The organism is Lacinutrix cladophorae (assembly GCF_053604645.1).
This window is the reverse complement of record NZ_JBSHNR010000086.1, coordinates 115344-173014: the sequence shown is the minus strand read 5'-3', so window position 1 is coordinate 173014 and position 57671 is coordinate 115344. Positions and strand designations below refer to the sequence as shown.

General features: G+C 32.3%; 46 protein-coding genes (2 of these 46 cut by a window edge). 15 read left to right on the top strand and 31 right to left on the bottom strand.

What is annotated here, in order from left to right; translation table 11 throughout:
* From ACVC3Y_RS04240 to ACVC3Y_RS04225, 4 genes are all read left to right on the top strand, one after another.
* Positions 1–270 carry the 3' portion of an acetyl-CoA carboxylase biotin carboxyl carrier protein subunit gene (locus ACVC3Y_RS04240; RefSeq protein ID WP_452226206.1) on the top strand. Its footprint begins 219 nt before the window's first position, so only the last 270 of its 489 coding nucleotides appear in the window; its start codon lies off the left edge, out of view; it ends in the stop codon at positions 268–270.
* A 61-nt stretch (positions 271–331) separates the two neighbouring features.
* Positions 332–1774 carry an acetyl-CoA carboxylase biotin carboxylase subunit gene (accC, locus tag ACVC3Y_RS04235; RefSeq protein ID WP_452226205.1) on the top strand — a complete coding sequence of 481 codons (1443 nt, stop codon included), beginning with the start codon at positions 332–334 and terminating at the stop codon, positions 1772–1774.
* A gap of 116 nt (positions 1775–1890) precedes the next feature.
* Positions 1891–3432 carry an acyl-CoA carboxylase subunit beta gene (locus ACVC3Y_RS04230; protein WP_452226204.1) on the top strand — a complete coding sequence of 514 codons (1542 nt, stop codon included), beginning with the start codon at positions 1891–1893 and terminating at the stop codon, positions 3430–3432.
* Between the two features lie 45 nt (positions 3433–3477).
* Entirely contained in the window at positions 3478–4464 is a 987-nt protein-coding gene (locus ACVC3Y_RS04225) for a phosphotransferase (RefSeq protein WP_452226203.1), read from the top strand.
* Between the two features lie 13 nt (positions 4465–4477).
* On the opposite strand, the gene ACVC3Y_RS04220 is transcribed toward ACVC3Y_RS04225, so the two are convergent.
* The 4 genes from ACVC3Y_RS04220 to ACVC3Y_RS04205 all read right to left on the bottom strand — a co-directional run bounded on the left by ACVC3Y_RS04220 (position 4478) and on the right by ACVC3Y_RS04205 (position 11351).
* The gene (locus ACVC3Y_RS04220) at positions 4478–6247 is read right to left on the bottom strand and encodes an ABC transporter ATP-binding protein (RefSeq protein WP_452226202.1); all 1770 of its coding nucleotides are present in this window, start codon (positions 6245–6247) and stop codon (positions 4478–4480) included.
* Between the two features lie 262 nt (positions 6248–6509).
* A complete protein-coding gene (locus ACVC3Y_RS04215) occupies positions 6510–9095 on the bottom strand; it encodes a hypothetical protein (RefSeq protein ID WP_452226201.1) in 2586 nt (861 codons plus the stop codon).
* 106 nt (positions 9096–9201) lie between these two features.
* Positions 9202–10803 (bottom strand): hypothetical protein, encoded by a 1602-nt coding sequence (locus ACVC3Y_RS04210; protein ID WP_452226200.1) that lies wholly within the window; start codon positions 10801–10803, stop codon positions 9202–9204.
* Between the two features lie 101 nt (positions 10804–10904).
* Positions 10905–11351, bottom strand: coding sequence for a DinB family protein (locus ACVC3Y_RS04205; protein WP_452226199.1), 447 nt, complete (start codon positions 11349–11351; stop codon positions 10905–10907).
* 62 nt (positions 11352–11413) lie between these two features.
* On the opposite strand from ACVC3Y_RS04205, the gene ACVC3Y_RS04200 reads away from it, so the two are divergent.
* The gene (locus ACVC3Y_RS04200) at positions 11414–12628 is read left to right on the top strand and encodes a multidrug effflux MFS transporter (protein ID WP_303424422.1); all 1215 of its coding nucleotides are present in this window, start codon (positions 11414–11416) and stop codon (positions 12626–12628) included.
* Positions 12629–12689: 61 nt separating this feature from the next.
* Here ACVC3Y_RS04200 and ACVC3Y_RS04195 read toward each other — a convergent pair whose 3' ends face one another.
* Positions 12690–13748, bottom strand: a complete 1059-nt coding sequence (locus ACVC3Y_RS04195) for a proline iminopeptidase-family hydrolase (protein ID WP_452226198.1) — start codon at positions 13746–13748, stop codon at positions 12690–12692.
* Positions 13749–13868: 120 nt separating this feature from the next.
* On the opposite strand from ACVC3Y_RS04195, the gene ACVC3Y_RS04190 reads away from it, so the two are divergent.
* Positions 13869–15779: a DUF294 nucleotidyltransferase-like domain-containing protein gene (locus tag ACVC3Y_RS04190; RefSeq protein ID WP_303424419.1), complete on the top strand. Its 1911-nt coding sequence runs from the start codon at positions 13869–13871 to the stop codon at positions 15777–15779.
* Positions 15780–16415, top strand: coding sequence for a 3'-5' exonuclease (locus ACVC3Y_RS04185; RefSeq protein WP_452226197.1), 636 nt, complete (start codon positions 15780–15782; stop codon positions 16413–16415).
* A 125-nt stretch (positions 16416–16540) separates the two neighbouring features.
* On the opposite strand, the gene ACVC3Y_RS04180 is transcribed toward ACVC3Y_RS04185, so the two are convergent.
* The 16 genes from ACVC3Y_RS04180 to ACVC3Y_RS04105 form a co-directional block, all read right to left on the bottom strand.
* The gene (locus ACVC3Y_RS04180) at positions 16541–17305 is read right to left on the bottom strand and encodes an NYN domain-containing protein (protein WP_303424414.1); all 765 of its coding nucleotides are present in this window, start codon (positions 17303–17305) and stop codon (positions 16541–16543) included.
* Between the two features lie 407 nt (positions 17306–17712).
* Entirely contained in the window at positions 17713–18447 is a 735-nt protein-coding gene (locus ACVC3Y_RS04175; protein WP_303424411.1) for an acyl-CoA desaturase, read from the bottom strand.
* Positions 18448–18505: 58 nt separating this feature from the next.
* Positions 18506–19075 carry a Crp/Fnr family transcriptional regulator gene (locus ACVC3Y_RS04170; RefSeq protein WP_452226196.1) on the bottom strand — a complete coding sequence of 190 codons (570 nt, stop codon included), beginning with the start codon at positions 19073–19075 and terminating at the stop codon, positions 18506–18508.
* A gap of 222 nt (positions 19076–19297) precedes the next feature.
* A complete protein-coding gene (locus ACVC3Y_RS04165) occupies positions 19298–24610 on the bottom strand; it encodes a CHAT domain-containing protein (protein ID WP_452226195.1) in 5313 nt (1770 codons plus the stop codon).
* Between the two features lie 167 nt (positions 24611–24777).
* On the bottom strand, positions 24778–26685 hold the full coding sequence (gene acs / locus ACVC3Y_RS04160) for an acetate--CoA ligase (RefSeq protein WP_452226194.1): 1908 nt from the start codon (positions 26683–26685) through the stop codon (positions 24778–24780).
* A gap of 183 nt (positions 26686–26868) precedes the next feature.
* Complete coding sequence (locus ACVC3Y_RS04155) at positions 26869–28764, bottom strand: acetate--CoA ligase (RefSeq protein WP_452226193.1); 1896 nt, start codon at positions 28762–28764, stop codon at positions 26869–26871.
* 5 nt (positions 28765–28769) lie between these two features.
* Positions 28770–28985 (bottom strand): hypothetical protein, encoded by a 216-nt coding sequence (locus tag ACVC3Y_RS04150; RefSeq protein WP_303424401.1) that lies wholly within the window; start codon positions 28983–28985, stop codon positions 28770–28772.
* 72 nt (positions 28986–29057) lie between these two features.
* Positions 29058–29423, bottom strand: coding sequence for a response regulator transcription factor (locus ACVC3Y_RS04145; RefSeq protein ID WP_303424400.1), 366 nt, complete (start codon positions 29421–29423; stop codon positions 29058–29060).
* Positions 29424–29439: 16 nt separating this feature from the next.
* The gene (locus ACVC3Y_RS04140) at positions 29440–32130 is read right to left on the bottom strand and encodes an ATP-binding protein (RefSeq protein ID WP_452226192.1); all 2691 of its coding nucleotides are present in this window, start codon (positions 32128–32130) and stop codon (positions 29440–29442) included.
* Complete coding sequence (locus tag ACVC3Y_RS04135; RefSeq protein WP_303424396.1) at positions 32123–32317, bottom strand: hypothetical protein; 195 nt, start codon at positions 32315–32317, stop codon at positions 32123–32125. Before ACVC3Y_RS04135 ends, ACVC3Y_RS04140 begins: the two co-directional genes overlap by 8 nt.
* Positions 32318–32441: 124 nt before the next feature.
* Positions 32442–34208 carry a sodium:solute symporter family protein gene (locus ACVC3Y_RS04130; RefSeq protein WP_303424394.1) on the bottom strand — a complete coding sequence of 589 codons (1767 nt, stop codon included), beginning with the start codon at positions 34206–34208 and terminating at the stop codon, positions 32442–32444.
* 114 nt (positions 34209–34322) lie between these two features.
* Positions 34323–34583 carry a DUF4212 domain-containing protein gene (locus ACVC3Y_RS04125; RefSeq protein ID WP_303424392.1) on the bottom strand — a complete coding sequence of 87 codons (261 nt, stop codon included), beginning with the start codon at positions 34581–34583 and terminating at the stop codon, positions 34323–34325.
* Positions 34584–34597: 14 nt separating this feature from the next.
* A complete protein-coding gene (locus tag ACVC3Y_RS04120; RefSeq protein ID WP_452226191.1) occupies positions 34598–35845 on the bottom strand; it encodes a hypothetical protein in 1248 nt (415 codons plus the stop codon).
* A 103-nt stretch (positions 35846–35948) separates the two neighbouring features.
* A complete protein-coding gene (locus ACVC3Y_RS04115; protein WP_452226190.1) occupies positions 35949–36368 on the bottom strand; it encodes a transposase-like zinc-binding domain-containing protein in 420 nt (139 codons plus the stop codon).
* Between the two features lie 165 nt (positions 36369–36533).
* Positions 36534–36887 (bottom strand): DUF779 domain-containing protein, encoded by a 354-nt coding sequence (locus tag ACVC3Y_RS04110; RefSeq protein WP_303424388.1) that lies wholly within the window; start codon positions 36885–36887, stop codon positions 36534–36536.
* Positions 36888–36956: 69 nt separating this feature from the next.
* A complete protein-coding gene (locus ACVC3Y_RS04105) occupies positions 36957–38456 on the bottom strand; it encodes an aldehyde dehydrogenase family protein (RefSeq protein WP_452226189.1) in 1500 nt (499 codons plus the stop codon).
* Between the two features lie 172 nt (positions 38457–38628).
* On the opposite strand from ACVC3Y_RS04105, the gene ACVC3Y_RS04100 reads away from it, so the two are divergent.
* Positions 38629–39549, top strand: coding sequence for an AraC family transcriptional regulator (locus ACVC3Y_RS04100; protein ID WP_452226188.1), 921 nt, complete (start codon positions 38629–38631; stop codon positions 39547–39549).
* Here the strand turns inward: ACVC3Y_RS04100 and ACVC3Y_RS04095 are convergent.
* The gene (locus tag ACVC3Y_RS04095; protein WP_303424382.1) at positions 39546–40919 is read right to left on the bottom strand and encodes an alanine/glycine:cation symporter family protein; all 1374 of its coding nucleotides are present in this window, start codon (positions 40917–40919) and stop codon (positions 39546–39548) included. The two genes, ACVC3Y_RS04100 and ACVC3Y_RS04095, sit on opposite strands and share 4 nt — an antisense overlap.
* 100 nt (positions 40920–41019) lie before the next feature.
* Between ACVC3Y_RS04095 and ACVC3Y_RS04090 the strand changes: the two genes are divergently transcribed.
* A complete protein-coding gene (locus ACVC3Y_RS04090; RefSeq protein WP_452226187.1) occupies positions 41020–42285 on the top strand; it encodes a nuclear transport factor 2 family protein in 1266 nt (421 codons plus the stop codon).
* 57 nt (positions 42286–42342) lie between these two features.
* Here the strand turns inward: ACVC3Y_RS04090 and ACVC3Y_RS04085 are convergent, their stop codons facing one another.
* Both ACVC3Y_RS04085 and ACVC3Y_RS04080 read right to left on the bottom strand, forming a co-directional pair.
* Positions 42343–43293 carry a phosphoribosylaminoimidazolesuccinocarboxamide synthase gene (locus ACVC3Y_RS04085; RefSeq protein WP_452226186.1) on the bottom strand — a complete coding sequence of 317 codons (951 nt, stop codon included), beginning with the start codon at positions 43291–43293 and terminating at the stop codon, positions 42343–42345.
* 186 nt (positions 43294–43479) lie between these two features.
* The gene (locus tag ACVC3Y_RS04080) at positions 43480–44436 is read right to left on the bottom strand and encodes a PhoH family protein (protein WP_303424377.1); all 957 of its coding nucleotides are present in this window, start codon (positions 44434–44436) and stop codon (positions 43480–43482) included.
* Between the two features lie 123 nt (positions 44437–44559).
* On the opposite strand from ACVC3Y_RS04080, the gene ACVC3Y_RS04075 reads away from it, so the two are divergent.
* From ACVC3Y_RS04075 to ACVC3Y_RS04055, 5 genes are all read left to right on the top strand, one after another.
* Entirely contained in the window at positions 44560–45396 is an 837-nt protein-coding gene (locus ACVC3Y_RS04075; protein WP_303424375.1) for an SAM hydrolase/SAM-dependent halogenase family protein, read from the top strand.
* A gap of 39 nt (positions 45397–45435) precedes the next feature.
* A complete protein-coding gene (locus ACVC3Y_RS04070) occupies positions 45436–45732 on the top strand; it encodes a putative quinol monooxygenase (protein ID WP_452226185.1) in 297 nt (98 codons plus the stop codon).
* A 94-nt stretch (positions 45733–45826) separates the two neighbouring features.
* Positions 45827–48217, top strand: a complete 2391-nt coding sequence (gldG, locus tag ACVC3Y_RS04065; protein ID WP_452226184.1) for a gliding motility-associated ABC transporter substrate-binding protein GldG — start codon at positions 45827–45829, stop codon at positions 48215–48217.
* Positions 48218–48346: 129 nt separating this feature from the next.
* Positions 48347–49465: a DNA polymerase III subunit beta gene (gene dnaN, locus ACVC3Y_RS04060; protein WP_303424369.1), complete on the top strand. Its 1119-nt coding sequence runs from the start codon at positions 48347–48349 to the stop codon at positions 49463–49465.
* A 181-nt stretch (positions 49466–49646) separates the two neighbouring features.
* Complete coding sequence (locus ACVC3Y_RS04055) at positions 49647–49991, top strand: hypothetical protein (protein ID WP_452226183.1); 345 nt, start codon at positions 49647–49649, stop codon at positions 49989–49991.
* Between the two features lie 70 nt (positions 49992–50061).
* On the opposite strand, the gene ACVC3Y_RS04050 is transcribed toward ACVC3Y_RS04055, so the two are convergent.
* The 7 genes from ACVC3Y_RS04050 to ACVC3Y_RS04020 form a co-directional block, all read right to left on the bottom strand.
* Entirely contained in the window at positions 50062–50403 is a 342-nt protein-coding gene (locus ACVC3Y_RS04050) for a DUF4870 domain-containing protein (RefSeq protein WP_303424366.1), read from the bottom strand.
* A gap of 73 nt (positions 50404–50476) precedes the next feature.
* The gene (locus ACVC3Y_RS04045) at positions 50477–50890 is read right to left on the bottom strand and encodes a DUF6691 family protein (protein ID WP_452226251.1); all 414 of its coding nucleotides are present in this window, start codon (positions 50888–50890) and stop codon (positions 50477–50479) included.
* A 2-nt stretch (positions 50891–50892) separates the two neighbouring features.
* On the bottom strand, positions 50893–51447 hold the full coding sequence (locus ACVC3Y_RS04040; protein WP_303424363.1) for a YeeE/YedE family protein: 555 nt from the start codon (positions 51445–51447) through the stop codon (positions 50893–50895).
* Positions 51448–51520: 73 nt separating this feature from the next.
* Positions 51521–51730 carry a YgaP family membrane protein gene (locus tag ACVC3Y_RS04035; RefSeq protein WP_303424361.1) on the bottom strand — a complete coding sequence of 70 codons (210 nt, stop codon included), beginning with the start codon at positions 51728–51730 and terminating at the stop codon, positions 51521–51523.
* A 16-nt stretch (positions 51731–51746) separates the two neighbouring features.
* On the bottom strand, positions 51747–54941 hold the full coding sequence (locus ACVC3Y_RS04030) for an efflux RND transporter permease subunit (protein ID WP_452226182.1): 3195 nt from the start codon (positions 54939–54941) through the stop codon (positions 51747–51749).
* A gap of 173 nt (positions 54942–55114) precedes the next feature.
* Positions 55115–56191, bottom strand: a complete 1077-nt coding sequence (locus tag ACVC3Y_RS04025) for an efflux RND transporter periplasmic adaptor subunit (RefSeq protein WP_452226181.1) — start codon at positions 56189–56191, stop codon at positions 55115–55117.
* Between the two features lie 9 nt (positions 56192–56200).
* Positions 56201–57508, bottom strand: a complete 1308-nt coding sequence (locus ACVC3Y_RS04020; RefSeq protein WP_452226180.1) for a TolC family protein — start codon at positions 57506–57508, stop codon at positions 56201–56203.
* A 135-nt stretch (positions 57509–57643) separates the two neighbouring features.
* On the opposite strand from ACVC3Y_RS04020, the gene ACVC3Y_RS04015 reads away from it, so the two are divergent.
* Positions 57644–57671, top strand: partial view of a metal-dependent hydrolase gene (locus ACVC3Y_RS04015; RefSeq protein ID WP_303424681.1) — the 5' end (the start) only. The gene runs 971 nt beyond the window's last position; only the first 28 of its 999 coding nucleotides appear in the window; the start codon lies at positions 57644–57646; the stop codon falls past the right edge of the window.

Below are 57671 nucleotides of genomic sequence, written 5' to 3'. Positions count from 1 at the left end.
AGTTTAGATTCGTTAATAAAAGAAATGGGATTTACCATTGGCGCAGCCAAAAAAGTAAAAGACATAAAAGCGCCAATGCCTGGGTTGATTTTAGATATCAATATAAAAGTAGGTCAAGAAGTAAAAGAAGATGATGCTCTTTTAATTTTAGAGGCCATGAAAATGGAAAACGTTATAACCTCTCCAAGAGATGGAATTATAAAATCGATTTCTATAAAAAAAGGAGATGCTGTAGAAAAAAACCAACTACTCATTGAATTTGAAGCATAATCTAAGTAAACTATAAACAAAAAGATTCCCGTTTTTTAGGGAACGATAAATAAATTTATCGATGAAAAAAATACTAGTAGCAAATAGAGGTGAAATTGCCATTCGTGTGATGCAAACCGCAAAAAAAATGGGCATCCAAACCGTAGCAGTCTACTCTACTGCAGATAGAAATGCACCACATGTAAAGTTTGCAGATGAAGCCGTTTTTATTGGAGAAGCTCCTTCTAATCAATCGTATTTATTAGGAGATAAAATTATAGCTGTAGCTAAAAATTTACAAGTAGATGCTATTCATCCAGGATACGGTTTTCTTTCTGAAAATGCCGATTTTGCAGAAGCTTGCGAAAAGAACAACATCCTTTTTATTGGTCCAAAATCGAAAGCAATTAAGATTATGGGAAGCAAATTAGCAGCAAAAGAAGCTGTTAAAGCATATCATATACCAATGGTTCCTGGTACAGATGAAGCGATAACAGATATTCCTGAAGCTAAAAAAATAGCTAAAGAAATAGGCTTTCCAATCCTTATTAAAGCTTCAGCTGGAGGTGGTGGAAAAGGAATGCGTGTGGTAGAAAAAGAAGCCGATTTTACTTCTCAAATGGATCGTGCTATTAGCGAAGCTGTTAATGCTTTTGGTGATGGTTCCGTGTTTATTGAAAAATATGTGACTTCACCAAGACATATCGAAATTCAGGTAATGGCAGATACACATGGTAATGTGATACATTTATTCGAAAGAGAATGTAGTGTACAACGTCGTCATCAAAAAGTAGTAGAAGAAGCACCTTCTGCCGTTTTAACCCCAGAAATGAGAGAAAAAATGGGAGAAGCCGCAATAAAAGTCGCAAAATCTTGTGATTATGTTGGTGCTGGAACTGTAGAATTCCTTCTAGATGATGATCTTAATTTCTATTTTCTAGAAATGAATACTCGTTTACAAGTAGAGCATCCAGTTACAGAATTTATCACAAATACAGATTTAGTAGAATTACAAATTCGAGTAGCTAGAGGAGAAACACTTCCTATTAAACAAGAAGATTTAAAAATTCATGGCCATGCGCTAGAATTGCGTGTATATGCCGAAGATCCTTTAAACGATTTCTTACCTAGCGTTGGTAATTTAGAAGTCTATAAACTACCTATTGGCAAAAATATTCGTGTAGATAATGGTTTTGAACAAGGTATGGATATTCCAATTTATTACGATCCTATGCTCGCAAAACTAATTACCTTTGGAGAAACTAGAGAAGCAGCTATTGAGCTTATGCTAAAAGCAATTCAAGAATATCAAGTAGAAGGTATTGAAACCACCTTACCATTTGGAAGCTTTGTTTGCCAACATGAAGCATTTCGATCTGGAAACTTTGACACACATTTTGTGAAAAAATATTACTCTTCAGAAGCTTTAAAAGAAAAGCAGGAAGAAGAAGCTAAAATTGCTGCATTAATAGCTGTTAAACAATATATTGAAGACCAAAAAGTATTGCGATTACCTATAAAATAATTTACAATACTCAAGATATAAAAACAGTAGCGATGTTTCATTATTTTAATTTAAATAAAAAGTAACCATACACTGCATTGCGCCTTTGCGTTTTTGCGAGAAAAAAGTATTTAAAAATGGAATCCAAAATAAAAAACCTCAACGAAAAACTAGCACAAGCCTATTTAGGAGGCGGGCAAGCAAGAATTGATAAACAACACCAAAAGAAAAAACTAACTGCTAGAGAACGCGTTATGTACTTACTAGACGAAGGTTCTTTTGAAGAAATTGGTGCTTTGGTAACACATAGAACGAAAGACTTTGGTATGGAAAACCAACAGTTTTATGGAGATGGTGTTGTAACTGGTTATGGAACCGTAAACGGAAAACTTATTTACATATTCGCACAAGATTTCACTGTTTTTGGTGGATCCTTATCCGAAACACACGCAGAGAAAATTTGTAAGGTTATGGATTTAGCGCTTAAGGTAGGTGCACCAATAATTGGTTTAAACGATTCTGGTGGAGCACGTATTCAAGAAGGTGTTCGTTCGCTTGGTGGTTATGCCGACATATTTTACAAAAACGTACAGTCCTCTGGAGTGATTCCGCAAATATCTGCAATCATGGGACCTTGTGCTGGTGGTGCAGTATATTCGCCAGCAATGACCGATTTCACTATTATGGTAGAAGATACCAGTTACATGTTTGTAACCGGTCCAAACGTTGTAAAAACAGTAACGAACGAAGAAGTAACTAGCGAAGAACTTGGTGGAGCGAGTACACACTCCTCTAAATCTGGAGTAGCACATATTACAGCTTCCAATGATGTGGAATGTTTAGAAGATATTAAAAAACTTATAAGCTACTTACCTCAAAATAATACTGAAACTCCCACACAACTTCCTTTTGAATTACAAGACGAAGTACGTGATAACTTATCGAATATAATTCCTAGTAATGCAAATAAACCGTATGATATGCATGCAGTTATTTCTGGTATTATTGACGAAGATTCGTTTTACGAAATACATAAAAATTATGCAGAAAACATTGTAGTAGGTTTTGCTCGCTTGGGCGGAAGAAGTATTGGTATTGTTGCTAATCAACCTATGTTTTTAGCAGGTGTTTTAGATGTTAATAGCTCTAAAAAAGCCGCACGTTTTGTTCGTTTTTGCGATGCATTTAATATTCCGATATTAACATTAGAAGATGTTCCAGGATTTTTACCAGGAACCGATCAAGAATGGAATGGTATTATTGTACATGGCGCAAAACTTTTATATGCTTTTAGTGAAGCTACTGTACCTAGAATTACTGTAATTACTAGAAAAGCCTATGGTGGCGCTTACGATGTAATGAATTCAAAACACATTGGTAGTGATATGAATTTTGCTTGGCCAAGCGCAGAAATTGCGGTTATGGGAGCTAAAGGTGCTGCTGAAATTATCTTTAAAAAAGAAATTAAATTAGCTGAAAATCCAGAAGAAAAATGGAAGGAAAAAGAAGCAGAATACGCTGCACTTTTTGCAAATCCGTATAGTGCTGCAGAACGCGGGTTTATAGATGAAGTGATTCTACCTAAAGATACCAGAAGAAAGCTAATTAAAGCTTTTGCAATGCTTGAAAATAAAGAGGTTGTAAGACCAAAACGCAAACATGGTAATATTCCGTTATAATTTCTGCGCAGACAGAAAACCTCTATATCTTAAGTCATTTTTATCATGCACCACGCTCCTACTATTAGCAGTATACTTTCGCCAGAATATCTTTCAGGATTTGTAAAAAAGCAATATAATCTAGATGCTTCTACAACGTGTAGCATTTTAAAAACCGGAATTAATCATACCTATTTAATTTCATCTTCATCTAAAAAATACGTTTTACGCGTCTATTTTTTAAATTGGAGAACCCAAAATGAAATTGAAGAAGAATTAAATTTATTAACCTATTTAAAACTTAATGGGTTTTCTGTTGCCTTTCCTATAAAAAATATAAAAGATACTTATATACAAAGTTTAAATGCTTCCGAAGGAAAACGTTTTGCAGTTTTATTTTCTTATGCAGAAGGGGAAACGATACGAAATCCTTCCAAAGAAATTTGCAATACTATTGGCAAAACGATGGCAAAATTTCATCAGTTTACTTTAAATAAAACGATAGACAGGATAGATTACAATGCGAATACTCTTGTAAATGAAGCCTATCAAGCTGCAACAAAATTCTTTAAAAAAGGGTCTGAAGAAATGGCTTTTTATAAACGAGCAAACAGTAGAATTACTACCGAATTTGAAAAGTCAAATACCGGCGAATTACGAAAAGGTGTTGTGCATTTAGATTTTTGGTATGAAAATATGAAGATTAAAGGTGCTACTGAAATTACCATTTTCGATTTCGATAATTGCGGTAATGGCTGGCAATTTCTAGATATTTCCTATTTCTTAATGATTTTGTTTAGGAACGAACCTAACAAAGAAGTTTTTAAAGAAAAACAAATTGCTTTTTACGAAGGCTATGAAAATATCACTCCAATTAATAAAGAAGAAAAACGATTAATTCCTTTTGGTGGTTTAGCGATTTGGCTACATTATAATGGGATTCACATCCAACGATTTAACGATTTTTCTAATCCGTTTTTAAGTGAGGAATTTTTAAAATACTGGATACATACTGTCAAGCAATGGATGGTGTTTAATACTATAAAAATTTAAAAAACTATTTGCTTTAAATTTTTGCCTGATATGTATACAGTTCAAAGTATCTTCCTTGTGAAGCAATTAATGTATCATGAGTACCACGTTCAGCAATTTCACCATTTTCAATAACTAGAATTTGATCCGCTTTACGAATCGTACTCAATCTATGTGCAATTACTATAGTCGTTCTATTTTTAGTTAATTGCGATAAACTCTTTTGAATTAGTGCTTCACTTTCTGTATCTAAATTAGAAGTAGCTTCGTCTAGAATAATAATTTTAGGATCTGCCAAAATAGCTCTTGCAATGGCTATTCGCTGTCTTTGACCTCCAGATAGCTTCACTCCTCTTTCACCAATTAAAGTTTCTAAACCATCCTCGAATCTATCTGTAAATTCATTTACATACGCTGCTTTTATTGCTGCTTGTACTTGTGCTTCGGAAGCATTTGGCCTAGGAAACATAATGTTTTCTCTAATGCTTCCTTCAAATAAAAACTCATCTTGCAAAACAACACCTAAATGTTTTCGGAAGCTATTTAATTTTACTTTAGAAAGATCTTGACCATCAATTGTAATTTGACCAGATTCTGGATTTAAAAAAGTTGCAGATAATCCAGCGATGGTAGATTTTCCAGATCCGGAACTACCAACCAAGGCAATTACCGAACCAGAAGGTGCATTAAAATCTATATTGTGTAATACAGGTTTACCTGCTTCATAAGAAAAATTAACCTTATTAAATGCAATGTCTCCTTTTACTGTTTGTAGTTCTATGGTTCTGTTTTCGTCATCCGCTTCAGCTGGCATATTCATTAGCTCTTCTGTTCTATCTAAACCAGCTAAGGCTTCGGTTAATTGACTTCCAATATTACTCATTTGAATAATTGGTGCAATCATAAATCCTAGAACTAAAGTAAAAAACAGAAAATCTCCAGTAGTCATTTCATTTTGAATCATATAATAACCACCAATACCCATAATTCCCGTAGTTGCCACTCCTATTAAAAATGTAGAAGAACTTGTCATTAAAGCAGTAGCTGTTAAACTCTTTTTTACATTTTGATATAATCTATCTACTCCTTTTTCGAAAGCTATGTTTTCTTGTTCTTCTGCATTAAATGCTTTAATTACACGAACTCCTGCTAAAGTTTCGGTTAATCTACCAGTAACTTCTGCATTAATTTTACCTCTAGTTCTAAAAATTGGTCTTATATATTTGAATGCTTTTAATGCTATTATTCCGAAAATAGATAACGGAATAAACACAAAAAGTGTCATCCATGGATTTAGTTTAATTAAGATAATTAGTGAAATAATTGCTGTAAATGTTCCTCCTACTAATTGTACTAAACCTGTACCAATGAGGTTTCTAACTCCTTCCACATCGGTCATTATTCGAGAAACCAATGCACCAGACTTGGTATTATCGAAAAAACGAATTGGTAGAGAAAGCACTTTTTTTTGTACTTGTGCACGTAACTCAGAAATTAAATATTGCGCTTGCACACTCAAAATCTTAGTAAGCAAAAAAGAAGTAATTGCTTGCACCGTTATTGCACAAATTACAATTAGAATTAAGGTCCATAATTTACTTGTGTTTCCACTTGGGACTACATCATCTAACAATACTTTACTTTGCCAAGGCAGTATTAAACCAGAAATACTTTTAATTACAATTAATACCAAACCAATAAACACCAATTTACGCCTAGGCCAAATAATGGTTTTAAACGCCTGTTTTAGGGTTACTTTTGACTTAGATTTATCTTTAGAGTCTGGAGTTTTTAAATGTTGCATGTCTATTATTATATCTAGCAAAGATACGTTTGAAAACCTAATAGGCTTTAGTGTAAGAACAAATGTTTTGTTAATTTAATACTATGGCACAAGTTGTATTTCCTATTTACAACCTCTTATAATAAAAGAAAGAGCCACTTTCGCGGCTCTTTTTTCCTTAACATTTAATTTACGAACTACTCTATAAGTACTTCCTGTAATTTTTTCTTAATTCAATTTATATGGAATTCAAATATCATTAATTACTAAACGCTGCTAAAAATTAAAATAAAACTTTGTTAATTGAAATAGAACCATCAGAAAGAGAAGTTCTAACAAATAGAACACGCTGACTTTTTGTAATAGAATTATCTTTAAATATTGTAGCATTTATTCCTTCTTTTTTAAATATTCTTTTTCCTAAAACATCATAAATTACTACTTTATCTATATTATGTAAAGAAGACTTTATTTGTAATTGTTCATTTTCATCACTAGAAATAAGTACTGCACTATTACTATTAACATTAATAATTTCTTCAATACCTAAAGTTTGAGTATTAAGATCAGACTCCCAAACACCTCTACCATAGGTTCCTGCTCTTAATTTATTGGTTGGATAAAAAATTTCTAAATCTCTAACAGCAGCATTAGGTAAATTAGTCATAAATGGTTGCCATGAAGTCACATTATTATTAATAATAAAGACACCAATATCTGCTCCTACATAAATTTCATCTGCAATACCAGCATTTCTAAAAACCAGCGTATTTATTGGTACGTTTGGCAGTCCTGCAGAAATATTAGTCCATGTTACACCTCCATCGGTAGATTTAAATACTTTATTTACACTATCATAACCAGAATATGTTACCCAAACTTTATTTGCATCTATATTAGAAACAGTTATACTTGAAAATGCAACAGTAGTTGGTAATGTACCTGTAATATCTGTAAATGATCCTCCTGAATTTGTTGATTTAGAAATAGCATCCATTTGTACCGTATAAATAACCGTTGGATCACTTGGTGCAACTACAAAATCTGTAATACTACCAGTACCTGGAGATGTTCCTAGAGCCGACCAATTGTTACCTTGATCTACAGATGTGTATAACGTTGGTGTACCACCAGAATAAAGTTTCAAGTGATTTACTGGATCCATTTTAAAAGGACTATAAAAATCTATACCAGTTGGAAGTCCTGACTGAATTGGTGTATTTGTTTCGGCAGGATATTCAACACGACTATATTTGCCTTCTACATATTGCACATAAATAATATTATCATCTGTATAATCGATAAAACATTCACCTCCATCACCTCCATTGATACCATACCAATCATTTAATGAAGCATCGTTTAAAATAGTCCCATTATCTTGCTCACCAGCAACAATACCGAATGGGTTGTTACTAGACAATCCCAATTTAACAACTTGACCAATGGCTAAATTACCGCTAATATCTGTCCATTGATCCCCATTATCGGTAGAAATATAAAAGCCACCATCATTACTCGAATACATTATTGAAGAACTACCTGGTTTATATACAAGCTCATGAACATCTGCATGAATCTCTCCGGAATTCCAAACCGATTTATTTGACCAATTTACACCACCATCTGTAGATTGCCAATGGTTAACACCACCTACTGTAATCGTATTTGGTGCTGTAGGAGAAGCTACAATTGCTAAATCATAAAATGCTTGTCCACCAGAATCGGAGCCATCAAAATCATATCCTAATAGGTTTGGTGTTGTAGACATGGTAGTAAAATTATTTCCACTATCTGTAGAACGATACGTACCCATATAAGATTGATCGCTATCTTTACCAATTACCGCATACACATAAGAGTCATTTCCAGGAGTTACAGCCAAAGCTATTCGAGAAACATTAGAAGTTGGTAAGCCATTACCAGCTAATGACCAAGTTGCTCCAAAATCTGTTGATTTATAAAATTCTGTACCAGAAGCATACACAGTTCCAGCATTTAATAATCCTGGTTTAAATTCCATATCCTTTAATACTGGAGTACCACTACTAAAAGTACTACTATAATAGGTATCCCAACCATCTGTGGTATAATAAGCACCATAGCTTGAGGCTACAATCATTTTTAAAGGATCATTTGGATCCATCAATAATTTAGAAAGTTTCTCCTCGTATGATGCAGGATCAAAAACAAGAGATGTAGTATTCCATGTTACACCTCCGTCTTCAGATTTTAAAATCCCTAAACTATTTCTATTACCTTCAATATCTCCAGTTGCTAAATACATTATTTGTGTATTGGTAGGATCTATTGCTAAATCTGAACATCCAATAACCGCTAAGAAATCTGTATTTGTGGTCCAAGTTGTACCTCCATCTGTAGAATTCCATAAACCACCATCTGGCGCTCCAACATACATGTTATTTGCATTTGTTGGGTCGAAACGCACAAAATTTACTCGCCCAGCTCCAGTACCTGTATAAGGCAAAGGTCCGTTTGCGGCACCTATTGGTCCAAGTTGAGTCCAGTTACTTATTACTGTAGTAGAAGATCTATTAAATGGATTCGCTTTTGCTAATTGCCATTTCATATAATTATCGTAGGTTGTAGTAGGTAATGACATATCTCCAGAAGGATATACTCTTGGTGTCATATAATCTTCCCAACGCTTAAAAGGTTTATATCCTTTTCCTCTTTCTGGTGATTTACCTTTCCAATAAGTATTAAAATTTTCTTGTACTTGATAAAAGGTAACCCCTTCGTTATTATTCATTTTTGTCCAATCTATTTTCGATTGAAATTTCGAATCGGATTGTGAAAACATCATTACATATGAAAGCAACAATGTTACTAAGTAGATTTTTTTCATTTTTAAAAGTAGATTTATAAATTATATATCTACAAAAATCCACATATTCTATTTTAGTATCATAGTTTTAAACTACGCAATAACTACGCATTCATAAAATAGCTTGTTAAGTGTTGTTCTGCTTTGATTCTTCAAATACTTTATTAATATAATCCACAAGTGAAACACTGTTGGTTATACCATCTATTTTTTTGGTAATTCGGTATCTTTTACTCTCTACAGCTCGCGTTGAAGTATTTAAAAAAGCTGCAATTTCTTTATTTTTGAAACCCGTAAAAAGATAATAACATATTATTTGCTCGGATGAATTTAACTCTGGATGCAACGCATTAATTTTTGAGAAAAAGGAAACATTTAGATCATTAATTAATTCTAAATGGCTTTCTCCTTTGGCTAATATAGTGGAGGAGTTATGATGAATTTTTTTATAAAGTTCTTTTATTCTATTTCGTTGTTCTAATTGATTATTTAAAACAGCAATATTTTTTACTTCCTTTTTTACTTCAGTAATATAATCTTCTAAACCATGAACTTTTACTTGAAGTTTTTCATGGTTCTTTTTTAAAAACACAAATTCTTTATCTCTTTTATTAAACTCTTTAAAAGACTGTTTTATTTTTTTATAACGCATACTTACAAATCCAGCTAAAAAAAGTAAAACCAGTAATGCAGCGATAAACAAATTTCTATTTAAATATTTTTTTTTGGTTTCTTTAAGCAAGAGATTTTCGGAATCTATTAATTCATTATTAATTTGAATACTTGCATCTAGAACTTTATTCATTTGTAGAGCTTCAAAATCTCGTAAAGAATCATTAAAAGCATTTCTGGTATCAAAATCTTTAATACGATCATAATAATCGAAATTTAATCTAAAATAATTTCGGGTATCGTGATCATTCATTGCTTTTCGCAAGGATCCAAATTTTTGTAAATAAACTTGTAATGAATCTATATTATTTTTTTTAAAATAAAAATTAGCAATAGCTCCATACAAGGTAACCTCATGTTTATTATAGAGTGACTTTGGTATTGTTTTATTCTTTTTTAATTTTTTTAAATGATTAAAATATTTGTGGGCATTATCTATATCGCCCAAATTAGTGTAATTAGTGGTTAACATAAATAATGCATACATATAGTAATATGCATCGTCTTCTATACTTTTATAGTACTCTAAATCTTTAAAAATTATTGCGTTGCTCTTAAAATAGTTTTTATTATTTAGAGCCATATAAGCGGTCATTTGTTTTACCTCCGCTAAACCGTTAGTATTGTTTGAAAGAGAATAATACTTTTCAGCTTCATTTAAATATTTTAATGCTAAAACAGAATCTTGTTTTACTAAATGAATATTATAAAAAAGTTCTAAACTACTCATTCCTGCAATGTCATAATCCGCTTCAATTTTAGCATACTTTAAAGCTTGCATGAAATTTTGAAACACTAATGTTTGCTCATCAAAATCATCATTAATAATTCCTTTTAACTGATAATATTCAGCCAAACGACCTTCAATATTTTTATCAATAGGTTTCGGAATAGAGTCTAAATAAACATTTGCTAATTTTTTGTTTTCATCTATATAACTAGCTGCCGAATCTATAAACTTTATAAACTCAGTTTTATTAGATTGTGCAAATAAACTAAAAAAGCTAAAAAATAATACGAAAGTAAAAACGATACCTTTTGGGTAGCTATTAAACATATTTATACTTTATTTAATGAAAGTGTAAATGTAAAAATAATATGATATTTTCATTCTAATAAAAGTTGTATGTTTTTAATTAAAACAGTAATCTTTTATAATTATTGATCTAACAAACGTCTGTGATAATTTATTTGCCCTAAATGATAGGAGAGGTGCATGGTAAGGTGTACTAAAAAATATTCGGTCGTCATGGTATCTTCAAAAACCCGACGTCTATATTCTTTTTGTAAATCGGCTTCTGTTAGATTTTTCAACGTATGCTCAACAACCAGAATAGTATCTTGAATTTGTTTAATTAATTCTGTTTTAGGAATATCTTTAAGTGAAAACTCTAATTCTCGTTGTCTTATATATCCTGAATTACCTAATGAATCGCCTATAAAAGTGTTTAAATTTCCTACCAGATGAAGACATAAATTGCCTGCAGAATTTTTAACATCACCTTCTACTTTCCATAAGTTACTTTCGTTGGTATATGCATTTATTTCTGCTATAATTGCGTTTAAATCTCTATTGAAAAGTTTACTTAAAGTTTCTATTAACATAATTAAGATTTTATTAAGATTGGAAACCCAAAAATAGCTAATAATTGGCTTACTTTTGCAGGATGCAAGAAAACCAATCTGTAAAATTAGAATTCATATGTTTAATGGCATCTTTAATGTCGATTGTAGCATTAGCAATTGATGCAATTTTACCAGCAATGACTTCTATTGGCATTTCTATTAACAGTCTGGATAGCAATAACAACCAATTACTAATTACTATGATTTTCTTAGGTTTAGGATTTGGACAATTATTATTTGGACCATTATCGGATAGTTTTGGAAGAAAACCAATCGTTTATATTGGGTTTTCTATCTTTACTATTGGTAGTATTGTTTGTGTACTATCGCATAGTTTAGAAGTCATGGTATTAGGAAGAATACTTCAAGGTATTGGTTTAGCTGCTCCTAGAACAATTGCAATTGCTGTGATTAGAGATATGTACAAAGGAGATTACATGGCTAAAATTATGTCTTTTGTAACTACTTTCTTTATTTTAGTTCCAGTGATCGCTCCTGTAATGGGGAAATTTATTCTTAATCATTATGATTGGAAAGGCATTTTTTATGTGCAATTAATCATGGCTTTTTTAGTTAGTATTTGGTTTTGGAAAAGACAACCAGAAACACTTAAACCAGAATATAAAATCAAATTTAGCAGGCATGTTTTTTTAGATGGTTTAAGAGAGTTAATAAAACATAAAGAAACAATGGGTTTTACTGTGATTTCTGGTTTTATCTCTGGGGCTTTTATTGTCTACTTAAGTGCTTCTCAGGTTATTTTTGAAACGCAATATGGTTTAATTGAAGAGTTTCCTTACATTTTTGCTGGATTAGCAGCAGGTGTTGGTTTATCTACTTTTTTAAATGGTAGCTTTGTTATGCGTTTAGGTATGTGGCGTTTATCGTATTTTGCTATTATAGTATTTAGTGTAAACGCTTTATTATATGTTTCCTTATTTTGGAATGCAACTACAAATCCTTCTTTAGCAATCATTTTAGTTTTTATGGCCATACAATTCTTTACCATTGGCTTTATTTTTGGAAATTTAAGAGCCATTGCGATGGAACCTATTGGGCATATTGCAGGAATTGGAGCTGCTATTACAGGTTTTGTTTCTACTATAATGGCTGTGCCAATTGCTAATTTTATTGGTAGTTTTATTCACGATACTGCTTTACCTCTATTTATTGGGTTTACGGTATTTGGTTCCCTTTCCTTTTTAATCTTTATTCGAATGCGGGTAATTCATAAAAGAGAAGAAATACAAGCTTAATTTCTTTTCGTTCTTCTTATTTCTAAATCTTAAAACACTACAAAAAACATCTTAATCTTCTTTAAAAAGCACCTGAATCTACCTCTTTTATAAAGTTTATCAATCCTTTAAAAAATACTTTTTGATCATCAAATTGCGAGAGATGGCTTCCATTAGGACACAATAAAAATTGTCCATTTTGTACTTCTGTAGAAATCCATTTCATATGTTCTGGGTCCATAGTGTCATGTGTTGCACCAATAGTTAATGTTGGTATTTTAATTTCTTTCAATCTATCTTTAACATTCCAATTTTTAAGATTTGCGTCCCCTTTTATTCCAAATTCACTTGGTCCTTGCATGGTGATATACACATCTGGATTTAAATGTTTAAAACTTCTATTTATGGGTTCTGGCCATTCTTCAACAGGCATTCTAATTACGTGTTTGGTATAATAGTTTTTTACTATTAAATCTAAATAACGTGTATTCTCATAATCTTCTTTTTCTTCAAAACTCATAATCTCTTTTAAAACTTCTGGATCTAGCTTAGGAGCCAAAACTTCGTCCGAATATTTTTGATAATCTGGTATAGAAGCAACCATATTAGAGATAATTAATCCTTTTAAATTTTCTTGATATTTTAATGCATATTGCATGCCTAAAATACCGCCCCAAGATTGTCCATAGAGATAAAAATTATCTTTATTTAAACCTAAAGCGATTCGTACTTGTTCTACTTCTTCTACAAAGCGATCTAAATCCCAAAGGCTTAAATCTTTTGGTTGATCACTGTAATAAGATCCTAATTGATCATAATAATAATATTCAATATTTTCTTGTGGAAAGTAGCCATCAAAACACTCGTAAATTTCGTGTGTCATTCCTGGACCTCCATGTAATAATAGCACTTTCATTGTAGGATTATTTCCAACACGCTTAGTCCACACTTTAAAATCTCCTTTTGGTGTTGTAATTGGTATCATTTTAATCCCGCCAAGAAATTGATCTTCAGTATTAGGTTGTAAATAAGTTACTGCAGAAGAATGTATGCCAACAGCTTCAACTATAGGAGTATTTTCTTCTTTACAATTAAAACACAATAACAAGGATAAAACGATTACAAATAGTTTAGTTTTCATATAATGGAATAATTAGAACACGAAGTTACTTAAATTATTACTAATTATTAGCTATAGCATTTTACCAACAATATGATAATTATCAAGTTATTAATGAATGATTTTCTATAACTTAGTACAATGAAGAATACTATTGCAGAACGTATTTTAGATTTCTTAAAAAGCTTCCCTCCTTTTGATGCATTAACTTACGAGCAACTCTTTACTATAGCTTCACAAGTAAAAGTAATTTATCTTGAAAAAGAGGATTTTATATTTAAGCAAAATGAGCATTTGCACGATTCGTTTTATGTGGTAAAAGATGGTGCTATTGGCATTTATAGAGGGTCTAGTTTGGTAGATGAATGTGACGAAGGAGATATTTTTGGATTGCGTGCATTAATTAGAAAAGATTCATATTTACTAGATGCCAAAGCAATTGAAGAAAGTATTGTATACAGTATGTCTTCTAAAGTGTTAGAGGATATTATAATTACCAACCCCAAAGCCAATCAGTTTTTAATTGCAAGTTTTGCTACCAATACAAGAAATCCGTATTCGGAAGAAGATAAAGGAACGCTATTTGCCAACGAAGACTTTTTGCAAACCAATAGTACTAGTTTTACCGAAGTTCAATCGGCTAACTTCTCTAAAAACCCAATTATTTGCAAAGCACATACTATTATTAAAGAAGCGGCTTTAGTTATGAGTAAAAACAAAGTTGGTTCTATTGTTATTACAAAAAACAAACAACCAATTGGTATTATAACAGATAAAGATTTACGTAATAAAATTGCAACAGGTTTACATGCAATTACAGAAGAAGTAGAAAACATTATGTCCTTCCCTGTTATTACGTTTCCACAAAGCATAACCGTTGCCGAAGCACAAATAGCGATGCTAAAAAACGATATTTCGCATTTATGCATCACCAAAAATGGTTCGCCAAACTCAGAACTTATTGGTATTTTATCCGAACATGATATTATTGTTATACATGGTAACAATCCTTCGGTTTTAATTAAAGAAATAAAGCGAGCAACTACAGCAGAAACACTAAAATACATAAGAGAAAAAGCGCAAGAACTACTAACAAATTATATAGAACAACACATACCAATTTCATTTATTGCAAATATTATTTCTGCGATAAACGAAGCTATTACTAAACGTATTATTACTATAAGTATTTCTGAAATGAACCAAGAACCGCCAGTTAGCTTTGCTTGGTTAGCTATTGGTAGTCAAGGTAGAAAAGAACAATTACTACTCACAGATCAAGACAATGCCTTGGTATTTGAAGATGTTACCGATGAAGATACCAAAGACAAAGTGAACACTTATTTTATCAAACTATCCCTAGCCATTAACAACAAACTAAACACAGTTGGTTTCGAGCTATGCCCAGCAAACATGATGGCAAGCAATGCTAAATGGTGTTTATCTCTTGCCGATTGGAAAGCACAATTTAAAAGTTGGATTACACATCCAGATGAAGATACAATACTGTTATGCAATATCTTTTTCGATTATGATATGGTTTACGGAAATCAGGAACTGGTAGATGAAATGTCTACCAGTATTTTTGAAGCTATAAGCAGTTACGAGATATTTTTAAATTTTATGGGTCGAAATGCTTTAAAAAACCCTGCGCCTTTAAGTTTTTTTAGAAACTTTCTTGTGGAAGATTCTGGAGAACATAAAGACCAATTCGATATCAAAGCAAGAGCCATTATGCCTCTGGTAGATGCTGCTAGACTATTCATTTTATCGCAAAATATTAAGGGAGTCAATAGCACAATTGAGCGTTATAAAAAGCTAGCAGAAATAGAACCGCAAAACAAAGATTTATACGAATCGTGTATTAGTGCTTTTAGAATATTATTACGATTTAGAACACAACAAGGATTAAAAAATAAAGATTCTGGTCGCTTTATAAACGTTAATCATTTAAGTAAAGCAGATCGATTAAAACTTAAAGGCTGTTTTAAGCCTATAAAAAATATTCAGGAAGCATTAAAAACACGCTTTAAACTCTCTCAATTATTATAGATGCATTGGTTTAAACGTAAAAAATATCCAGATTTTTATAACGCTTACGCGGAAAGTTTTAAAGGTAAAAAAAAACCTTTAGAAGCTACACGATTTGTAGTATTTGACACCGAAACTACAGGGCTAAATACGAAAGAAGATTATATTCTTTCCATAGGAACCATTACTGTTCAAGATTTTACTATTCATGTTGCAGATAGCTTAGAGTGCTACTTAAAACAAGACCATTTTAATGCAAAAACGGTAGAGATACATGGTATTTTAAAAGCTGGTAATATCACCAAAATAAAAGAAACCGAGGCCATTAAACTGTTTTTAAAACATATTGAAGGCGCCGTTTTAGTTGCACACCATATTGCTTTCGATGTTGCTATGATTAACCAAGTATTACAACGTATGCAATTGCCTAAGCTTAAAAACAAACTAGTAGACACAGGACAACTTTATAAAAAAACCAAATACGTAAAAGACAACAAACACTATAGCTTAGACCAGCTATGTACTACTTATAATATTACTATGCACGATAGACATACAGCTTCTGGTGATGCATACTTAACCGCTATGTTATTTTTAAAACTATCTGCTTTATTGAAAAAAAAGAAAAATAGAAATTTAACCTTACGTGATTATTAAGGATATACATTATGTATTTAACATGCCAACCTGTTATTAATAATCCCTTTTACTTTATACGATACTTACATACTGAATAAAGCACCAAATTGTATCTTTTATATTTCTTATTTTATGTTTAACACTTAACGTTTCTTGCCTTTAGCCTTTACCTCTTTTATTTTTACATAAATCAATTTCATTCGTCCTCTAGCATCTTCGCGACGTTCGATTTCGAAATTTTTTATCGATTTAATTAAAGGGGTTAATTTTTGAAACCCATAATTTCTAGAATCGAAATTTGGTTGTTTTTTTTGTAATAAACTTCCAACATCACCTAAAAATGCCCAACCATCATCGTCTGCAACATCGTCTATAGTTGCTGCAATAAATTTAATTTCTTTTTGAGTTATGGCATCTAACTTGTTTTGTTTGTTTGTTTCTTTTTCGGTAGAACTACTATCGCTTTCTTCTGCTTGATTTTTAAGAATTTCGATATAAATAAATTTATCGCAAGCTACAATAAAAGGATTCGGTGTTTTCTTTTCGCCAATACCATATACTTGCATTCCTGCTTCGCGTAATCGAGTAGCAAGACGAGTAAAATCGCTATCGCTAGACACCAAACAAAAACCATCTACTTTTTGCGAGTACAAAATATCCATAGCATCAATAATCATAGCAGAATCTGTAGCATTTTTACCTGTTGTATAACCATATTGCTGGATTGGTGTAATGGCATTTTCTAACAGCATATTTTTCCATTTAGAAAGATGTGGCTTGGTCCAATCGCCATAAATACGTTTAATGGTTGGATTTCCATATTTTGCAATCTCCTCCATCATTTCTTTTACATAGGCGGATGGTATATTATCGCCATCAATAAGTACTGCAAGTTTTATGTCTGTCATTTTTTTGTTTTAAATAATTGTGTATAAAGATAATGGCATTATAACATAAAACCACTTTAATAACTAGGTTTATTATAATTAAAATACATTATGTGCGTTACTTGTAATTTCCTATTCCGTTAAGCCATGGGGTTTAACAGATCTATTATGTACTACATTATTGTTTAAGGGAGTGTTTAAATATAACATCTTTTTAAAAACTGAATACGTAATGCTTCGTAAAAACAAGATTTTTAATGGTACTAAAAAAGCAACTTTTTTTGGTTGCTTTTTGCATTAGTGATTGTAGTGGCATCCTTTTGCTTTTTTGCAAAAGATATAACGAAAAGCACGACGCTTTGTAGCTTTGCGGAAAAGGGTAATGCCCAAGTTTAAAACGTTTTTATTTTGCTTTAGGTAGTACTAAATTATGCTTTTGTTTTATTAAGCTTAATACAATGTAGTTTATCTAAAACCACCATAATACAGTATGTAACGTCTATTTCGTGCCATTTTACGCCAAAGTTTGCGCGTCCGCTGTGTGTGTGGTGATTATTGTGGTAGCCTTCTCCCATCATTAAAAAATCGAATGGTAGTAGGTTTTTTGAAGTGTCGCTTACTTTAAAATTTCGGTAGCCATAAATGTGTGCAAACCAGTTAATTATTACGCCATGAATTGGTGCCATTAAAAAAGCAACTGGTAATAATAACCATTGCCACCAAGCGGTTGCAAATGCGATAAAAAATATGGTGTATGCTGCTGCCCAAACGACTCTAGATATTCTGGAGCTTGCAAAGGCATCGAAGCTTTGCCATTGTGGTACGTTTTTAGTAAACTTATCTGCTACGTCAATTCGTTTTTGGTTAATGTCTTGGTATATGTTTTTTGTTCTCCACATCATTGCAAATACATTGGCATCGTATTTTGGAGAGTGAGGATCTTTTTCGGTATCTGCATAAGCATGATGCATTCTATGCATAACGCCATAACCATAAGCGCTTAAATAATTAGAGCCTTGAAATACCCAAGTTAAAAAGAAACATACTTTTTCGGCAAATTTAGACATGGTAAAGGTTTGGTGTGCTGCATAACGATGCAAGAAAAAGGTTTGAAAAAATAAACCGGTATACCATAAAATAATAATAAATATAAGAATTGCCATAGTGTTTGCTTAATACACAAAGGTCTGCATACTGGATGCCAATTAAAATGAATCTAGGTTAAGAAATTTGTTTTCTAATTCGGCTTAATGCTTGTGGTGTTACACCAATATAGGAGGCGATATATTTTAACGGAATTTCTTTTATTAGGTTTGGTCTTTCGGTAAATAAATTAAGGTAACGTTCTTTTGCTGTTTCGTTTAAAAGGGATTGTTCTCTTTTAGATTTTATAAGAAACAAACGTTCTGAGGAAAGCCTCCCAATTAGATTTCCGATTGCTGTTTTTTCGTATACTTCTTGGAGGTCTGCATATGAAATACTCCAAACAGACATATTACTTAAAGCTTCTATTTGGTATAAGGAAGGGGTTCTGGTTAGAAAAGAATCGTAGGCACTTATGAATTCGTTTTTAAAACAAAACCCGAAGGTGATTTCTTTTTCTTTTTCTTCTTTAGGAATTAAAAAACGTGCGATTCCTTTTTCTATAAATGAGATGTAGTTTTCGGTAGCACCAACTTCTAAAAGTTTCGTCTTTTTTTTAAAGGCTCTGTTTTCTAATTTTGAGGAAAACAATTGCCAATCTGCATCGGAAACTGGAACCGTTTTTTCAATATACTCTCTAAAATTCATGCACTATTTTTTGTGTGTAGCAAAGAACGTTATTTAATTTTATAGTTTAAATGAAAACCTTGCGATTTTATACTTTTATAAGCATAAAATCGCAAGGTTTTTTGTTTTTAAGAAAGAGGTTGTTTTCGCATTAGGGATTGAACGCGTGTTTGAGCTCCTCGCAGAGAGCGAGTAGTGAAAGCCCGACAGTTTGTAGCTTTAGCGAAAAAGTGAAATGCCCAACTAATTAAGCAACTTTTCTATTTCTAATTTTATTGTTTTTAATTGTTCTCTAATGGTTTTATCTTTTATATAACATAGTAAAAAGTCGATTTGAATAATTTCATTTTTAATATATCGTGGACTATATAGGAGCTGAAAAACATCTTTAAACCTGTCTATAATATCTATTTCGATGTTTGGTTTAAAGTTATTGTTGATTAGCATGAGCCCGAAATTAGCTTCTGCCATACCAATTAGCACAGAGACATCTAAGTCGGTTTTATCATAATCTTCTAGTTCTTGATGAAAATCTATTAGGTAAGATTTTATGTCTACACTGTTTTCGAAAGCGCCACTATTTGCTATTAGGTCTTCTAGTTTTTCGTCGTCTAAAAGTTCTATAATATGTCCTATAAATATTAGGTTTGACATAGCATCTAAGCTATTACCATCGTATTTATTGGTAGAAGTTTTATACGAATCTACATACATTGCAAATGCTTTTTTAAGGTATTCTATTTTTTTGTTTTTAGATTCTAAATGTGTTGATGCTAGTTTGTAAGCATTACCAACAATGTTTAATCGACAAGGGTTTTTGCCTACTAGAGTTAAAAATTCGATTTCTTGAAGATCGTTTATAAGCGTTTTATTATTTAAATGATTGGTTTTAATAATACAGTATTGCTCTAAGGCTTCGATTGAAAAATTACCATTTGAGTAAACAAATAGGTCTTTAAATTTTTGTAATGCTATTTCTGTTTCGCCTAACTCGTTGTACACTAATGCTTCTTTTTCTAAAATATTAGCGTCTAGTAGGTTTGCTTGTTCTACTTTTTCTAAATAGTATTCTAATTTTTTAAGTGCTTGATTGCTGTTATATTTTTGATCTCTAATCGCTATTAAAAGGTTATCGAAATCTGTATATACTTGAGAAGGGATTACATATTCGAATTCTTCTTTTTTATTAGAACCTCTAGTAAAAAATCTATAAAACTGATTTCCGTAACATTGATATGCTCCCCAAGTATTGGTATTAGAATGGTTTTGATAACATGCTAATCTTGCTTTTTGTACAGCACTACCAAACATATCTCCATCGAGCATGTTTTTATAAAATACTTCGGAAAACGTTTTTGCTGCAGCATCATTGACAGCCCAACCTGAAATTACAATGGCCTTTACTCCCATTTCTATAAGTTGCGTTCCTACGTTTGCAGCTAATCGGTAACGTTCTCTAGTATATTTTTCGTCTTTTACATTTATTGTACCTGAATAACAACAATTAATAAACACAAATTCTGGTACGTACCCCAATTGGTTTATGGTTGCTGGATCTATACAAATGTTATCTCCAATTGCGATACCTACTTCTTTATTTTCTGGATCGTATAAACCATGTCCTGCAAAATGTAATATCTTATATTTTTTATTAAACAGCTCCATCATTATAGGTGCTGCCGAGGCACTAATCATAGAATTGGTTTCGAAACCAAACTGATTTAATTTTTTGGTTACCCATTCTGCTTCTTCTTTTGCTGCTGGTAATTGAGGTAAATTGTCACTATTATATATTGGGTCTCCAACTACAAAAACACTGTTATTATTTAAGGATACTTGAGTGTTGTTTGTTGCGTACTCTGTTACTAGTTGTCTAATAAAACTAGAACTCACTGCTGCTGGTGTTTCGTCAGTCTCGTGATCGTGTAAAAGTTCCCAAGGTATTTGTGCCGCATTTTTATCTAACTTGATAATCATATTGGCTTGATTTCTAAAAGTGTTTTTAAACTCGTTAGGTATTAACATTTCAAATAATGCCTTAGATAATCTTTGGTCCCAAGTAGATTGATAAGATTTTTGTTGTAATAAAAAGTTAATTTTATATAAGCCAATATCTATCATTTCTTGTTCAACTCTTGCCAACCCGTTAGAGGAATAATATTTAAATCCTACTACATTGTCTTTTTCATTTTTATCATTATCTGATTTTAAAACACCATTAATGTGTAGGTTATACCACCAGTTATATTTGCTATCGGAATATAGTTGTTTCTTTTTGGCTCCTGCTCTACGCAAAACACCTTTTGTTAGATTAATTAAGATTCGGTTATCATTATCTTGCATTCTACTTAAACTGAAGTATGCTTGACTTGCTACAGATTCGTAATAGTTAATAATTTCTAAATCTTTAATTTGTTTTAAACCTTCTCCTCTATCTTTTATGTATGCATTTGCTGCAGATATGCCTAGTAAAATACCTTTAAGAGAATCTTCTAACGGTAATTTACCATAACCAATACCTATTAATATTGCCGAAATTCCTGTAGCATATTTTTTAGCTTCTGGTAAGGTATAGTTATCTCGCAAAAACATGGCGTACTTTAGGGTTGCCATTTTTACTGTTTTAGCTAATAAAAAAGTGGTTAATGTATCGGAGCTTCCTAGTCCGCAAATCACAGCTCCTTTTGGTTGGGTTTTTAAATTAAAAAACACTTCGCTTTCACCTACTTTACCTGGATAATAACCAATATCTAAACGCTGCGACAAGCGACTATTTAAGTAACTATCTAATGCTTTTTCTGCGCTTAAAATTAAATCCATATAAAAATGACCAACCAATACTGGATAAGAAGAGATACGTAAATCACCATTTATTACGCTAACATTAATCATTTCTGCTTCCTTTTCTGCAACTTGTTGTGTATCGAATAATGCTTTAATAATATCCTGTTCATTGTTTAGTGGTTCGGCATATTTATATACTTCGCTAATTACTTCGCCACTTCTAGATTTTGGTTGTTGTGTACTTAATTTATTAGTACTTCCTGTTGCGATTATATCTTCAAGACCATCAAAAATATAAGACTCGTTTGCTAACTCGCCATGTGTTGTATTGGAATAGTATAAATTTGGACTGCCTATTAATTGTTTCGGAATTCCAGATTGCCAGGTTACACTTCCGTCGCCATAAGAGGTTGCTTTATATACTAGTTTTTCATAACTAGATAAAAATCTACTTTTAAATGTATAGTCGAAAACAGTTTCGTCTGCTTTTCCAGCTACATAATATATATTTTTAAAAAAGTCTTTATTTTCCTGTTTTTCTAAATTTTTAAGAAAGTCAAGTACGCTTATTCTAAAATTCTCAAACTCCTTTAACGATCTCGTATTTTTACTAGCTGGAGGCATGTGTTTTAAATTGGCTACTTTATCTAAATCTGCCCAAAACTGTGGATCCCAAAACGGTCTTTTGCTATATTTTTCTATTGGTAATAACTCGAATACTCCAGGGTATTTCCAGAAAATTTTTAGTAGGTCTTTTTTGTTATTTCTAAAGTCTAAAGCGGCTAATTGTTTTACTCGTCTGCTATGACCTGTTAGTACTTCCATGATGAGATAAGAGCCCATCCAAGGTGTACCAAGCATAATAAATTTATTCTTTTTATTATCAGAAAACGCAGCCCATAAATCTTTAAAATCCATCATGCATTGTCTAGCAACTAATCCTCCCATAGAATGCGCTATAATATTAATATTAACATTCGATTCTATTAGCTTTTCTAATTGACTACTTAATTCTTTTGCAGCACCTTTTAGAGATTTTCGCCAGTCAAACTCTAGGGTTATTACATCATACTTACCTGCATAATACTCACTTATTTTAGAATAAAAGTCTTTAATAATACCTGAAGCTTTTACTTTATCTGAGCTAATATTTAATTCATTTACAATAGCTCCTTTATTAATGTTACGCATGTTTACCCATTGGTCATCTTCATCGGTAGCTAAAGTAGATCCCATAATTCCTGGAATAATAATAACAACATCTCGAGTAATATTACTTGGTTTTAATGAAAAACCTTCTAACGAAAACTTATCAAGTATTACTCCTCTATCTCCATTTTCTGCATTAAGAAGTTTCGTATAAACAGAAGCTGGATGTTGTTCGGAATCGTTAAAAGCCTGGACAATAGCATCGCAAGATTTTACATTAGAAAAGTATTTAAAATGATTTGTATTACTTCCTTTGGAAGGAAAAACGTGAACCCCATTTGTTCTTTGTACACCATGAACCATACGATAGGTATCCACTACAAGATCATTTGCTGTTCGGTAAAAAAGATTAGCAAGAATCACTTTTAGCGAGCTAAAATTTACTCCTGAAACATCTGAATCTCCAGAAATAACATACAAATCACCAGCAACAATTGTATCTGCCGCATTCATCATTTTTTGAAACAAAGATTCTGGCATCATGCTATTTAATCCTGGCAATACTTCAGGGTTTTCTTTTTGCGAAATCAATTCCATAAGGAAAGATTTTACAGCTTCATACATTGGATTTCTAACACCTAAAGCTATAGAAATAGCGTTTAAAAGGAGGTTAAAAAAATGATCTGCTCTTCTAGAAAGAATAGTAGTTCCACTAGCTGGAGCTGCTACTCGTACTACTTTATCTATTTTAATTCGCTTATTTACTACTAGTGCATTAATTTCTTGCATTAGTTTATAGGAATGCGCATCTTCTTTTTTTAGAATACTTAATTCATTTTCGCTAAAACCTACTTTAGAAATATAATTTCTAAAATCACATTTAGCTAAAATATCTGCTATTAATCCTCCTCTAGAATGGCTTAATATATCGATAGTACAATCTTCTGGACAAAGTTTTAAAAAATCTAATGCATTTTGCAATGGGCTATGAGATAAGGTATAATGTTCTAATGCTAAAATATTATCTCCATAAATATCCATTATTTCTTGCCATGTATTACTACTATTTAAACTACCAAAAGCATCAATAGTAGTAGATAATGTACCATGAAGTAATACTAAGTATTTATCTTGTTTTGATTTTTTATAAGGCACTAATTTAAAATTAGCATCTACTTGATATAATCCTGGATGTGGCTGAATTTTTTTATCATAAGTTTGACCAAGAATCTTCATAGAAACTTGAGCTACTTTTTTTGCCTTAAAAACACTAAACACCTTTACTAAAGCGCGTTTAATGAGTCCTCTAGAATTTTCGTCTGTTGCTATTTGAGTTTCAAATAAATAATCATCGTCACCACCAGATCTTTTTTCTAATGTTTTTTCATTATATATTTCTTGAATATCTTCTGGATGCCCTATCCATTCTGTATTATCTGTAAATTGCAAAGCCAGCAAATCGTGTGCTTCAAATTCTACAATTATTGGTTTATTTTCTGATCTATTAGAAGATACCTCAATACTGGTTTTTAATTCAAATTTATTGTGTAATGCTATTGGTAGAATACTATCAATATTATCCACTTTAATTTCATTTCCGTAAAACTTTGCTTTTTTTATCATAATACGCACCTAATTAATGTTTTATAAAACATATAATTCACGCGCAGAAAATTAGTTTTCTACGCGTGAATCTATCTGAATGCAGATAGTTTGATGCTATTAATTTATTTCTAGGAAGAAATAGTTAAGATTAACTTCAATAAATATACAAAAAAAAGATTTAACTTTTAAAGTGCATTATCCATAATATCTTGTACACATTCTGGATTTAATAGGGTACTAATATCTCCTAAATTAGAAGTGTCATTTTCTGCTATTTTACGTAAAATACGTCGCATAATTTTCCCACTTCTTGTTTTTGGTAACCCGTTAGTAAACTGTATTTTATTTAATTTTGCTATTGGACCAATTCTATCGGAAATTAATTGGTTTATTTCAATTCGCAAATTATCATGATTTCTACTTTCACCAACATCTTTTAATGTAATATAACCATATAGTGCACTTCCTTTTACATCGTGAGGAAAACCTACAATTGCACTTTCGGAAACTGCTGGGTGTTCATTAATTGCATCTTCGATTGGAGCTGTACCCAAGTTATGGCCAGAAACAATAATAACATCATCTACTCTACCAGTTATTCTGTAATAACCTACCTCATCTCGCAATGCGCCATCCCCTGTAAAATATTTGTTTTCATAGGCTGAAAAATAGGTGTCCTTATAACGCTGGTGGTTTCCCCAAATGGTTCTTGCTATACTTGGCCAAGGAAATTTAATACACAAACGCCCTTCTACTTGGTTGCCTTTTAATTCTTCCCCGTTTTCATTCATTAAGCAAGGTTGAATACCAATAAAAGGTAAAGTTGCATAGGTTGGTTTTGTTGGTGTTACATACGGAATTGGTGTAATCATAATTCCACCAGTTTCGGTTTGCCACCACGAATCTATAATAGGACTTTGACCTTTACCTACATTATCATTATACCAATGCCAAGCTTCTTCATTGATTGGCTCTCCAACACTTCCTAAAACTTTAAGAGAGGATAAATCGTATTTTTCTACCAATTCTACACCTTGCTTTGCCAAGGCACGAATTGCAGTTGGTGCAGTGTAAAACTGATTTACTTTGTGCTTTTCTACAATATCCCAAAAACGTCCAAAATCTGGATAACTTGGTACCCCTTCAAACATAACACTAGTTGCCCCATTAGCTAATGGTCCATAAACAATATAGCTATGTCCTGTAATCCAACCAATATCTGCTGTACACCAATACACATCATTTTCTTTATATTGAAATGCATTTTTAAACGTATATGCTGTGTATACCATATAACCTGCAGTGGTATGTACCATTCCTTTTGGTTTACCTGTAGAACCTGAAGTATATAAAATAAATAATGGATCTTCAGCTTGCATAATTTCGGCCTTACATTGGTTAGAAGCATCGTCTAATAAAGGTTGTAGCCATTTATCACGACCTTCTTTCATTTTTATATCGGAATTGATTCGCTTAGCGACCAGAACCGTTTTTACACCAGGGCAACTTTCTAGAGCTTCATCTACAATTCCTTTTAAATCAATTGTTTTTGCACCACGATAAGAACCATCACTAGTAATTACCATTTTGCAATCGCTATCATTTATTCTAGTTGCCAATGCTGTTGCCGAAAAACCTGCAAAAACGACAGAGTGAATTGCTCCTATTCTAGCACATGCCAAAACCGAAATTGCCAACTCTGGAATCATTGGAACATAAATACAAACGCGATCTCCTTTTTTTACACCTTGCTCCTTTAAAACATTTGCAAATTTATTAACACGGTGGTGAAGTTGTTTATATGTGATGTGCTCTGCTCCTTCATTTGGATCATTTGGTTCGAATAAAATAGCAGTTTTATCCCCTCGAGTCGCTAAATGTCTATCGATACAATTTTCGGTGATATTTAGTTGTGCTCCTTGAAACCATTTTACTTCTGGTTTAGAGAAATCCCATTCTAAAACGGTATCCCATTTTTTTCGCCATAGAAAATGTTCTTCTGCAATTTCTTCCCAAAAATTCTCAGGATTTCTAACCGATTTTCTATAGACTTGATAATATTCTTCTAGGTGTTTAATGTGGTAATTACTCATAATGTGTTATTTATTTTATTTAGACACTTTGGCAAGCGCAGTGTGGTTTTTTTTTACTTTTATTTGCTTCTCAATATTATTTTCTAGCTCCTCAAAAATCACTAGATGTGACGTCATCATTTTCATTCTTTATACTATCTCGTCTCTTTGAGTAATGCGATTTTAATAGCATTGTATCGAGAACTATTTGTGAATTCCAATATGATGGCTTTTATAAACAGATTCAATTTCGTTAATTATATGTACATCATCAATAGTTGAAGGTATATTGTATTGTTGCTCATCTGCGATATTACGTAACAATTTACGTAGAATTTTTCCGCTTCTGGTTTTTGGCAATCGATTAACAACTAAAACATCTCTAAACGAAGCAACTGCTCCAATTTCCCTTCGTACATCTTGTACTATTTCTGTTTCAATTTGGTTTTTCATTTTTTCTTCACCAGACTTCAAAACTATAAGCCCCAATGGCTTTTGGCCTTTAATTTCGCAATGCACACCAAATACGGCACACTCTGCTACGGCATTGTGAGATGCTACAATCTCTTCCATTTCTGCAGTGGACAATCGATGCCCTGCAACATTAATAATATCATCAACACGACCTGTTATAAAGACATAACCGTCTTCATCTTTATAGCCTCCATCACCTGAAAAATAATACCCAGGAAAACGATCTAAATATCCAGATTTAAAACGTTCTGGGTTTTCCCAAAGATTCATTAAAGTACCTGGTGGCAATGGTAGTTTTACAGCAACATAACCTTCTACACTAGATGCTACTTCGTCACCATCTTCATCTAAAATTTGAATATCATAACCGCAAACTGGAAAACTTGCAGACCCTGGTTTTACTTCTTGTAATGCCACTCCAACCATATTAGCTAACATTGGCCAGCCACTTTCGGTTTGCCACCAATGGTCTATCACTGGAACTTTCAATTTTTCTTCGGTCCAATTTAGTGTAGCTACATCGCAACGTTCTCCTGCTAAAAATTGATATTTTAAACAGGATAAATCAAATGCTTTTAATAAGTCACCATTAGGATCCTCCTTTTTAATCGCTCTAATTGCTGTTGGAGCAGTGAACATTACTTTTACTTGATGTTCACTAATCACGCGCCAAAAAGTAGATGCATCTGGTGTTCGTATTGGTTTTCCTTCAAATAAAACTGTAGTATTTCTGTTTAATAATGGTCCGTAGGCAATATAACTATGTCCTACCACCCAACCAACATCACTTGCTGCCCAAAAGGTATCGCCTTCATTTACACCATAAATATATTTCATAGAGAATTTTAAAGCAGTTGCATAACCTCCTGTGTCTCTAATAATTCCTTTAGGAGTCCCTGTTGTTCCAGAAGTATATAATATGTAAGAAGGATGTGTTGCTTTTAAGGATATCGCTTCTACTTTAGGGGATTTCTCAACTAAAGTTGTGTAATCTACATCGTAGTTTTTATTTGGAATATCTACACCTAACTGTCTATCGAAAACGATAACATGTTCAGGCTTATTTTCCGCTTTAGCGATTGCTTGATCTACAAAAGGTTTATAAGGAATAATTTTATTGATTTCTATACCGTTGGATGCTGTAATTATTATTTTTGGCTTACAGTCATCTATTCGAATAGCTAATTCATGCGGTGCAAATCCGCCAAAAACTACCGAATGTATAACACCAATTCTTGCACAAGCTAACATGCTATATAGCGCTTGCGGAATCATTGGCATATATATAATACAAGTATCCCCTTTTTCTAGTCCTAAACTTTGTAATCCACCAGCTAATTTTGAAACTTCGTGGTGCAATTGATTAAAGGTAATATGTTCTTTATTGTTAGTAACAGGCGAGTCGTAAATGAGTGCATTTTGGTTTCCGAAACCATCTTTAATATGCTTGTCAACACACAAATAACTGAGGTTAAGCTCCCCATCTGCAAACCATTGGTTATAATTATACTTATCTTTAGATAAGATAGTATTTGGTGTTTTAAACCAATCGATTTGATTTGCTTGTTCTTTCCAAAAATGTTTTGGATGCTGAATACTTTTTTGATAAAATTCTTGGTAATTCATGACTACTAATTTTTAGAGTTTAGTAATCCAAACCAGTTAGGATTAAGCACCTTAAGCTTGATAAGCACCCAAATAATAGCTACAAAACAAATTCCCATTACTATAGAAAGCATAGGACTTGTATAGGTTTCACTTTCGAATTTAAACCTTAAAAAAAGTGTAGCAATAATGTAGATACTAATAATAATATCTGATGCTAATGGATTGATGTGAAATTTCATGTCTTTAAACTTTAATTAAACTTAGTTTGTTTGCACACAAAACCAACTTTAAAAAAACTTAAAAAACTATTTCTAAGTTACTAATTCCAGTATTTCTGAAACTATTTTTTTTACTGAAAAAGGTTTGGTTAAATACTTATCAGCTCCAAGTTTTATACCCTTTTCAATATCTGAAGCTTTATTTTTTGCAGTTAAAAATACCACCTTGACATCTTTAAAATCGTTTGTTTTTTTTATGTGCGTTAAGGTTTGATAACCATCTACATTTGGCATCATAATATCTAACAAAACCACATTAGGAATATGATGTTTTAATATCTGTAAAGCTTCACTTCCATCTCTTGCAATAAACACTTCAAAATCTTGTTTTTTGAAGGCATATTCTAACGACATGACAATATTTGGTTCGTCGTCAACAATTAAAATTTTCTTCTTCATACTTTAAGACAACAATTTACTTAAAAGGGATGGTAAAAACAAGTCTTGCTCCGTTTTTTATGTCTTTTATAGCCCAAATTTTTCCGTGATGCTTTTCGACTATTTGTTTCGTAATTGCTAAACCTAAACCACTGCCTTGGGGTTTTCGTGTATTTTGATCTTGAGATTGATAAAACTTATCAAAAATATAATCGTGATCTTCGTCTGGAATCCCTTTACCATTGTCGGTTACAGAAATTTCAAGACATGTATTACCAAGTTTATAATCTACTATAATTTCACCCTTTTTTGGTACGCAAAATTTAATAGCATTAGATAGTAAATTGGTTAGTACTTGTAAGATTCGGTCTTCATCATAATTGGTTTTAAAACTATGTGTATTTTTATTAATAATCTGGACTTCTTTTTTCTTTGCAATTTGATAAGTACTACTTATTGCTTTAGTAATAGTTTTTTGAATGTCTTGATATTGCATATCTAAATGCAAGCGCCCAGTTTCTAACTTTTCAAAATCTAGTATATTGTGAATTAAACGCCCTAAACGATCAGAATCTTGAAGAATATTTTTTAAAAATTGCGATTTAATTTCCTGAGGCATGTCATCTTCTTCATCCATTAAAAGCTCCGTTGCAGCTCGTATACCAGTAATTGGCGTTTTGAGTTCATGTGCAACCGTATCTAAAAATTCATCTTTTTGTTTATCTTTTGAAATTAATTCTTCATTAGCATCCTTAAGCTTTGAAGATAGTTGTGTGAGTTGATTAGACTTTTCTAACAATACTTTATTACTTACTATATTATCTTTAGATTCTTCTAAAATTTTTAATACTTCCACCAAACTAATCTGCTCTTCTTTTACCACACTTGCAATTAGTATTTTGGCAGAAGCAGAACCAATGCTACCTGTAAGAAGTTTTTCTGAAAAATTAATTAATCGTGCATCTGCTAATTGTGTATCTTGTGATAATTTATATTTTGTGAAGAAAATTTTTAAAGCACGAGTGGCTCTTTTATCTCCTAAAAAACGAACTAATACATTTTTAATATCCGATACATACGCTTCCCCTTTCCATACCAATGCACTATCTTGAAGTGTTGTAAAATTTTTGCTATCTACAAACATCTCGGCATAATTACGTTCTCTATAATTTCCTTTAGAAACTAGTGAAAACACTAAATAACTCAATACATTAAATGTCATGCTCCAGAAAAAAGCATGGGCTGGTGGACTTAAAAAATGGATGCCAAAAAGGGCATAAGGTTTTAATGCAGATATACCAAATAACCCAAGTTGTGTAAAATCTTCTGTACCAGTGTATGCGCGTAAAGTAAAAGGTAAAACTAAAGTATATACTGCTATTAAAAAACCTACAATAATACCTATGATTGCTGCTTTTGAAGAACCTCGATTCCAATACAATCCAATAAAAAAAGAAGGTGCTAATTGAGAAATAATGACAAAAGAAATTAAGCCAATAGAATATAGAGAGAGTTCTTTTGAGAAGGAAATATAAAAGAAATATGCAGAAATAATAATTGTAAAAATAGAAATACGACGTATATTCTTAATATACTTAGAGTTACGCTCTGGTTGATTTTTAATGAATTTATCTAAAAAACCATAAGGAATAACTAGGTTATTACTTACCATGGTCGATAACGCTAAAGTAGATACAACTACCATGGAGATGACCGCTGAAAATCCACCTAAAAAAACAAGTGTTGCTAAAAAGGAGTTTCCATTTTCTAACGGTAACAATAACGAATAATACTCTGCATTTTGTGTAGAACCAAAAGTGAGTTTTCCAGCCCAAGCAATAAAAATAACAAAGAGATTAAAAAGCAGCAAATAGAGAGGAAAGAGCCATATTGCTTTTTTTAAATGCTTCTCTCTATTGTTCTCTAAAACGGATACTTGAAATTGTCTTGGTAATAAAAAAATAGCCATAAAAGACAAACCAATTAGAAAAAACCAATTAAAACCATCTTCTACTCCACTAAGTGTGGTAAGTTGTTTAAAATTATCGGTTATAGATATTTGATTATAAATAGCTGTAGTACCATTAAACAAATAAAAAGTAACATAAGCACCAATGATTAAAAAGAAAACTAATTTCAATATAGATTCGAAAGCTACAGAAGCAATTATACCCTTATGTTTCTCGGAAGCATCTGTATTTTGTGTTCCAAAAAAAGCCGCAAAAATAGCTAGTATTAAAGCGACATAAAATGTAGAATCGTCGATAACAGCAGTTGAAATATAACTAGTGTCATCAGACATAATTTCGAAAGTTTCTGAAACTGCTTTAAGCTGTAATGAGATATAAGGTAAAGTACCAAATAAACAAATAATAGTTACTAATGCTCCTAAAAATCTATTGTTTCCGTAGCGAAGAGAAATAAAATCTGCTATAGATGAAATTTTATGTTGCTTAGAAATTCTAATAATCTTTCTAAGTACAACAATCCATAAAGGAGCTGCTATAACTGGGCCTAAATATATAGGTAAAAAGTTAATCCCAGAATTTGCAGCAATTCCTACACTACCATAATACGTCCAAGCCGAGCAATATACAGCTAAAGACAAAGTATATACATACGGATTATTAACCCATTTGCTTTGGCGTTTCTTTTCCGCAAGAAAAGCAATGTAAAATAACACTGCTAAATAGATAATGATAATAAAAATTAAAGCGTAATTATTCATAGTGGCGTTTTAAAACGATATATGAAATAATTATAGATAACAACCAAATAGAAAAAATAGAGAAATATAAGGTTGGTACACCAAAAACAGCACCTTGAAAATTAAAAACAAGTATAAAAGGGATATTAAAAATTAAAAACAATGCTATAGATAAAACTACTAGTTTTTGTTCGTGACGTTTTTTCATTCGGTTAAAAATAAATTGGATTTTATTCTACTAATATAAGAAATCAGCACTACATAAATGTAATGCTGATTTGCTAACTAACTAAATTAAATCAAATTCTAATAATTTATAGTAGAACTTCAATCTAATGGTCTGAAGCTTCCCCTGCTCCAGAAGGTATTCTTATACTTTCTACCATATCTTGTACATCTTTGGGTGGCTCTACTGTCATACGAGAAACGACTAAGGAAATCACAACGTTAACACACATTGCAACAGTACCAAACCCTTCTGGAGATGTACCAAACCACCAATCTTCACTTGTTCCTCCTCCAAACATGTTTAATTTAAATTTCATCATGTAGAATAACATTAAAACGATACCTACAACCATTCCTGAAATAGCACCTTGGCTATTCATTCGCTTATCAAAGATTCCTAAAATAATTGCTGGGAAGAATGATGCAGCTGCGAGACCAAATGCGAGCGCGACGACTGCAGCTACAAAACCTGGCGGATTAATACCAAAATAACCAGCAATTAATATTGCTACAAAAATGGAGATTCTTGCAGCTGTTAATTCGCCTTTATCCGAAATGTCTGGTTTTAATTGCTTTTTAATTAAATCATGAGAAATAGAAGTAGAAATTACTAGTAATAATCCTGCTGCTGTAGACAAGGCCGCAGCAAGTCCACCAGCTGCTACTAATGCAATAACCCAATTAGGTAAATTGGCAATTTCTGGATTAGCTAACACCATAATGTCTCTATCTACATATAATTCGTTTGTTGCTTCACTAGCATTGGAAACCATACGCTCACCATGTGCTCCTCTTGCATCCGTATAGACTGGTTTTTTACTTGATAAAGCACTACCTGCTACATATTGAATTTTCCCATCTCCATTTTTATCAGCCCAAGCAATTAAGCCCGTGTTTTCCCAATTTTTAAACCATTCAGGAATTTCAGAATATTCTTTATTACTTACAGTTTCAATTAAATTTGTTCTTGAAAACACTGCAATAGCAGGAGCTGTAGTGTAAAGAATTGCTATTAAAAATAAAGCATAACCAGCAGATTTACGAGCATCTTTTACTTTAGGTACTGTAAAGAAACGTACAATCACGTGCGGTAATCCTGCAGTTCCTGTCATTAATGCTAAAGTAATAGCAAAAACATCCCAAGTAGATTTTGTTCCGCTAGTATATTCGTTAAAACCGAGTTGTGTATGTAATTTATCTAGTTTATCTAATAGAAACTCGCCGCCTTCTACTGTCCCTCCCATTCCTAATTGCGGAATAATATTCCCTGTCATTTGCATAGAGATAAAAAATGCTGGAACCATAAAAGCAAAGATTAAGACACAATACTGTGCTACTTGTGTATATGTAATTCCTTTCATTCCTCCTAAGAGAGCGAAAGTTAAAACGACTGTCATTCCAATAATAACACCCAAGTTAATATCGACTTGTAAGAACTGAGAAAACACGATACCAACGCCTCGCATCTGACCAGCAACATAAGTAAACGATACAATTAGCGCACAGATTACTGCTACGGTTCTAGCCGTGTTAGAATAATATCTATCGCCAATAAAATCAGGGACAGTAAACTTACCAAATTTACGTAAATAAGGTGCTAACAATAAAGCTAATAGCACGTATCCTCCAGTCCAACCCATCAAATACACGGAACCATCATAACCAGCAAAGGAAATGATTCCCGCCATACTAATAAAGGAGGCTGCAGACATCCAATCGGCAGCTGTTGCCATACCATTTGCAAGAGGAGAAACACCTCCACCAGCAACATAAAATTCTTTAGTTGAGCCTGCTCTAGCCCAAATTGCTATTCCGAAATATAAGGCAAAAGTAATTCCTACTAATAACCACGTCCAAGTTTGTACACTCATAATATTTTTATTTTTTTAGGTTTCCTTTAGTGTTTAATTTTATTGCTACAAATTCTAAAGAAAAAGAAGAATCGCATTAAAACTATAAAGCAAACATTTAGTTATTAGTTAAGACTACTCGTCGAAACCGTATTTTTTATCTAGTTTATTCATTAATCTTACGTATACGAAAATGAGTACTACGAATACATAAATGGATCCTTGTTGTGCAAACCAGAAACCTAGTTTAAAGCCTCCAAGTCTTATTTCGTTTAACTCTTCTCTAAATAATATGCCGCATCCAAAGGATACTACAAACCATATGACTAGTAATATGATTAAATATTTAAGATTTTCTTTCCAATACGCAGATGCGTGTTCTTGTTTTTCGCTCATAATAGTTCGTTATTTTATAGATATATCATTGCTTGAAGAGAAATAATATTTTCATCTAAAGCACCAAATTGTTGATTTTTATATTCTAAAGTTAGCTTAGAGTTATGGCCACTCATAAAAGCATTTATCCCCACACCCAAAGTAGTTCTGTCATCGCTTACAGCATCATAGTTATGCATACCATAGCTTAGATAAGGTTGAAATCTTGTTTTCTTTTTATCTCCATTAAATACATAGCCTACATGAGCATATAACATGCTTCCAGTTCCATAAGCACTGTATAAATAATCTTTTCCATAGTCACTATTTTGATACACTGCATAAGCTGTAATTGCGCTACCTTTATCTCCAATTGGTGCATCATAAAATGCATCTAAAGCAAAAATAGAAACATCCTCTCCTTTTAAATCAGGATTTAATAAAGTACCATCATCTACAACAGATCCCTTAGGATGTAAAAAGAAACCCGCACCTACATTAAATACTTTTTTTCCACCTAAATAAGTTCCAACTTTATAAGGTAAAAAATTCGATTCTTGATCGAAAAAGTGATAATCAAAGTAACCAGCATAGGTTTTACCTGCATCTTTAGAACCTAAAGAAGAACGACCATTATAAACAGCATCTTCTCCAGCGACTGGAGTTCTACTATCTAAAGTTGCATTGGAAGCATCATTAATAGCAACACGGTATTGAAGCTTGTTAAAACTACCTTTTGCAAAAATTCCTAAGTGACGTGCAAATTGATCTGACAAACCTATTGTAGCCCAAGATTGGCGATTATTATCTAAGGTCATCATATTTAAAGTACTTTGATTATTTAATCTAGAAATACCATTAAAATAATGTAATCCACCACCAACAGTGTGGTTAGCACCTATGTTATATTGTGCCCAAACATCATGAAAAAAGAGTTGAGATCCATCTCCTTTTCCGGTTGGACTTAAGGTAGTACTTGTTAAACTGTTTAGTCCAAAATGTGTTAGGATTAAAAAGTCTTTGTTAATTTGAGCAAACATTAAAACACGAGCACGACGTAAATTAAAATTTAATTTACTGTTTTCGTTTCCGTTTGCATCAAATGTTTCATCTGTGTTGTAATTGGCTTGAACTTGCGCCCAAGAAATTAGCCGAAGATATTTAGAACCATCTTCATTAAATTTAAACTTAAGTCCTCCAGAATAATCTGGAGATCCTTGCGCTTTAAGATATTGAAAGGACATTAAAAAGAGTCCAACCAATAAAAGGATTTTTTTTCTCATTGTTTAAAAGGATTAGTTAGTAATTGGTTTTGTGTGCACCACTAAGCTCTTAAAAACAATCTGTTAACAAAAAATTAATATATCTATTTGTTAATTTAGTATACTAATCTTTAAAACGCTCCCATTTAATAAGCATAAATTTATCCCCTAACTCAGTAACTACAACTCCTGCTCCTTTTATATTTTCAGAATTACTAAAATATATTCCCAGCTCTAAAGCATTTAAAATCTTGTATGTTGGATGATAATTAGAATTATATGGTCGTTTAATATTGTATTTTTTAACCCAATTCATAATGCTTACATGAGAAATACCTAAAATACGTTCGATTTCCCGATAGGTTAATCCTTCTAAATATAATTGCAATGATTTGTTTACGTAATAATCATCTATCTTCTTCCCTATCTTATTTACAGAGAAAAAGTAATTACATTTTTTGCACTTATAACGTTGTCTGTCGTTAACAATTCCACTTTTAATGTAATGGTCGGAACCACAATTTGGACACAAATCTATCTTCATATATATTAATTTAGCATAAATATATTAAATTAGCAACTTAATTTTTATTAAAATGTTAAAAAATCATTGTTTAATCATAAAAAAAGCCCAAAAATCATGAATACTTATAATTTTAAGGGCTTATTTTAATAAAATGAAAAAACAGAAAACTAATACGCAACTATATTAAGTATTAAAAAAAACTTCTTCTTCTGGTGTTAATAATCTAGAATGGATTAAAAAACGTAGCCCTAAAGGTATCTCTAAAGAGAAACTTGCGCCTCTACCTTCGGTTATATCAACAGTTAAATGTGTATGCTTCCAGTATTCAAATTGATCTTGATTCATATAAAAATTTACGCTATTTAAAGTTCCTAAAAGGATATCACTTTCGTCTAAATACATATCTCCTTTTTCAAAAACCATTGGTGCAGAGCCATCGCAACAACCACCACTTTGATGGAAGATTAATTCCCCATGTTTAATTTTTAATTGTTCTAAAACCTTTGCCGCTTTTTCTGTTATTGCAATTCTTTCCATATTTAAAGGTGTAAATTATAAAGGCTGAATTTTAATAAATCCAGCCTTATTTTTGCTATTAATCTACTACTAAAAGAAACCTAATTTATTTTTATCGTAAGAAATTAACATGTTTTTAGTTTGACGATAGTAGTTTAACATCATCACATGGTTTTCTCTACCAAATCCTGATTTTTTATAACCTCCAAATGGTGCATGTGCAGGATATGCATGGTAACAATTTACCCAAACACGACCAGCTTTAATAGCTCTTGGTATTTGGTATAATTGGTGTGCATCGCGCGTCCAAACTCCAGCTCCCAATCCGTAAAGTGTATCGTTAGCGATTTCTATAGCTTCCGCTTCATCTTTAAACTTGGTAACACAAGCTACAGGGCCAAAAATCTCTTCTTGAAAGACTCTCATTTTATTATGACCTTCTAATAATGTTGGCTTGATATAAAATCCGTTTGCTAAATTTCCTTCCAATAAATTCGCTTCTCCTCCTGTAAGTACTTTAGCTCCTTCGTCTGTTCCGATTTTAAAATACGATTGAATTTTCTCATATTGATCGTTAGATGCTTGTGCTCCAACCATGCAATTTACATCATATGGGTTGGATTGTATGATGGCATTTGTTCTTTCAATTACACGTGCCATAAAAGCATCGTAAATATCTTCTTGCACTAAAATTCTAGAAGGGCACGTACAAACTTCCCCTTGATTAAAAGCAAATAAAACAGCACCTTCAATCGCTTTATCTAAAAATGCATCATCATGATCCATCACCGAATTAAAGAATACATTTGGCGATTTTCCACCAAGTTCCATCGTTACAGGATTTAAGTTTTTTGAAGCATATTGCATAATTAATTGTCCTGTGGTAGTTTCTCCAGTAAAAGCCACTTTATCTACACGAGAACTTGACGCTAAAGGTTTTCCAGCTTCTGGTCCGAAACCATGAACAATATTTACTACTCCAGGAGGAAATACTTCTGCTATTTTCTCCATTAGTAAAGTTGCAGAAGAAGGTGTTTGTTCTGCAGGTTTTAAAACCACACAGTTACCAGTTACTAAAGCTGGAGGTAATTTCCAGGATAGCATTAATAATGGGAAATTCCATGGAATAATTTGACCAACAACACCTAATGGCTCCTTAATATTCATCGATAATGTGTTCTGGTCTAACTCGGTTGCGCTTCCCTCTTCCGAGCGAATACAAGCTGCAAAATAGCGCCAATGATCTACTGCTAAAGGAATATCTGCATTTAAGGTTTCGCGAATTGGCTTACCATTATCACAGGTTTCTACCAATGCAAACTCTTCTAAATTTGCTTCAATAATATCTGCTACTTTATTTAACAAAGTAGCACGTTCTGTTGCTGAGGTATTTCCCCAAGCTTCCTTTGCCGCATTTGCCGCATCTAAAGCTAGATCAACATCTTCTTTTTGCGATCTTGGATATTTAGCTATTAAACTATTATCTATTGGAGATGTATTTTCAAAATACTGACCTCCTATAGGATCGACAAATTTCCCGTTAATAAAATTGCCATATTTTTCTTTAAATTGTGGTTTAGAATAACTCATTTTATTTAATGTTAAATTAGTAATTAGATAATTTATTAATTCAAAAAATACATTATCTTTATTTTTGATAAAGTTATTTTATCATATTCTAATTAACTTGAACATATTTATCATAGTTTAGAACATATCTATTATTTAGATAATTATGAATTGAAATTTTGTAATATTGAGTATGAAGTCCATAATAAGTCAACATAGAAACAATAGAAAACTCACCACTTTGGTGGAAAATAGAACTACGTATAATGCGGATTATGCAGAGCTTAATATATTTGAAACACACGCTTTCGCGGAAAAAGTATCGCTAACGTTTAACTTTCCTATTATAGCAAGTATGCTTACTGGAAAGAAGATTATGCATATTGATGGTTTTGAAGCTTTTGATTTTTTTCCTGGCGAATCGGTTGTGATGCCAACCAACAAAGAAATGGTTATTGATTTTCCTATGGCAACAAAAGAAAATCCGACACAATGTTTAGCCTTAGGTATTGACGCCTTTAAAATTGAAGAGGTTGTTGAAAAATTTAATCAGCAAGTAGCTATTGAAAATGAAAACAATACTTGGGATTTAGACGAAACTACTTCACATTTAATAAACAATACAGATGTTAACCATTTAATTGAAAGACTTACCTACACTTTTACCAACAACAATAAATCTAAAGATGTATTATTAGATTTAATGATTCAAGAACTCATTGTTAGACTCCTACAAACAAAGGCCAAATCTTTAATAATAAACGATCCACATCAAATTTTTAACGACACCAGAATTGGAACAGTTATTAAATTTATTAAAGATAATTTAACTAACAAAGACATATCTGTAGATGTTTTAGCCAAGAAAGCATACATGAGCACTTCGCATTTTCATAAACAGTTTAAAAACACATTAGGCATCTCTCCTATTGATTATATAAATTCGGAAAAGATTAAATTTTCAAAGAAACTTATTAAACAATCTAAAGATTTTAGAATGTCGGAAATTGCATTTAAATCTGGGTTTAATAATACGAGTTATTTTAACAGACAATTCAAAAAAATGGAAATGATGACTCCGCAACAATTTAAGGCATCTATAAATAAGTCTTAACTGTGCTTCATTCTTTTAAAATACGCTTTCGCTTCTTTTACTACTTTTGGCGCTAAAATTAAAGTTGCTGTCATGGTTGGTATTGCCATTAAGGCAAACACACCATCAATTAAATTAATCATTAAAGCCAAAGAGGTTGTTGCTCCAAGAAGGATACTTAAAATATAGAAATAATTATAGTAATGTTTGTTTTTGTCTCCTATTAAAAACGATAAACATTTTCCGCCATAGTATGCATACGAAAACAAAGAAGAGACACTAAAAACTACAATACAAACAAGTAATAAATACCTGCCAAAAGTTGGCATAGCTGCTCCAAAAGCATTTGCTGTTAAACTCACGCCATTTGCTTCGGTAGTTTGCCAAACACCAGTAACTAAGATTGCCAAAGCGGTTAGTGTACAAACAATTAAAGTATCAATTGCAGGACCTAACATAGCGACTAAACCTTCACGAATTGGCTCGTTGGTTTTTGCTGCTCCATGTGCTAAAGGTGCTGTACCAATACCTGCTTCGTTAGAAAATGCACCACGACGAATTCCTAAAATAATTAATCCACCTAAAAGTCCACCCAAAAAAGCATCTCCTTTATAATTTTCGGCAGCAAAAGCATCTGTAAAAATAAGCTTGAAATAGGTTGGAACTACTTCCGCATTAGCGAATAAAATAATAAGAATCAGTACAAAATATAGCAATACCATAGATGGCACTAACTTAGATGCCACTTTACTTATTCGGTTTAAACCTCCTAAAATAACTACCGAAGTTATAGTTACTAGAATAAGACCTATTATTAAATTAGAAGTAAAATTAACAGCAACACCATTTGGTTTTAAAACAATATCATTAATAGCTTGCGTTAACTGATTCACATTAAAAACGGGTAATGCACCTATTAATCCGCAAAGACTAAAAAACACTGCCAAAGGCTTCCAGTGTTTTCCTAAACCTTCGGTAATAAAGTACATGGGTCCACCTTGAGTATTGCCTTTACTATCTTTTCCTCGGTACATGATTGCTAAGCTAGAAGTAAAGAATTTGGTAGACATACCAATAATAGCACTAATCCACATCCAGAAAACAGCTCCTGGTCCTCCAATAGAAATTGCCACAGCAACTCCAGCAATATTTCCCATTCCAATGGTAGATGATAATGCCGTAGTTAAGGCTTGAAAATGGGTGATTTCTCCAGCGTCTTCTTTATTGTCATATTTACCACGAAGCACTTGAATGGCATGCCCTAAGTAACGAAATGGAAGGAATTTAGATAAAAAAAGTAGATACAACCCACCTCCTATTAATAATATTAGTAATGGAAGTCCCCAAACGAAGGAGGCAAAATCGGCAATAAATTGGTCTAATATTTTCAACGGCTTCTATTTTTTTTATAAATGTATTGAAACGAATTGACTTTTAGATTTTAAAAAGGTAATTTAGTTCCTTTATTATTCATCAATCAAAATCAAAATCATGAAATTATTAAAACTATTATTCGCTTTTTGCTTTGCCTTTTCTTTACATGCACAAAATAATACTACCGAAAAACATTTCAGGCATTTAAGGTACAACCATGTATCACCTTATATTGATCTTGCTGGAATTCACCCTATATCAAAAGAAGAAGCGCAAAACACATCACATTATAAATTTACTTACGATGCTTCGGAAAGGCTCACCGAAATTATTAACAACCATTATCACACCGAAAAGAAACACCCTCTTGCCTCTATTGGTGTATATAGAATGGTTATTACTTATGAAGATAACAAGGAAACCAGAATCTTTTTCGACATAAACAATAAACGAATTACAAACGATCGAGATGTTTATAAAGAAGTCTTTTCTTATGATGCAAAAGGATTTAAAAATAAGTTAGCATTTTATAATTTAGAGGATGACGCAACCGAAACTAATTGGAAAATAGCTACCTACCAATGGACAAAAACAAAAAATGGGATTATTGAAAAACGCTTTAATCTTAAAAACGAAGCGGTTCCTGTATCTCCTTATTTTGCATTTGGTACTACACGTATAGAAGTGGATGAAAACGGCATACCAAAAGGACATTACAATGTAAATAATAAATTAGAAATAACCGAAAACGCTGCTGGTGTTGCTTCTTACCAAGACACTTATGATGCTATGCTAAATCATGTAAAATACACCTATCATGATAAGGACAACAATTTAACAATGAACCAATGGCAATTTTCAATTGGCGAAAAAGTATATGATAGTATTGGTAATAATATACAGCTTAACTATTATGATACCGAAGGGAAATTCTTAAGAGATCGATTTGTATATTCTAATACCAAAACAACTTTAAGTACAGTAGCTACCAAAAAAGATTCTACAGAAATTAAAGAAAAAGCATTGGGTTACCTTATTGGTTTACAACAATTAAAACCAGAATTAATGAATACGGTTATGAATGATAGCCTAAACAAAGTTACCATTGGCTGGGATAGAGCAACTAAAAAGGAATACTCCAGAAGAACCACAAAAGCACAAATGATAGAATTTGCTAATTCTTGGAATAAATCGAATACCATGTTTCCAGATCCACCAAATAACAAGGTAACTATACTTGACATTTACAACCGTATTGCAAATGTAAAATTGGTTTCAGATAATTGGGTAGAATATCTACACCTCATGAAATTAGATGGTACCTGGCAAATTGTAAACCTTATTTGGCAACATAAAGATATTAATCGCTATCCTAAAGAGTAAGCATAAAAAAGACCTAGCTAATAACTAGGTCTTTTTTTTTAATAAGTATTATTAATCCTATTTTCCCAAATACGCTAAAACATTGTTTTCAATTCGTTTTTGAATATTAGAAACATCTGCTTTTACAAATGGCTCTCCCATGATGTTCTCGTAAAGTTCAATATATCTTTCGGAAACTGTTTCAATGTACTCATCGCTCATTTCAGGAACGGTTTGTCCTTCTAATCCTTGAAAGTCATTTGCAATTAACCATTGGCGAACAAACTCTTTAGACAGTTGTTTTTGTGCTTCCCCTTTATCCTGTCGTTCTTGGTAGCCATCGGCATAAAAATAACGCGAGGAATCTGGTGTATGAATTTCGTCAATTAAAACAATTTTCCCGTCTTTGGTTTTACCAAATTCGTATTTGGTATCGACTAAAATTAATCCGCGAGATGCAGCAATTTCCGTTCCTCTTTGAAATAATTTTCTAGTGTAGTCTTCTAATATAAGATAGTCTGCTTCCGATACTATTCCTTTTGCTAGAATGTCTTCTCTAGAAATATCTTCGTCATGATCTCCCATTTCTGCTTTGGTTGCAGGCGTAATAATTGGATTAGGAAATTTATCGTTTTCTTGCATTCCTTCTGGCATGGTTACACCACAAAGCATACGCTTTCCAGCTTTATATTCTCTTGCTGCATGACCAGACATATAACCACGAATTACCATTTCTACTTTAAAAGGTTCGCATAAATGACCAACAGCTACGTTTGGATCTGGCGTAGCGGTTAACCAATTTGGCACTACATCTTCGGTAGCTTTCATCATACTAGTTGCTATCTGGTTTAGTATTTGCCCTTTATATGGTATTCCTTTAGGCATCACAACATCGAACGCAGAAAGTCTGTCTGTTGCAATCATTACCAATTCTTTATCATCGATATTGTAAACGGCTCTTACTTTTCCCTTGTAAAGGCTTTTTTGATTTGGAAAATTAAAGTTAGTATCTATAATTGTGTTACTCATTATTTGTATGCTTTTGGCCAATAGCGATAGCCTTTTGTGTTTTTATTTTACGTAATGCTTTTTTAGCCCTGATTGCAGTGGCATCCTTTTTATGTTGGTTCGAGCACATTTGCTTTTTTGCAAATTTGTATCGAGGAGCAACATAAAAAGATATAACGGAAAGCAGGTTCCTGGCTACTAAAAAAATTAAGCTTCTATATTTTCAATATTTCTATATGCGGCAATTACTTTTTTAACTAATTTATGACGAACCACATCTTTATCGTCTAAGAAAATCATACCAATACCTTCAATATCTTTTAAAACCAACAAGGCTTCTTTAAGTCCGGAAACGGTACGACGTGGCAAATCTATTTGTCCGGGATCTCCTGTTAAAAGAAATTTTGCGTTCTTTCCCATTCTGGTTAAAAACATTTTCATTTGTGCATGTGTGGTATTTTGACCTTCGTCTAAAATTACAAATGCATTATCTAAGGTACGACCACGCATAAATGCTAAAGGTGCAATTTGAATGGTTCCATTTTCTATGTAATGTGCTAACTTTTCTGGAGCAATCATATCTCGCAATGCATCGTAAAGAGGTTGCATATATGGATCTAATTTTTCTTTTAAATCACCAGGAAGAAATCCTAGATTTTCACCAGCTTCTACCGCTGGACGTGTTAGAATAATTCGTCTTACTTCTTTGTTTTTTAAAGCTTTTACAGCTAATGCAACGCCTGTATAAGTTTTACCAGTTCCAGCTGGACCAATAGCAAAAACCATATCATTTTTATGCATAAGCTCCACCAATTTACGTTGGTTTGCAGTTTGTGCCTTAATAATTTTTCCGTTTACACCATGAACAATAGCTTCTCCGCTTTTTGTACTTGTAGCATAGTCGTCACTAGTATTGCTAGTTAATACACGTTCAATAACGTTCTCGTCTAACTTATTGTATTTGCCAAAATGCTGCATTAACATGGTAAGCCTCCTATCGAACTCATCTAAAAGCTCCTCTTCTCCGTAAGCTTTAATTTGGTTGCCTCGAGCAACAATTTTTAATTTAGGAAAGTACTTTTTTAATAGTTTAATATTTTCGTTTCCAGCTCCAAAAAATTCTTTTGGAGTAATTTCTTCAAGTTCAAGTATTAATTCATTCAAAAGCGCATCGATTTAATTATATTAATCTGTTCCATTTTATTAGATTTGTTATCCAATTAGAAAGCTAAACAAACTTAAACAATTTTAAGGTGTATTATGTTAAAAAAATATCAACAATAATTCATGGCAATAATAACTTTAACGACAGACTTTGGGGAGAAAGATCACTTTGCTGGCGCGATAAAAGGCGCTATTTATAGTGAAATGCCTGATGTTAGAATTGTTGATATCTCACATTCTGTTTCTCCTTTTAATATTCCAGAAGCTGCATATATTATTCAAAATGCGTACAGTAGTTTTCCAGAAGGTACCATTCATGTTATTGGTATTGATGCAGAAATAAACCCAGAAAACAAACATATTGCCGTAAAATTAGATGGTCACTATTTTATATGTGCCAATAATGGTATTATGAGTATGATTTGTGCAGAAATTGCTCCAGAAAAAATTGTAGAAATTAATATTCATGATAAAATAATAACTAGTTTTCCTGTTTTAGATGTGTTTGTAAAAGTAGCAACACATATGGCGCGTGGTGGTACTTTAGAAGTGATTGGAAAACCGATAAAAGATATAAAACCTATTAAAAACATTCATCCTTTTGTAAACGACGAAAAGACACAAATTATAGGAAGCATTATCTATATTGATAATTATGGTAATGTGGTAACTAATATAAGAAAGTCGTTTTTTGAAGAAATACAAAAAGGACGTGGTTTTGAAATTTCTGCTAGAAATTACAAGTTTAAAACCATTCATAAAAAATATAGCGATATTATTAATTTTGATACTCCTGAAGAAAAAAGACACGATGAAGGACGTGGTGTTGTGGTCTTTAATTCTTCTAATTATTTAGAAATCGCATTGTATAAAAGTAATACACAAACCGTTGGTAGCGCATCGACATTAATGGGTTTAAAACTTAGAGATACGGTAACCATTAATATTAATAAAGTTTAATCCGTTTACGCTTTCGCGGAAGAAAAATAAGACACATCTATGTTTGTACGTATTGTAAAAATGAGTTTTGATCCATCAAGAATTGAAGAATTTTTAAAAAATTTCAAGGAGAAGAAAGAAAATATACGAAACTTTAAAGGCTGTCGTTTTTTAGAATTATATAGAGACAAGCAACAAGACCATATATTTTTCACCTATAGTTATTGGGAAACTGAAGCCGATTTAGAAAATTATAGAAACTCGGAATTATTTAAAGGTATCTGGGCAAAAACAAAACTAATGTTTAACGGAAAACCAGAAGCTTGGAGTGTGGATAAATTAGCTTCGCTTAAGTAAGCAGTGAGCAGTGAGCAGTGAGCAGTGAGCAGTGAGCAAAAAAATACTGTTCTAGATAAACAGATAATACATAAAGAAAATACATAAACAAAGTATGCTAGCAATACTCAAAAAAGAAATAAACGCCTTCTTCGCTTCACCAATAGGGTATTTGGTGATTGCAATATTTTTATTGCTAAATGGTTTATTTCTATGGTTGTTTAAAGGAGAATTTAATATTCTAGATAATGGTTTTGCAGACTTATCTTCTTTCTTTTTACTTGCTCCTTGGATTCTTATTTTTCTTATTCCTGCAGTGACGATGCGTAGTTTTAGCGACGAGAAAAAACAAGGAACCTTAGAACTTTTACTCACCAAACCCATTAGCAATTTAAACATTGTACTTGGTAAATATTTTGGTGCATTTGTATTAATTTTAATGGCCCTTTTACCTACACTTCTTTATGTATACACTGTTAACCAACTTGGCAATCCGCAAGGAAATCTTGATACTGGTAGTACACTTGGTTCCTATTTTGGATTACTATTTTTAGTTGCAGCATACACTGCAATTGGATTATTTGCATCTAGTATAACAGACAATCAAATTGTTGCCTTTATAAGCGCTGTGTTTTTGTGCTTGCTTTTTTATATTGGTTTTCAAGGTATAGCAGATTTTATGTCTAGTACTTTAATAGAACAATTAGGCATGAGTGCTCATTTTAAAAGTATGAGTCGTGGTGTTTTAGACACTAGAGATATTGTATACTTTTTAAGTGTAACCCTTATATTTATTCTATTTACAGCAAGAAACATTCAAACAAAACCTCTTATAAAAAAGGACTATTTGATTCTTATTTTATTGCCATTAGGGCTTTTGGTTTTTAATATCTTTTCTGCCTCTAGTGGTTTATACCAACGTTATGATTTAACACAAGATAAACGCTATACTATTAGTGATGCTGCTTTACAAATTATAGATAAAGTAGATTCCCCAATATTAATAGATGTATTTTTAGAAGGCGAAGATTTCCCAACAGAATTTAGAAGACTACAAGCAGAAACCAAACAACTTCTTGAAGAATTTGAAGCAGAAAACCCAAACATAAAATTCAGTTTTATAAATCCTATTGCAAACGAAGCTACTCGCGAACGTACCATGCAACAACTTAATGATAGAGGTTTAATCCCCATGCAATTAACGGTTCAAGAAAGTGGCAAATCTAGCCAAGCAGTAATTTTTCCTTGGGCATTAGCGAGTCATGATGGTGTGACGGTTAAAATTCCATTGGTAAAAACTAAAATTGGAGCTACACAACAAGAGCTAGTAACGAACTCCGTACAACATTTAGAATATGCTTTTGCCGATGGTTTTAGCAAACTTATAAATCCTAAAAAACGTAAAGTTGCTATTCTTAGAGGAAATAATCAATTAGAAGACAAATACATTTTCGATTTTGTAAAAACCATTGGTGATTATTATTTTATTGCTCCTTTTACTTTAGACAGTGTAGCTAATAGTCCGCAAAAAACATCGAAAGCACTAAATGATTTTGATTTAATTATTTCAGCAAAACCTACAGAAGCTTTTACCGAAAAAGAAAAACTTGTACTAGATCAATTTACCATGAAAGGTGGAAAAAGTTTATGGTTGTTAGACGCTGTTGCTATCGAAAAAGACAGTTTATACAACCCTTCTGGAAAAGGGGTTGCCGTTGCAAGAGATTTAAACCTTACCGATTTCTTTTTTAAATATGGCGTTCGTATTAACCCAATTTTAATAAACGACCTCTACTCTGCTCCCATTACTTTAGCTTCAGGAGAAGGTAGCCAATCGCAATTTCAACAATTACCATGGTATTATTCGCCGTTAGTAAATGCAGAAAGTAAACACGCAATAACCAACAATTTAAATCTAGTAAAATTTGATTTTGCAAACCAAATAGATACCTTAAAAAATAATATCGATAAAACGATTCTTTTAAAAAGTTCGGTATTAACCAAAATAGATGGCACCCCAAGAGAGGTTAGTTTAGAAATGACGCAAAAAGAACCAGACCCAAAACAATATAATAAAGGCAGTCAAAATCTTGCAATATTGTTAGAAGGTGCATTCACTTCGGTGTACAATAATAGGGTTAAACCTTTTCCAATTTCCGAAGAAATAAACACCAGCATACCAACTAAAATGATTGTTATTGCAGATGGAGACCTTATTAAAAACGATGTAGGTAGAAATGGACCACAAGAACTTGGTTTCGATAAATGGTCTGGACAAACATACGGAAACAAAGAATTTCTACTAAATGCTGTAAATTACCTATTAGACGACGATGGACTTATAAACATTCGTACAAAAGAAATAGCGGTTGCATTTTTAGATCCGAAAAAAGTAGCATCCGAAAAAACAAAATGGCAATTAGTAAACATCCTGTCACCATTAGTTTTATTAGGCGTTTTCGGATTTATTTTTAATTATTTCCGAAGAAAAAAATATGCAAAATAGCAACTTAAATGCGACCTGAAATCCCCTTTTTCAAGGGAACAAGTTGTTAATAAGTTTCTTTCCTTTTTCACTAGGTTTAAGATATATTTGTATCTATTCAATATTGAAACGAATTAACGTATTATATACATGAAATTTATAGTATCCAGTACCTATTTACTAAAACAACTACAAGTTCTTGGAGGTGTAATTAACAGCTCGAACACTTTACCGATTTTAGATAATTTTCTATTCGAATTAAATCATAACGAACTTACAGTTTCTGCAAGTGATTTAGAAACGACCATGTCTTCTAAGCTAGATGTAGAAAGTGATAACGAAGGTAGTGTTGCAGTTCCTGCGCGTTTACTTTTAGACACTTTAAAGACTTTTCCGGAGCAACCGTTAACTTTTGTTGTAGAAGAAAATAACACGATAGAAATTAGCTCGAACCATGGTAAGTATGCATTAGCATATGCCGATGGTGCAGAATTTCCTAAAGCAGTAGCTTTAGAAAACCCAAGTTCTACAACTATTTCTGGCGATATTTTAGCTACTGCTATTAGCAAAACCATTTTTGCTGCAGGAAATGATGATTTACGACCAGTAATGAGTGGTGTCTTTTTTCAGTTCTCTACCGAAGGTTTAACCTTTGTTGCAACAGATGCGCACAAATTAGTTAAATACACTCGAGAAGATGTAAAAGCGAGCCAAGTTGCAGAGTTTATTATGCCTAAAAAACCTTTAAATCTTTTAAAAGGAATTTTAGCTGCTAGTGATGATAATGTAACTATTGAGTATAACGATTCTAATGCAAAATTCACTTTTGAGAATACCGAATTAGTTTGTAGATTAATTGATGGAAAATATCCTAACTACGAAGCGGTAATTCCTAAAGAAAACCCGAATAAATTAAGTATCGACAGAACACAATTTTTAAACTCTGTGCGTCGTGTTAGTATTTTCTCTAACAAAACAACACACCAAATACGCTTAAAAATTGCTGGAGCAGAATTAAACATATCTGCTGAAGATATTGATTACTCGAACAAAGCAGAAGAACGTTTAACTTGTGATTACCAAGGAGACGATATGCAAATTGGTTTTAACTCGCGTTTTTTAACAGAAATGCTTAATAACTTAACTTCCGATGAAGTACAGTTAGAAATGAGTTTACCAAATAGAGCAGGAATTTTAACTCCTGTGGATGGATTAGACGAAGGAGAACAAGTAACTATGCTTGTAATGCCAGTGATGCTTAATAGCTAGATTTTTACTTTATTAATATAATTAAAAAGCAATTCTTCGGAATTGCTTTTTTTTTTACACCATATTTTCAAATTCCCTTTCTAAAACGGTAGTATTTTTACTACCTTTACAACAACCAATATCCTAAAAGATTCCCTTAAATCTAGATATTGCCAAGTAATGAAAACAATTAATCCAAAAAATGAAAAACGGCATTAAGCTATTCTTTCTCGTTACACTTTTCCTTGTGCAATTTTCATGTAAAAATGCTAGTGCTCCTTTAATTGGTGCTTGGTTACGCCATGATTTTAAAGCAGATTCGGAATATACAGTTACCTTTGAGGAAAACAATACAGGATTTATAGTAGATCAAAAAAAAACAGAAACTGGTATTATTTCTAATATTGTTTCCATAGATTGGAATGTTAAGAATGATTCATTAACGATATCACAAGACGGAAAAAATATAGTTACAACTTTTGAGTTCACACCAGAAGGAAATCTGATTTTAGCAAACTTTTCAGGATTTGAATTTGTTAAGCAATAAGATTTTAAAATATTTTTAAATAAAAAACGCAACCTTTTCGGGTTGCGTTTTTCTTTATCTAAGTAATTAACTAACTAATAAAATTAAAAGATAAAGGGTATGTTGGTGTTTCTCCATTACTTGCTTTTATAGCATTAATTATTGGGAAGATTATAGAAATAATTCCTAAAATAATAAAACCTAAAAGACCTAATCCAAATAAAAGGATTAATGGTACACATATAATGCAGTATACAATTAAGCTTAACTGAAAATTAATAATGTTTTTACCATGTGCATCCATTTCTTGCACTTTTTCTTTCTGAGTAACCCAAAGAATAAGCGGAAGAATTAAACTACCAAAACCAGTAACCAAAGTAATTAATTGGCTTAAGTGCGTGATAACTAGAAGTTGTTTGTCTTGTCTTTTCATGAGGATTGTGTTATTGATTGATACTTATAAGACGTACAACACCAAAAAATGTTACAAAAACTAGAGGAAATTATTAGTGTGGCAATTTATCTTTTAATAAACCATATAAAAAAGTACCAAATACAGCAGCAAATAAAACAATAAGTATTGGTAAATATCCTGCACCAACAAGCACAAAAATGGGTCCAGGGCATGCTCCTGCTAAAGCCCAGCCTAATCCAAAAATGATTCCTCCAATCATATATCTAGAAAATGATTTTTCTTTAGGAAGTATAACAATAGGTTTCCCGTCAAATGATTTTATTTTATAACGCTTGATCATTTGCACAAATAAAACCCCAAAAGCTAAAGCTGTTCCTATTATCCCATACATATGAAACGATTGAAACTGAAACATTTCATAAATACGAAACCAAGAAGCTGCTTCCGATTTGTACATAATTATTCCGAAGATAAACCCAATAAGTATAAATAATATCTGTTTCATCATTAAAAAATTAAAGGAAATACTAAATGTACCATAACCAGTCCTCCTATAAAGAACCCAATAACAGCAATTAAAGAAGGTAGTTGTAAATTACTTAAACCAGAAATGGCGTGACCAGATGTACAACCGCCAGCATATCTCGCACCAAATCCGATAAGTATTCCTCCTATTATTAAAATAAATATGGTTTTTATATCGCTTAAAGCGGAAATAGAGAATAACTCCACAGGTAGATATTGGTTTTCTGTTGCAATGTTTATACTTGCTAATGAAACTTTTGTTGCTTCACTAACTGCTGGCATTTCTGAAGTAGACAAATAATGAGAAGCTACAAAACCACCAAGCATTGCTCCTAAAACCACAAGTAAATTCCAACTGTCCATTTTCCAATCAAATCGAAAAAAATCACTTGCTTTACCTGCTCCACAAATGGAACAAAATGTTCTTAAATTTGAAGACATACCAAACTTTTTCCCCATAAGTAATAGCAATAACATAGTACATGCTATTAAAAATCCAGAAATATACCAAGGCCAAGGTTGTAAGAAAAATTCCATAAATAAATTTTTGGCAAAAGTACATGCTAAAAACGTATTTATGGAATATAAATCGAATAAAAAATGTAATAATCTATTTCACACTACAACCTGTAACTTCTTTCTTCACTCCTAATTTTACTAAAATAGTTTCTAAAAGGCACCATTTTGTAAACGCAGATTGAATTAAATTAACACCTATAAATACCGTAAACCACATCCATTTTGGACTTACATAAACCGTTAAAACAACGCTTAAAAGCACCATAAAACCTACTATAATTCTAAAATATGTATTTAACATTTTAATTTCTTTTTAATTATTTATAATTCTTTTTTTCTATCATATAATACACAAGCGGAACAACTAATAAAGTCAATACTGTAGAAACAATTGTTCCTCCCATTAATGAGATTGCTAATCCTTGAAAAATAGGATCAAACAGGATTACAAATGCCCCTATAACAACCGTTCCTGCAGTTAATAGTATTGGAGTTGTACGTACTGCACCAGCTTCAATTGCTGCTTGTTTTAAGGGAACTCCTTCTTCGGTTCTTAAGTTTATAAAATCAATTAATAACACGGAGTTTCTAACCATAATACCAGCTAAAGCTATCATTCCTATAAAAGAGGTTGCTGTAAAGAATGCTCCCATAATCCAGTGACCAAGAATAATTCCAATTAAGGATAATGGTATAGCAACCATCATCACAATTGGTGCTTTAAAGTTTTGAAACCATCCTACAATTAATATATATATCAATATAATAGCTCCTAAAAAGGCAATTCCTAAATCTCTAAATACTTCTAAAGTAATTTGCCATTCACCATCCCATTTTACGGTATAATCATCTTCAAAATCAGGTTGCCCTAAATACATTTCATTAATAGTATAGCCTTTTGGTAACGGAATTTCTTTTAATTTTTCTTCCATACCTAAAATGGCATAAGCAGGACTTTCTAATGCTCCAGCCATATCTGCCATGACATATACTACACGTTTTTGGTTTTTACGATAAATACTTTTAGCTGCAGTGTTTTCTGTAATACTTACTAAATCTGCAATAGGAACCATATTTCCTTGTTTCGATTTTACTTTTAATTGTGAAATATCTGTAATTGTAGATTTCTCTTTTTCATCTAGAGCCAACACCAAACCTACTTGGTTTACCGCATCTTCATCATATAAATTGGTAATTGCTCTATTTGACAATGCCATATGCATAGTATACGCTATTTGCTGTGGCGCAACTCCATATAACATGGCTTTTTCTTTGTTAATCTGAAATTGATATTCTGTTTGATTCGCTTCCACCATCCAATCAATATCTACAACGTCGTCTGTGTTTTTTAAAATATTTTGAACACTATTCGCTATTTTTATTTGCTCTTCATAATCTGGCCCATAGACTTCTGCTACAATTGTAGAAAGTACTGGTGGTCCTGGTGGCACTTCCACTAATTTTACATTAGCATGGTATTTTGCTGCTATTTTTTGAATATCTGGACGCAGTAATTTAGCAATATCATGACTCTGTGCTGAGCGCTCTTCTTTATCTAATAAATTAACTTGAATATCTGCCATATTGCTTCCACCACGTAAATCATAATGACGTACCAATCCATTAAATGTTATTGGTGCAGAAGTACCAACATAGTTTTGGTAATTCACTACTTCTGGTCGCGTAGCTAAATATTGTGATATTTCTTGGGCAACTACTCCTGTTCGCTCTAAGGTAGTTCCTTCTGGCATATCAATGACAACCTGAAACTCATTTTTATTATCAAATGGCAACATTTTTACGGCAACCGATTTGGTGAAAAACAGTACCATAGTTCCCATCAATACAAGAAAAGTTAGACCTAAAAACATCCATCGTTTCCCTTTACTTTCTAATAACGGACGCTCAAATTTGTTATATATTTTATAAATAAGCGTATCTTCTACTGCTTTTTCGGGTTTTTCTTCTACTCCTTTTTTGTCCTTTTCTCTTAAGAAAATATATCCTAAATATGGCGTAATAGTCAAAGCAACAAATAACGATAAAATCATAGCGATAGACGCTCCTATTGGCATGGGTGCCATATATGGTCCCATTAATCCAGAAACAAAAGCCATAGGTAAAACCGAAGCAATAACCGTAAATGTTGCTAAAATGGTTGGATTACCAACTTCATTAATTGCATATAAAGCGGCTTGTTTAAAAGGCAAGCGTTTCATTTTAAAATGCCTGTGCATATTTTCGGCAATAATAATAGAATCATCTACTACAATTCCGGTTACAAAAACTAATGCAAATAATGTTATACGGTTTAAAGTATAGTCTAGCATATAATAGCTCAACAAGGTCAAAGCAAAAGTAATTGGAACCGATAAAAACACGACCAATCCACCTCTCCACCCCATTGCTAACATCACAACAAGTGTAACGGCAAAGATAGAACCAATTAGATGCAACAGCAATTCAGACACCTTATGCGAAGCGGTTTCCCCATAATTTCTAGTAATTTCTACATGTACATCATCTGGAATTAAAGTACTGCGTAAATGCGCTACTTTATCAATAATTACTTCTGCAATTTTCATGGCATCTGCACCTTTTCTTTTGGCTACCGAAATGGTAACCGCAGGATATTCAGACTTATATTCTGCAGATTTTTCTGCACCTTTTCCAAAACCTAAACTCACATAATTTTGTGGTATTTCTGGGCCATCAACAATTGTAGCAACTTGTTTTAAATAGATTGGTTGGTTTTGTTGTACACCAACCACTAAATTTTCCACATCGGTAACCGTTTCTAAAAACTGCCCAGTGTTTACCAAAAACTCTTTATCGTTTTTATCAAAACTTCCAGAATTTAATTGACTATTATTGGCTTTTATCATTTCAGAAACCGATAAAAAATCCAATCCGCTAGCTGCTAATTTATCTTTATCTAAAACCACACGTAATTGACGATTTCTACCACCAATTTTATGCGTCATTGCTACATCATTTATTTTTTTAATTTCTGCTTCTAACTCTTGAGCCATCTGACTTAATTGATAGTCGTCATACTTTTCACTCCACAAGGTTAAACCTAACATTGGCACATCATCAATTGCTCTTGTTTTTACCAACGGAAAGGTTACTCCTGCTGGCATTTGATCCATATGCTTATTAATTTCGTTGTATAATTTTACAAAAGAACGTTCAATATCTTCGCCTACATAAAATTGTACAATGACCATTCCTTGCTCTTTCATAGACGTAGAATACACATACTCTACCCCTTTTATATTCGAAATTAATTGCTCTAATGGCTTTATTACTCGCGATTCTACTTCGGTAGGACTAGCTCCAGGATACCCTACAAAAATATCTGCCATTGGTACGTCAATTTGTGGCTCTTCCTCACGTGGAATTAAAAATGAGCTATACACACCAACAACCATAAATACAATCATTAACAACACGGTTAATTTGGATTGCATAAAGATTTTGGCAATTTTACCTGCGATTCCTTCTTTCATAATTGTTATCTTTTTTCATTCCCATGAGGCTGGGAAATTTTATATTTTTGGGCGTTTTAACAGGCTATCCGTTACAATCTTTTTACTTGTTCTCGATACAAATTTGCTTAGGCAAATTCACTCAAACGTACGTAAAAAGGATTTCCTCTTCTATCCTTAACGCGGCTTTTTAGTTATTGAATAGAGATTTTAGCGCCATTAAATAGTTTTCCTTCTGCCGAAACAATATAGGTTTCTTCAGCATTTAAACCAGACAATACTTCCACTTGATTACCAAAGGTTCTACCTAAACGTAACCAACGTAGCATTGCGGTATTACTTTGGCTTACCGTATACACTCCAGATAATTGTCCGTTGGTAACAATAGCATCCGTTGGTACTAAAACCATAGACGATTTCACTTTGCGTTCTACAGGAAACTGCACGGTGGTAAACATTCCAGATAAAATATTAGCATCGGTTTTATCTAAAGCTATTTTTACTAAATATTGTCCTCCAGTATTTTTAGCTGAAGTACTCACTTCTGTTACTTTTCCTTTTATAATTTGATTTATAGATTTCACCAAAACATCTACAGTAGTTCCTTTTTTAATTTCAGAAATTTCTGTTTCTGGTACCATTGCCATCACTTCAAAACTACCTGGAGATTCTATACTAATTAATGGCATTCCTGGATTTGCCATATTGCCTGCTTCTACATTTTTACTAGTAACTGTACCATTAAAAGGAGCCGTAATATTACTGTATGCAAATTGTGCATTGATTTCGTTTTTCATTTGTCTTGCTCCTTCTAAACGTGCTTTAGCCATATTAAAATTAGCAGTCATATCATCCATTTCTTTTTGAGATGCACTTTGTTCTGCAAACAAATTTTTATAACGATTATAATCTTTTTCTGCATTGGTATACGCTGCAGTGGCTTCTGTTATTCCTGCATTAACTTGCGCACGTTTCGCTTGTAAATCACTATTATTAATCGAAACTAAAAGTTGCCCTTTACGTACTTTATCACCAACATGTACGTGAACTTTATTTACGTACCCCATCATTCTTGTACTTAAATCTGCACTGTTAGTAGCTTGTATTTTTCCACTAACACTTAAAAACGGACTATTTGCATTTGCTTCTATTGGACTTACTTTTACAGCAATTGCTGGTGTATTATCTACAACATTTTTTTTGTCTTCGCTACCACAACTTGCTAGTAACAATGCAAAAGAAAAAGTTAGAATTGTATATATTTTTTTCATCTTAAAAATTTATTCTTTGGTTAAAAATTGTACGTATGCTTGTGTATAATTATATTCAAAAATGGTTTGATAATATTCTAATTGTTTTTGGGAATATTGCGTTTCTGCAAGTAATAAATCGGATGTTTTTTCTAAACCTTCTTTAAATCTGTTGGTTCTAATTCTTAGTGATTCTTCCGATTGCTCTAAAGCCAATGTGGTAAGCTTTAATTTATTCTCCGCATCTATAAAAGCACGTTTTGCTTTATTCAATTCTAAATTGCTTTTTGATACGTATTGCTTATATTCTAATTTAGATTTCTCCAATTCCGATTTACTTTTTTGCGCTTTACCAAAACGCTTAGAACCTTGAAAAATATCCCAACTTAATTGTGCTCCAAATAAATACCCATTAGCATCACCTTGAAATATTTGATCATCATATAGTTCATAACTACCAAAAGCATTTAATCTTGGTAAAAATGCCATTTTATCTGCTTTGTTCATAGCTTCATATGCATTAGATGCCATTTGCATAGCTTTAATATCCGAACGATTTTCGGAAACTTTTTTATCTTCCATAGTAAACGAAGCAACGGTTAATTCATCTGTTGGAGTATACACCACATAATTTTCATCATGCATTAAAAAAGACAGATAATTAGATGCATTTTGCACATTACTCTTTGCAGTTTGCAACTGGTTTTGAACTTCGGTTACACGAACTTCTACATTTAAAACATCTGCGCGTTGTAAATAGCCTTGTTTAAAACTATTATCTGCTAATTTTTTATTTGCATTTGCAGCTTCTAATGCTTTTTCTAAAACATTTACCGCTTTATATGCTAGTTGTAATTGCATATAAGCTTTCTCTACTTCAAAAGCTAAATAATCTTGGGTTCGTTCTGTCTGTAAAGACATGGCTTCCATTTTAGACTTAGCCGCTTTACGTTGAAAAATACCATCTACATTAATTAATGGTTGTTGTATTTCAAACTTTGTAGCATAATTTTCTATTTGAGAAGGATCATTTAATAATGCAGGATTAAAATCATTTTGTGTTAATATTTCCTGATTTAATTTAGATCCAAAAGCCATTAAAGGATTTGTTGTAGCAATTGCCGTATGACTAGCTGTAATATTTGGTAAAAACACTGCATTGGTTTGTCTGTAATCTGCTTTAGCTTGCTTGAACTCTTCTTCTGAAATTTTAATACTTGTATTATTTTCAGAGACTTTAGCTAAGACTTCCGCTTTAGCAATTGGCACCATTTCTTGCGCTTTTATCGATATTGAAAAAGCCAAAAGTGCTAAGGATATATAAAAATGTTTTTTCATTAATTAATATTTTACCATACAAAAGTACATTAGATAAACACCGAAGTCAGTAACAAAAGTTACCAAGCAATTAAAGGCGCTTTTAAAACTATTTTTTATGTGGTTTAAAGCGGATGGCTTACTTTTGAAAACTATATGGATTCATTAACTCAAATTGTTTTAG

Coding starts and splice junctions, on each gene's coding strand:
- accC (WP_452226205.1), top strand. CDS start 332: ATGAAAAAAATACTAGTAGCAAATAGAGGTGAAATTGCCATTCGTGTG.
- ACVC3Y_RS04230 (WP_452226204.1), top strand. CDS start 1,891: ATGGAATCCAAAATAAAAAACCTCAACGAAAAACTAGCACAAGCCTAT.
- ACVC3Y_RS04225 (WP_452226203.1), top strand. CDS start 3,478: ATGCACCACGCTCCTACTATTAGCAGTATACTTTCGCCAGAATATCTT.
- ACVC3Y_RS04220 (WP_452226202.1), bottom strand. CDS start 6,247: ATGCAACATTTAAAAACTCCAGACTCTAAAGATAAATCTAAGTCAAAA.
- ACVC3Y_RS04215 (WP_452226201.1), bottom strand. CDS start 9,095: ATGAAAAAAATCTACTTAGTAACATTGTTGCTTTCATATGTAATGATG.
- ACVC3Y_RS04210 (WP_452226200.1), bottom strand. CDS start 10,803: ATGTTTAATAGCTACCCAAAAGGTATCGTTTTTACTTTCGTATTATTT.
- ACVC3Y_RS04205 (WP_452226199.1), bottom strand. CDS start 11,351: ATGTTAATAGAAACTTTAAGTAAACTTTTCAATAGAGATTTAAACGCA.
- ACVC3Y_RS04200 (WP_303424422.1), top strand. CDS start 11,414: ATGCAAGAAAACCAATCTGTAAAATTAGAATTCATATGTTTAATGGCA.
- ACVC3Y_RS04195 (WP_452226198.1), bottom strand. CDS start 13,748: ATGAAAACTAAACTATTTGTAATCGTTTTATCCTTGTTATTGTGTTTT.
- ACVC3Y_RS04190 (WP_303424419.1), top strand. CDS start 13,869: ATGAAGAATACTATTGCAGAACGTATTTTAGATTTCTTAAAAAGCTTC.
- ACVC3Y_RS04185 (WP_452226197.1), top strand. CDS start 15,780: ATGCATTGGTTTAAACGTAAAAAATATCCAGATTTTTATAACGCTTAC.
- ACVC3Y_RS04180 (WP_303424414.1), bottom strand. CDS start 17,305: ATGACAGACATAAAACTTGCAGTACTTATTGATGGCGATAATATACCA.
- ACVC3Y_RS04175 (WP_303424411.1), bottom strand. CDS start 18,447: ATGGCAATTCTTATATTTATTATTATTTTATGGTATACCGGTTTATTT.
- ACVC3Y_RS04170 (WP_452226196.1), bottom strand. CDS start 19,075: ATGAATTTTAGAGAGTATATTGAAAAAACGGTTCCAGTTTCCGATGCA.
- ACVC3Y_RS04165 (WP_452226195.1), bottom strand. CDS start 24,610: ATGATAAAAAAAGCAAAGTTTTACGGAAATGAAATTAAAGTGGATAAT.
- acs (WP_452226194.1), bottom strand. CDS start 26,685: ATGAGTAATTACCACATTAAACACCTAGAAGAATATTATCAAGTCTAT.
- ACVC3Y_RS04155 (WP_452226193.1), bottom strand. CDS start 28,764: ATGAATTACCAAGAATTTTATCAAAAAAGTATTCAGCATCCAAAACAT.
- ACVC3Y_RS04150 (WP_303424401.1), bottom strand. CDS start 28,985: ATGAAATTTCACATCAATCCATTAGCATCAGATATTATTATTAGTATC.
- ACVC3Y_RS04145 (WP_303424400.1), bottom strand. CDS start 29,423: ATGAAGAAGAAAATTTTAATTGTTGACGACGAACCAAATATTGTCATG.
- ACVC3Y_RS04140 (WP_452226192.1), bottom strand. CDS start 32,130: ATGAATAATTACGCTTTAATTTTTATTATCATTATCTATTTAGCAGTG.
- ACVC3Y_RS04135 (WP_303424396.1), bottom strand. CDS start 32,317: ATGAAAAAACGTCACGAACAAAAACTAGTAGTTTTATCTATAGCATTG.
- ACVC3Y_RS04130 (WP_303424394.1), bottom strand. CDS start 34,208: ATGAGTGTACAAACTTGGACGTGGTTATTAGTAGGAATTACTTTTGCC.
- ACVC3Y_RS04125 (WP_303424392.1), bottom strand. CDS start 34,583: ATGAGCGAAAAACAAGAACACGCATCTGCGTATTGGAAAGAAAATCTT.
- ACVC3Y_RS04120 (WP_452226191.1), bottom strand. CDS start 35,845: ATGAGAAAAAAAATCCTTTTATTGGTTGGACTCTTTTTAATGTCCTTT.
- ACVC3Y_RS04115 (WP_452226190.1), bottom strand. CDS start 36,368: ATGAAGATAGATTTGTGTCCAAATTGTGGTTCCGACCATTACATTAAA.
- ACVC3Y_RS04110 (WP_303424388.1), bottom strand. CDS start 36,887: ATGGAAAGAATTGCAATAACAGAAAAAGCGGCAAAGGTTTTAGAACAA.
- ACVC3Y_RS04105 (WP_452226189.1), bottom strand. CDS start 38,456: ATGAGTTATTCTAAACCACAATTTAAAGAAAAATATGGCAATTTTATT.
- ACVC3Y_RS04100 (WP_452226188.1), top strand. CDS start 38,629: ATGAAGTCCATAATAAGTCAACATAGAAACAATAGAAAACTCACCACT.
- ACVC3Y_RS04090 (WP_452226187.1), top strand. CDS start 41,020: ATGAAATTATTAAAACTATTATTCGCTTTTTGCTTTGCCTTTTCTTTA.
- ACVC3Y_RS04085 (WP_452226186.1), bottom strand. CDS start 43,293: ATGAGTAACACAATTATAGATACTAACTTTAATTTTCCAAATCAAAAA.
- ACVC3Y_RS04075 (WP_303424375.1), top strand. CDS start 44,560: ATGGCAATAATAACTTTAACGACAGACTTTGGGGAGAAAGATCACTTT.
- ACVC3Y_RS04070 (WP_452226185.1), top strand. CDS start 45,436: ATGTTTGTACGTATTGTAAAAATGAGTTTTGATCCATCAAGAATTGAA.
- gldG (WP_452226184.1), top strand. CDS start 45,827: ATGCTAGCAATACTCAAAAAAGAAATAAACGCCTTCTTCGCTTCACCA.
- dnaN (WP_303424369.1), top strand. CDS start 48,347: ATGAAATTTATAGTATCCAGTACCTATTTACTAAAACAACTACAAGTT.
- ACVC3Y_RS04055 (WP_452226183.1), top strand. CDS start 49,647: ATGAAAAACGGCATTAAGCTATTCTTTCTCGTTACACTTTTCCTTGTG.
- ACVC3Y_RS04050 (WP_303424366.1), bottom strand. CDS start 50,403: ATGAAAAGACAAGACAAACAACTTCTAGTTATCACGCACTTAAGCCAA.
- ACVC3Y_RS04045 (WP_452226251.1), bottom strand. CDS start 50,890: ATGAAACAGATATTATTTATACTTATTGGGTTTATCTTCGGAATAATT.
- ACVC3Y_RS04040 (WP_303424363.1), bottom strand. CDS start 51,447: ATGGAATTTTTCTTACAACCTTGGCCTTGGTATATTTCTGGATTTTTA.
- ACVC3Y_RS04035 (WP_303424361.1), bottom strand. CDS start 51,730: ATGTTAAATACATATTTTAGAATTATAGTAGGTTTTATGGTGCTTTTA.
- ACVC3Y_RS04030 (WP_452226182.1), bottom strand. CDS start 54,941: ATGAAAGAAGGAATCGCAGGTAAAATTGCCAAAATCTTTATGCAATCC.
- ACVC3Y_RS04025 (WP_452226181.1), bottom strand. CDS start 56,191: ATGAAAAAAATATATACAATTCTAACTTTTTCTTTTGCATTGTTACTA.
- ACVC3Y_RS04020 (WP_452226180.1), bottom strand. CDS start 57,508: ATGAAAAAACATTTTTATATATCCTTAGCACTTTTGGCTTTTTCAATA.